Source organism: Lentzea sp. NEAU-D7, from assembly GCF_026242055.1.
GTDB lineage: Bacteria > Actinomycetota > Actinomycetes > Mycobacteriales > Pseudonocardiaceae > Lentzea.
On record NZ_JAPJDL010000011.1, the window covers coordinates 113572 to 170779 of the forward strand.

General features: G+C 70.7%; 52 protein-coding genes (2 of these 52 running past the window's edge). 29 read left to right on the forward strand and 23 right to left on the reverse strand.

Features of this window, described 5'->3' with window-relative positions:
• Window positions 1-1068: the 5' portion of an ABC-F family ATP-binding cassette domain-containing protein gene (locus tag ORI60_RS22950; RefSeq protein ID WP_266039923.1), read on the reverse strand. The gene continues 543 nt to the left of window position 1, outside the view; only the first 1068 of its 1611 coding nucleotides appear in the window; the start codon lies at window positions 1066-1068; the stop codon falls past the left edge of the window.
• Window positions 1069-1285: 217 nt separating this feature from the next.
• On the opposite strand from ORI60_RS22950, the gene ORI60_RS22955 reads away from it, so the two are divergent.
• Complete coding sequence (locus ORI60_RS22955) at window positions 1286-2212, forward strand: patatin-like phospholipase family protein (RefSeq protein ID WP_266039924.1); 927 nt, start codon at window positions 1286-1288, stop codon at window positions 2210-2212.
• 99 nt (window positions 2213-2311) lie between these two features.
• Window positions 2312-3784: an amidase gene (locus ORI60_RS22960; RefSeq protein ID WP_266039925.1), complete on the forward strand. Its 1473-nt coding sequence runs from the start codon at window positions 2312-2314 to the stop codon at window positions 3782-3784.
• Here the strand turns inward: ORI60_RS22960 and ORI60_RS22965 are convergent.
• Complete coding sequence (locus ORI60_RS22965; protein WP_266039926.1) at window positions 3774-4727, reverse strand: alpha/beta fold hydrolase; 954 nt, start codon at window positions 4725-4727, stop codon at window positions 3774-3776. The two genes, ORI60_RS22960 and ORI60_RS22965, sit on opposite strands and share 11 nt — an antisense overlap.
• Before the next feature lie 67 nt (window positions 4728-4794).
• Between ORI60_RS22965 and ORI60_RS22970 the strand changes: the two genes are divergently transcribed.
• On the forward strand, window positions 4795-5382 hold the full coding sequence (locus ORI60_RS22970; protein ID WP_030479816.1) for an XRE family transcriptional regulator: 588 nt from the start codon (window positions 4795-4797) through the stop codon (window positions 5380-5382).
• Here ORI60_RS22970 and ORI60_RS22975 read toward each other — a convergent pair.
• A complete protein-coding gene (locus tag ORI60_RS22975; RefSeq protein ID WP_266039927.1) occupies window positions 5369-6586 on the reverse strand; it encodes an MFS transporter in 1218 nt (405 codons plus the stop codon). The genes ORI60_RS22970 and ORI60_RS22975 overlap by 14 nt on opposite strands.
• Before the next feature lie 121 nt (window positions 6587-6707).
• Between ORI60_RS22975 and ORI60_RS22980 the strand changes: the two genes are divergently transcribed.
• Entirely contained in the window at window positions 6708-7361 is a 654-nt protein-coding gene (locus ORI60_RS22980; RefSeq protein ID WP_266039928.1) for a winged helix-turn-helix transcriptional regulator, read from the forward strand.
• 697 nt (window positions 7362-8058) lie between these two features.
• Here the strand turns inward: ORI60_RS22980 and ORI60_RS22985 are convergent.
• A complete protein-coding gene (locus ORI60_RS22985) occupies window positions 8059-8196 on the reverse strand; it encodes a hypothetical protein (RefSeq protein ID WP_266036606.1) in 138 nt (45 codons plus the stop codon).
• Window positions 8197-8303: 107 nt separating this feature from the next.
• Here ORI60_RS22985 and ORI60_RS22990 point away from each other — a divergent pair, with 107 nt between their 5' ends.
• From ORI60_RS22990 to ORI60_RS23015, 6 genes are read left to right on the forward strand one after another with little or no spacing between them, the layout of a single operon-like run.
• Window positions 8304-9287 (forward strand): histidine kinase, encoded by a 984-nt coding sequence (locus ORI60_RS22990; protein WP_266036607.1) that lies wholly within the window; start codon window positions 8304-8306, stop codon window positions 9285-9287.
• Window positions 9284-9931 (forward strand): response regulator, encoded by a 648-nt coding sequence (locus tag ORI60_RS22995; RefSeq protein WP_266036608.1) that lies wholly within the window; start codon window positions 9284-9286, stop codon window positions 9929-9931. Before ORI60_RS22990 ends, ORI60_RS22995 begins: the two co-directional genes overlap by 4 nt.
• A gap of 8 nt (window positions 9932-9939) precedes the next feature.
• Window positions 9940-10413: a cation:proton antiporter regulatory subunit gene (locus tag ORI60_RS23000; RefSeq protein ID WP_266036609.1), complete on the forward strand. Its 474-nt coding sequence runs from the start codon at window positions 9940-9942 to the stop codon at window positions 10411-10413.
• A 4-nt stretch (window positions 10414-10417) separates the two neighbouring features.
• Window positions 10418-11593, forward strand: coding sequence for a cation:proton antiporter (locus tag ORI60_RS23005; RefSeq protein WP_266036610.1), 1176 nt, complete (start codon window positions 10418-10420; stop codon window positions 11591-11593).
• Complete coding sequence (locus ORI60_RS23010; RefSeq protein WP_266036611.1) at window positions 11590-11892, forward strand: hypothetical protein; 303 nt, start codon at window positions 11590-11592, stop codon at window positions 11890-11892. Before ORI60_RS23005 ends, ORI60_RS23010 begins: the two co-directional genes overlap by 4 nt.
• Window positions 11893-11906: 14 nt before the next feature.
• On the forward strand, window positions 11907-12071 hold the full coding sequence (locus ORI60_RS23015) for a hypothetical protein (protein WP_266036612.1): 165 nt from the start codon (window positions 11907-11909) through the stop codon (window positions 12069-12071).
• Here ORI60_RS23015 and ORI60_RS23020 read toward each other — a convergent pair.
• The 3 genes from ORI60_RS23020 to ORI60_RS23030 are packed head-to-tail and all read right to left on the reverse strand — an operon-like array spanning window position 12053 to window position 16117.
• A complete protein-coding gene (locus ORI60_RS23020) occupies window positions 12053-13402 on the reverse strand; it encodes a carboxyl transferase domain-containing protein (protein ID WP_266036613.1) in 1350 nt (449 codons plus the stop codon). The two genes, ORI60_RS23015 and ORI60_RS23020, sit on opposite strands and share 19 nt — an antisense overlap.
• Complete coding sequence (locus ORI60_RS23025; RefSeq protein WP_266036614.1) at window positions 13386-14792, reverse strand: acyl-CoA synthetase; 1407 nt, start codon at window positions 14790-14792, stop codon at window positions 13386-13388. The genes ORI60_RS23020 and ORI60_RS23025 overlap by 17 nt, the downstream gene beginning before the upstream one ends.
• A 5-nt stretch (window positions 14793-14797) precedes the next feature.
• Window positions 14798-16117 (reverse strand): SLC13 family permease, encoded by a 1320-nt coding sequence (locus ORI60_RS23030; RefSeq protein ID WP_266036615.1) that lies wholly within the window; start codon window positions 16115-16117, stop codon window positions 14798-14800.
• A gap of 145 nt (window positions 16118-16262) precedes the next feature.
• On the opposite strand from ORI60_RS23030, the gene ORI60_RS23035 reads away from it, so the two are divergent.
• On the forward strand, window positions 16263-16964 hold the full coding sequence (locus ORI60_RS23035; RefSeq protein WP_266036616.1) for a FadR/GntR family transcriptional regulator: 702 nt from the start codon (window positions 16263-16265) through the stop codon (window positions 16962-16964).
• Here the strand turns inward: ORI60_RS23035 and ORI60_RS23040 are convergent.
• Window positions 16942-19926, reverse strand: a complete 2985-nt coding sequence (locus ORI60_RS23040; RefSeq protein ID WP_266036617.1) for a TIM-barrel domain-containing protein — start codon at window positions 19924-19926, stop codon at window positions 16942-16944. The genes ORI60_RS23035 and ORI60_RS23040 overlap by 23 nt on opposite strands.
• 96 nt (window positions 19927-20022) lie before the next feature.
• Window positions 20023-20628, reverse strand: a complete 606-nt coding sequence (locus tag ORI60_RS23045) for a dihydrofolate reductase family protein (protein ID WP_266036618.1) — start codon at window positions 20626-20628, stop codon at window positions 20023-20025.
• A 74-nt stretch (window positions 20629-20702) separates the two neighbouring features.
• Between ORI60_RS23045 and ORI60_RS23050 the strand changes: the two genes are divergently transcribed.
• On the forward strand, window positions 20703-21572 hold the full coding sequence (locus ORI60_RS23050; protein ID WP_266036619.1) for a LysR family transcriptional regulator: 870 nt from the start codon (window positions 20703-20705) through the stop codon (window positions 21570-21572).
• Here ORI60_RS23050 and ORI60_RS23055 read toward each other — a convergent pair.
• Complete coding sequence (locus tag ORI60_RS23055; protein WP_266036620.1) at window positions 21556-22104, reverse strand: DUF1062 domain-containing protein; 549 nt, start codon at window positions 22102-22104, stop codon at window positions 21556-21558. The two genes, ORI60_RS23050 and ORI60_RS23055, sit on opposite strands and share 17 nt — an antisense overlap.
• 125 nt (window positions 22105-22229) lie before the next feature.
• Window positions 22230-22439, reverse strand: coding sequence for a hypothetical protein (locus ORI60_RS23060; protein WP_266036621.1), 210 nt, complete (start codon window positions 22437-22439; stop codon window positions 22230-22232).
• Between the two features lie 223 nt (window positions 22440-22662).
• Here ORI60_RS23060 and ORI60_RS23065 point away from each other — a divergent pair, with 223 nt between their 5' ends.
• Window positions 22663-24276 (forward strand): GMC oxidoreductase, encoded by a 1614-nt coding sequence (locus tag ORI60_RS23065; protein WP_266037278.1) that lies wholly within the window; start codon window positions 22663-22665, stop codon window positions 24274-24276.
• A gap of 14 nt (window positions 24277-24290) precedes the next feature.
• On the opposite strand, the gene ORI60_RS23070 is transcribed toward ORI60_RS23065, so the two are convergent.
• From ORI60_RS23070 to ORI60_RS23085, 4 genes are all read right to left on the reverse strand, one after another.
• Window positions 24291-24770, reverse strand: a complete 480-nt coding sequence (locus ORI60_RS23070) for a carboxymuconolactone decarboxylase family protein (RefSeq protein ID WP_266036622.1) — start codon at window positions 24768-24770, stop codon at window positions 24291-24293.
• Window positions 24767-25846: a dihydrodipicolinate reductase gene (locus ORI60_RS23075; protein WP_266036623.1), complete on the reverse strand. Its 1080-nt coding sequence runs from the start codon at window positions 25844-25846 to the stop codon at window positions 24767-24769. Before ORI60_RS23075 ends, ORI60_RS23070 begins: the two co-directional genes overlap by 4 nt.
• A gap of 67 nt (window positions 25847-25913) precedes the next feature.
• Entirely contained in the window at window positions 25914-27572 is a 1659-nt protein-coding gene (locus ORI60_RS23080) for a discoidin domain-containing protein (protein ID WP_266036624.1), read from the reverse strand.
• Window positions 27573-27680: 108 nt separating this feature from the next.
• Complete coding sequence (locus tag ORI60_RS23085) at window positions 27681-27911, reverse strand: hypothetical protein (protein WP_266036625.1); 231 nt, start codon at window positions 27909-27911, stop codon at window positions 27681-27683.
• A gap of 148 nt (window positions 27912-28059) precedes the next feature.
• Between ORI60_RS23085 and ORI60_RS23090 the strand changes: the two genes are divergently transcribed.
• Window positions 28060-28308: a hypothetical protein gene (locus tag ORI60_RS23090; protein WP_266036626.1), complete on the forward strand. Its 249-nt coding sequence runs from the start codon at window positions 28060-28062 to the stop codon at window positions 28306-28308.
• Window positions 28305-28508 (forward strand): cold-shock protein, encoded by a 204-nt coding sequence (locus tag ORI60_RS23095; RefSeq protein WP_258949282.1) that lies wholly within the window; start codon window positions 28305-28307, stop codon window positions 28506-28508. Before ORI60_RS23090 ends, ORI60_RS23095 begins: the two co-directional genes overlap by 4 nt.
• A 72-nt stretch (window positions 28509-28580) precedes the next feature.
• Here ORI60_RS23095 and dinB read toward each other — a convergent pair whose 3' ends face one another.
• The gene (dinB, locus tag ORI60_RS23100) at window positions 28581-29771 is read right to left on the reverse strand and encodes a DNA polymerase IV (RefSeq protein ID WP_266036627.1); all 1191 of its coding nucleotides are present in this window, start codon (window positions 29769-29771) and stop codon (window positions 28581-28583) included.
• 35 nt (window positions 29772-29806) lie between these two features.
• A complete protein-coding gene (locus tag ORI60_RS23105; protein WP_266036628.1) occupies window positions 29807-30772 on the reverse strand; it encodes a serine hydrolase domain-containing protein in 966 nt (321 codons plus the stop codon).
• A 153-nt stretch (window positions 30773-30925) separates the two neighbouring features.
• Here ORI60_RS23105 and ORI60_RS23110 point away from each other — a divergent pair, with 153 nt between their 5' ends.
• Together ORI60_RS23110 and ORI60_RS23115 are read left to right on the forward strand one after the other, a co-directional pair.
• Complete coding sequence (locus ORI60_RS23110; RefSeq protein WP_266036629.1) at window positions 30926-32491, forward strand: phospholipid carrier-dependent glycosyltransferase; 1566 nt, start codon at window positions 30926-30928, stop codon at window positions 32489-32491.
• A gap of 136 nt (window positions 32492-32627) precedes the next feature.
• Entirely contained in the window at window positions 32628-34433 is a 1806-nt protein-coding gene (locus ORI60_RS23115; protein WP_266036630.1) for a trypsin-like serine protease, read from the forward strand.
• A 69-nt stretch (window positions 34434-34502) separates the two neighbouring features.
• On the opposite strand, the gene ORI60_RS23120 is transcribed toward ORI60_RS23115, so the two are convergent.
• Together ORI60_RS23120 and ORI60_RS23125 are read right to left on the reverse strand one after the other, a co-directional pair.
• Complete coding sequence (locus ORI60_RS23120; protein ID WP_266036631.1) at window positions 34503-36035, reverse strand: S8 family serine peptidase; 1533 nt, start codon at window positions 36033-36035, stop codon at window positions 34503-34505.
• A 21-nt stretch (window positions 36036-36056) separates the two neighbouring features.
• The gene (locus tag ORI60_RS23125; protein WP_266036632.1) at window positions 36057-37619 is read right to left on the reverse strand and encodes a S8 family peptidase; all 1563 of its coding nucleotides are present in this window, start codon (window positions 37617-37619) and stop codon (window positions 36057-36059) included.
• A gap of 133 nt (window positions 37620-37752) precedes the next feature.
• Here ORI60_RS23125 and ORI60_RS23130 point away from each other — a divergent pair, with 133 nt between their 5' ends.
• Window positions 37753-40656 (forward strand): ATP-binding protein, encoded by a 2904-nt coding sequence (locus tag ORI60_RS23130; RefSeq protein ID WP_266036633.1) that lies wholly within the window; start codon window positions 37753-37755, stop codon window positions 40654-40656.
• 97 nt (window positions 40657-40753) lie between these two features.
• Here the strand turns inward: ORI60_RS23130 and ORI60_RS23135 are convergent, their stop codons facing one another.
• Entirely contained in the window at window positions 40754-41365 is a 612-nt protein-coding gene (locus ORI60_RS23135; protein ID WP_266036634.1) for a TetR/AcrR family transcriptional regulator, read from the reverse strand.
• A 5-nt stretch (window positions 41366-41370) separates the two neighbouring features.
• The gene (locus ORI60_RS23140; RefSeq protein ID WP_266036635.1) at window positions 41371-42615 is read right to left on the reverse strand and encodes an MFS transporter; all 1245 of its coding nucleotides are present in this window, start codon (window positions 42613-42615) and stop codon (window positions 41371-41373) included.
• A gap of 62 nt (window positions 42616-42677) precedes the next feature.
• On the opposite strand from ORI60_RS23140, the gene ORI60_RS23145 reads away from it, so the two are divergent.
• The gene (locus ORI60_RS23145; protein WP_266036636.1) at window positions 42678-43448 is read left to right on the forward strand and encodes an SDR family oxidoreductase; all 771 of its coding nucleotides are present in this window, start codon (window positions 42678-42680) and stop codon (window positions 43446-43448) included.
• A gap of 13 nt (window positions 43449-43461) precedes the next feature.
• Here ORI60_RS23145 and ORI60_RS23150 read toward each other — a convergent pair whose 3' ends face one another.
• Entirely contained in the window at window positions 43462-43779 is a 318-nt protein-coding gene (locus ORI60_RS23150) for a bifunctional 3-phenylpropionate/cinnamic acid dioxygenase ferredoxin subunit (protein WP_266036637.1), read from the reverse strand.
• 165 nt (window positions 43780-43944) lie between these two features.
• Here ORI60_RS23150 and ORI60_RS23155 point away from each other — a divergent pair, with 165 nt between their 5' ends.
• The 7 genes from ORI60_RS23155 (at window position 43945) to ORI60_RS23185 (ending at window position 52796) form a co-directional block, all read left to right on the forward strand.
• Window positions 43945-44727, forward strand: coding sequence for an IclR family transcriptional regulator (locus ORI60_RS23155; protein WP_266036638.1), 783 nt, complete (start codon window positions 43945-43947; stop codon window positions 44725-44727).
• A 181-nt stretch (window positions 44728-44908) separates the two neighbouring features.
• A complete protein-coding gene (gene glyA / locus ORI60_RS23160) occupies window positions 44909-46189 on the forward strand; it encodes a serine hydroxymethyltransferase (RefSeq protein WP_323055895.1) in 1281 nt (426 codons plus the stop codon).
• 14 nt (window positions 46190-46203) lie between these two features.
• Window positions 46204-47289 (forward strand): S-(hydroxymethyl)mycothiol dehydrogenase, encoded by a 1086-nt coding sequence (locus tag ORI60_RS23165; RefSeq protein ID WP_266036639.1) that lies wholly within the window; start codon window positions 46204-46206, stop codon window positions 47287-47289.
• Window positions 47286-49733: a GcvT family protein gene (locus ORI60_RS23170; protein WP_266036640.1), complete on the forward strand. Its 2448-nt coding sequence runs from the start codon at window positions 47286-47288 to the stop codon at window positions 49731-49733. The genes ORI60_RS23165 and ORI60_RS23170 overlap by 4 nt, the downstream gene beginning before the upstream one ends.
• Window positions 49730-50023 carry a hypothetical protein gene (locus tag ORI60_RS44620; RefSeq protein WP_323055896.1) on the forward strand — a complete coding sequence of 98 codons (294 nt, stop codon included), beginning with the start codon at window positions 49730-49732 and terminating at the stop codon, window positions 50021-50023. The genes ORI60_RS23170 and ORI60_RS44620 overlap by 4 nt, the downstream gene beginning before the upstream one ends.
• 20 nt (window positions 50024-50043) lie before the next feature.
• The gene (locus ORI60_RS23180) at window positions 50044-51174 is read left to right on the forward strand and encodes an aromatic ring-hydroxylating oxygenase subunit alpha (RefSeq protein WP_266036641.1); all 1131 of its coding nucleotides are present in this window, start codon (window positions 50044-50046) and stop codon (window positions 51172-51174) included.
• Window positions 51175-51179: 5 nt separating this feature from the next.
• The gene (locus ORI60_RS23185; RefSeq protein WP_266036642.1) at window positions 51180-52796 is read left to right on the forward strand and encodes a BCCT family transporter; all 1617 of its coding nucleotides are present in this window, start codon (window positions 51180-51182) and stop codon (window positions 52794-52796) included.
• Here ORI60_RS23185 and ORI60_RS23190 read toward each other — a convergent pair.
• A complete protein-coding gene (locus ORI60_RS23190; RefSeq protein ID WP_266036643.1) occupies window positions 52759-53418 on the reverse strand; it encodes a GntR family transcriptional regulator in 660 nt (219 codons plus the stop codon). The two genes, ORI60_RS23185 and ORI60_RS23190, sit on opposite strands and share 38 nt — an antisense overlap.
• Window positions 53419-53487: 69 nt before the next feature.
• On the opposite strand from ORI60_RS23190, the gene ORI60_RS23195 reads away from it, so the two are divergent.
• The 3 genes in view from ORI60_RS23195 to ORI60_RS23205 are tightly spaced (at most 8 nt apart) and all read left to right on the forward strand, a layout consistent with a single transcriptional unit that may run on beyond the window.
• Window positions 53488-54726, forward strand: a complete 1239-nt coding sequence (locus ORI60_RS23195; RefSeq protein WP_266036644.1) for a sarcosine oxidase subunit beta family protein — start codon at window positions 53488-53490, stop codon at window positions 54724-54726.
• 8 nt (window positions 54727-54734) lie between these two features.
• Window positions 54735-55016 carry a sarcosine oxidase subunit delta gene (locus ORI60_RS23200; RefSeq protein ID WP_266036645.1) on the forward strand — a complete coding sequence of 94 codons (282 nt, stop codon included), beginning with the start codon at window positions 54735-54737 and terminating at the stop codon, window positions 55014-55016.
• Window positions 55013-57208: the 5' portion of a 2Fe-2S iron-sulfur cluster-binding protein gene (locus tag ORI60_RS23205; protein ID WP_266036646.1), read on the forward strand. The gene runs 642 nt beyond the window's last position; only the first 2196 of its 2838 coding nucleotides appear in the window; it begins with the start codon at window positions 55013-55015; its stop codon lies beyond the right edge, outside the window. Before ORI60_RS23200 ends, ORI60_RS23205 begins: the two co-directional genes overlap by 4 nt.

A 57208-nucleotide genomic window follows, 5' to 3' on the forward strand; every position in this document is an offset into this window, starting at 1 on the left:
GTCCAGGCCGGAGAACAGGTCCCGCACCCGGATGTCCGCGCCGAGGAACAGCGTGCGGCCCGCCGGCACCGCCGTCTGCGGCAGCTCCAGACTGATCCTCTGCTCGTCCTTCAACGCGCGTTCGGCCTGGTCGAGCTTCGAACGGGCCGCGCCGAGCCGGGCCGCGTGCGTGCCGTCCGCCTTGGCCGCCGACACCTCCGCGTTGCGCTTCATGTTGCCCGCGAAGATCTTCGGCAGTCCCGCGTTCGAGAGGTTGCGCTGTGCGGTGGACGCCCGGCGGGCGGCACGTTCGCGGGCCTGCTGCATCTCCCGCTTCTCGCGCTTGACCTCCTGCTCGGCGCTGCGGACGTTCTTCTCGGCCGCCTCGCGCTCGGCCGCCACCGCGTCCTCGTAGGACGAGAAGTTCCCGCCGTGGAAGCGGATCTCGCCGCCGTCGAGCTCGGCGATCCGGTCCATCCGGTCGAGCAGCGCCCGGTCGTGGCTCACCACGAGCAGGCACCCGCGCCAGTCGTCCAGCACCTCGTAGAGGCGGTGCCGGGCGTCCAGGTCGAGGTTGTTGGTCGGCTCGTCGAGCAGCAGCACGTCCGGCTGCTTCAGCAACTGGGCCGCGAGCCCGAGCGAGATGACCTGCCCGCCGCTCAGCGTGCCGAGCACCCGGTCGAGCGCGAGGTCGCCGAGGCCGAGCCGGTCGAGCTGGGCGCGCGTGCGTTCCTCCAGGTCCCAGTCGGTGCCGATGGTGGTGAAGTGCTCCTCGGCGACGTCACCGGACTCGACGGCCGCGATGGCGCGCAGCACGTCCGCGACCCCGAGCACCTCGGCCACGGTCAGCCCGGCGGTGAGCGGCAGGTCCTGCGGGAGGTAGCCGAGGACGCCTTCGACGGTCACGCTGCCCTCGGACGGCGTGAGCGCGCCCGCGACGAGCTTGAGCAGCGTCGACTTGCCGGCACCGTTCGGGGCGACGAGACCGGTGCGCCCGCCCGGCACCGAGACGGACAGGCCGTCGAACACGGGGGTGTCGTCCGGCCAGGAGAAGGACAGGGAGGACACGACGATGAATGCGTCGGACATGGGTGTGAGACCTCTGAGACGTACCGCGCGCGGAACGATCGCGCGTGTGGAAAAAGGGGACGACTGAACGGCCATCGGCGATCGATGGCCTGTCACATCCAGGGCTCACCCTGAGATGTCGTCTTCACCCACCAGCACGTCGAGCTCCTCATCGAGGGCGGTTGATCTCACTTCCACAGTAGCAGCGTGGTGCAGGGCCCGCAGATAGGGTTTCGGCATGACGGTTCTCGAGTTGCTGCGCGAGCGCAGGCGGCAGCAAAGCGTTCCAGGACAACGGAACGACGACGCGCGGCTCGTCCTGCTGGTCGAGGGCGGCAGCTCGCGCGGCGTCTACTCCAGCGGGATGACCGTCGCGATCGAACGGCTCGGGCTGCTGCCGCTGTTCGACGCCGTCTACGGCAGCTCGGCGGGATCGCTGAACGCGGCCTGGCTGCTGTGCGGCCGGGCGGACAGGAGCAAGCACGCCTGGTGGGACCCGGCCGTCATGCGCACCACCATCAACCCGAGGCGCGCGTTCACCCGGCGGCCTGTCGTGGACACCCACCACCTCGTCCACACCGTCTACACGGAGGTCCACCCGATGGGCTTCCAGGAGATCCTCGACAACCCCGTCGAGTTCCACCCGATGGCGACGGACGGTCTCACCGGCGAGGCGACCGACCTGCACGGCCACGTCCGCGACACCCCGAGCCTGCAGACCGCGCTGCGGGCGTCGACCGCGATGCCGTTCCTCGCGGGCGACCCCGTGATGATCGACGGCCGCCCGTACGTCGACGCCGGGCTGAGCGAGACGATTCCCGTGAGGACGGCTCTCGCGCAGGGCGCCACGCACGTCGTCGCGCTGCGCACGCGGCGCGAGGACGAGTTCCTGGGCGTGCCGCCGTCCCGCGGGGAACGCTTCGTGCTGTCGCGGTGGTTCGCCCGCCACGCGCCGGGCGTCGTGACGGCCTGGTTGCGGCGCGAGGACATCAGGGCGCTGGACGAGCAGCTCCTCGCGTCCCACCCCGCCTGCCTGCAGATCCGGCCGCCGCTCGGCAGCGCGACGATCGGCCGCACCGAACGGCGCCCGCGCGTGATGCAGGCCGCCCTCGACGTCGGCGTGGAGGCGGCGATGAAGGACCTGGCGGGCTGTCTCGTGTCCTGACCCTCGTGGACGGCGGCCCGGCTCGGTCCGCTGGGCACGAGGAAACCCCGCTGTGGTGCGGAAGACCGTCTTCGGCGGTCGAGCGGTTACCTTGAGCGCGTGGACTTCGACGAGTACCGGAAGTACGACGCCACCGGGCTGGCCCGGCTCGTCGCGGACAGGCAGGTGTCCGCGGCCGAACTCCTCGCGGTGGCGAGGGAACGCGCCGCGGAGGTCAACCCCCGGCTCAACGCGATCGTGCGGGAGGTCCCGGCCGAACCGTCCGGCGACCTCACCGGCCCGTTCGCCGGCGTGCCGTTCCTGATCAAGGACCTCGGCCAGGACTACGCGGGCCTGCCGACCTCGAACGGGTCGCGCTCGCTGAAGGCGCTGAAGGCCGCCGCGCACTCGACCGTCGTCCAGCGCTGGATCGACGCGGGCCTGGTGATCTTCGGCAAGACCAACCTGCCGGAGTTCGGTGCCAAGGCGATCAGCGAGCCGGCCGTCTGGGGCCCGGCGCGCAATCCGTGGGACCTGGAACGGACCCCCGGCGGTTCTTCCGGCGGTTCGGCGGCCGCGGTCGCCGCCGGGATCGTGCCCTGCGCGGGCGCGAACGACGGGGGTGGCTCGACCCGGATCCCGGCGGCCTGCTGCGGGCTCGTCGGGCTGAAGCCGGGACGCGGCCTCACGCCGTTCGGGCCCGACACCGCCGAGATGATGCACGGAGCGGCGGTGCAGGGCGTCGTCTCGCGCACGGTCCGCGACACGGCCGCGATGCTCGACGTCATCTGCGGTGGTGAGCCGGCCGGGCCTTACTCGCCCGCGATGCCGCCGGAGTCGTTCCTCTCCTACGTCGGCCAGGCTCCCGGCTCGCTCCGGATCGGCGTGCGGGTGCCGTCGGCGATCAACCCGGACCCGCATCCCGAGGCGGTCGCGGCCGTCGCGGCGGCCGTCCGCGTGCTCACCGGCCTCGGCCACCACGTCGAGGAGCTGCCGCGGGCGCCGTTCGACGACGCGGTGCTGGCCAAGGACTTCCTGCTGACGTGGTTCGTGAACCTCGCGTGGAAGGTCGCCGACGCGAAGCGCCTGACCGGGGCGCCGGACAGCGCGTTCGAACGCGACACGCTGCTCATGGCCGCCCTGGGACGGGCCACGAGCAGCGTCGACTACGTGGACGCCGTGCAGCGGCGGCACGAGCACACCCGCCGGCTCAGCACCTACTTCGAGTCCTACGACCTGCTGCTGACGCCGACGCTCGCGACCCCGCCGCCGAAGGTCGGCCAATTCGACCTGCCGGTGTCGCTGCAGAGGGCGACCGACGTGCTGCTCAGGACCGGTACGGCCCGGTTCCTCAAGCACACGAAGATCGTCGACGACATGATCTCCGAGAACCTCGGCTGGGTGCCGTACACGCAGCTCGCGAACATCACCGGCCGCCCCGCGCTCTCGTTGCCGCTGCACTGGACGGCGGACGGGCTGCCGCTCGGCGTCCAGTTCGTCGCGCCGCTCCAGGGGGAGGCGTTGCTGATCAAGCTCGCGGCACAGCTGGAGGAGGCGCTGCCGTGGTCCGATCGCATGCCGGTCATGAACTGAGGAAGCGCAGCAGCTCGGTCGTGACGAACCGCGGGTTCTCCTCGACCAGCCAATGTCCCGCCTTGGGGACGTCGAGCGCGCGCACGATGTTCGTCATCCGCGGTGCGGCCGTGCCCTTGATCGCCTCGGCTTGGCCCTCCGCGGCCATGACCAGGGCCGGGGCCTGGACCGGCCGGGCGGCCTCGGTGTCGCGGACGTCCTGGTCGAGCGCGCGGTACAGCTCGAAGCCGTTGGAGAGGGCCGCGCCGTAGGTGCGCGCGTACTCGTCGATCTCGTCGTCCGCGAACGGGGACGTCGTCGACGTGCCGCCGAACGCGCTGCCCTGGTAGGAGACCTGCGGGTAGAAGAGCTCGAGGTAGTCGCGCACGTCGTTCTGGACGATCGCCTCGGGAACCCGGGGCTGGGAGTGGAACGCGATGTGCCAGCTGAGCGTGCGGTAGGTGCGCGCGTCGATCGCCGGGCCCGGTAGCGGCAGGTCGAGGTAGCCCAGACGGGCGGTGTCCCCCGGGAACTGGCTGGCGTACTGGAACGCGACGGCCGCGCCGAGGTCGTGCCCGACGACGGAGGCGTCGCGAAGACCGAGCTTGCTGGTCAGCGCGTGGACGTACCGCGCGAGCGTGGCCTTGTCGTAGCCCTTGGGCTTGCCGGTGCTGTCGCCCAGTCCGGGCAGGTCCAGCGCGTAGACGGTGTGGCGTTCGGCGAGCGCGGGCATGATCGGCCACCAGCCGTACCAGGTCTGCGGCCAGCCGTGGATGAGCACGACCGGGCTGCCGCTGCCTCCGGTCACGTAGTGCATGCGCATGCCGTCGACGTCGGCGAACTCGTGCCGGAAGGTCTTCTGGAAAGCCGGGTCGTTCTGGGTGGCGGTGGCGTACGCCGGGGTCTGCTGGGGCGTGGCACAGGCCGTGATCAGGAGCAGCAAGGCGAGCACTAGGCGTTTCATGCGGCCAGCTTGGGCTGCGGTTGCTGGATCTGGCACGAAAACTTGCCAGTGTGGCAAGCTCGGACCCGTGAACCGCGAAACCGAAGACGTTCTCGACGGGGTGGGCGCGCGGCTGCGGACGTTGCGCCGGCACCGGGGCATCACGCTCGCCGACCTCGCGACGACCACGGGAATCTCGGAGAGCACCCTGTCCCGGCTGGAGAGCGGGCAGCGCCGGGCGACCCTGGAGCTGCTGCTGCCGCTGTCGCGCGTCTACGACGTGCCGCTGGACGACCTCGTCGGCGCCCCGCGGACCGGTGATCCGCGCATCCACCTCAAGCCGATCCACAAGTACGGCATGACGTTCGTGCCGTTGTCGCGGCGGCCGGGCGGGGTGCAGTCGTTCAAGATGCTCATCCCGGCCGTGCCGGAACCGCTGGAGCCGACGCTGCAGACGCACGACGGGTTCGAGTGGCTCTACGTCCTCAACGGACGGTTGCGGCTGGTGCTCGACGACCTCGACCTGACGTTGCCGCCCGGTGAGGCCGCCGAGTTCGACACCTCGAAGCCGCACTGGCTGGGCAGCGCGGACGGCGGCGCGGTCGAACTGCTGATCCTGTTTGACCCCCAGGGGGTGCGCACGCACGTCCACGCCGACCGGATCAGCTCCGGTTGACCCGCACCATCGCGACCACGCTGACCAACGTCACGACCGCGACGACGATCCAGTAGCCGATGGCCATGGACGTCGCTCCGACGACACCGGCGAACAGTCCCGCGATGATCGCCGAGCTGCCCATCGCGAGGTAGCCGACGAAGAAGATCGCGGTGAACAGCCCGGCGCGTTCGTGCGGTGCGACCTCGGGCACGAGCCCGCGCGTGGTGCCGGCGAACGACGCGCCGATCCCGGCGCCACCCACGACCGCCGCGGCCCAGAGCAGGGGAAGCGACGTGGCGCCGATGCTGCCGACGAACAGCACGGCTCCGGCGACCATCGCGATCGTGCCGCCGAGCCGCAGCCTCGGTGCCTTGACACCGCTGGAGAACGCGGAGGCCACTGTGGACGCTCCGAGCGCGACGAAGGCGAGCAGCGACCCGACGATCGGGCTCTGCACGGCGAACACCGCGACCAGCAGCGCGGGCACGAGTCCCATGAACGCCGTCATCGTCATGAACCCGCCGACGATGCCCGGAACCGACGTCCAGTAGAGCCTGCGCACCTGGGCGGGCAGGGAGATGCGGGGGTTCAGCGAGGCCAGGGCGCCCGGCTTGCGGGTCGCGGTCTCCGGCGTGAAGACCGCGAAGACGGTCCCGGCCGCCATGACCACGGCGAGCACCAGCCACACCTCGAACGTCGCGTCGGAGGCGAACTCCGCCAGCAGACCCGCGAAGAGCGCGCCGATCGCCAGTCCGCCGAGCGGCGCCATGCTGGTCATCTGGGCGCCGAGCTTCTTGTACCGCTCGGGCGCCAGCTCGACGACGGCGGCACTGAGCGCGCTGGAGGCCGCACCGGTCGCGACACCCTGCACGACCCGTGCCGCGATGACCCAGCCGATGCTCGGCGCGACCAGGAACATCACCATCGCGACGAGGTCGACGGCCAGCGCGGCGATCATCAGCGGCCGCCGTCCCACGTAGTCCGACAGCGACCCGATCACCAGGATCGAGACCAGCAGCGAGAAGGCGTAGATGCCGAACGCGAGGGTCAGCACCCACGGCGCGAACCCCCATTGCTGCTGGTAGATCGGCAGCAACGGCGTCGGCGCGCCGGCCGCCACGAGGATCGCGACCATCGCGGCCGAGATGCCCGCGAAACCGGCACCGCGGGACAGGAACGGGCGCCGCACGGCCGTGTCGGTGCGATCGAGCAGTGCGGTCATCGCACTTCCTTCGAGTTCGGGAGCAGGTTGCGACGACGGTAAGGCTTGATGCTTCGTTTTTGCAAGTGAACTTTGTGTTGCGTAGTTGGCTGCGCTTGCGCAAGCTTGCTATGGTTCGGCTGTGAAGCGACGTGATTTCGGCCAGTACTGCGGCCTCGCCCGCGCGCTGGAACTGGTCGGCGAGCGGTGGGCGTTGCTGATCGTGCGCAACCTCATGGTGCGGCCGCGCCGCTACACGGAACTGCAGACGGGCCTCGCGGGCATCCCGACGAACGTGCTGGCCACGCGCCTCAAGGAGCTGGAACAGGCGGGCATCGTCGAGCGCCAGGTAGCCCCGGCGCCCGCCCGCGGAGTCGTCTACGCGCTGACCCCCGTCGGCCAGTCGCTGGAGCCGGCTCTGCTGTCGCTGGCCCGCTGGGGCGCGACGCAACTGGGCGAGCCGCAGAAGAACGACGTCGTCACCCCCGAGGGCATGGTGCTGAACCTCCGCGCCGTCTTCCAGCCGGAACAGGCAACCGGGCTGACGGCGTCGTGGGAGATCCACGTCCGCGACGTGGTGGTGCACGCGGTGGTGACCGACGGCGCGTTGCTCACCGGCCTGGGCCCCGCACCGGCGGGCCCCGACCTGACCATCACCGTGGAACTCGCCGACGACGACCTGGCGTCCTACCGCGCGATCGTCAGCGCGATGCGGGACGGCACGGTCGGGCTGGCCGGGGATCCCGCACTGCTCGGGACGTTCCTGCGCGTGTTCACCGTCCCGCGCGCGGCCTGAGCGCCACCGAGCCCGCCAGGAGCAGTCCGGCGGCGATCAGCAGGGCGTGTGGGGTGAGCAGGCCTGCTGTGAGCAGCGCGAGAGCCGTTAGGTGAGCGGGCCAGGTTCGGGTGCGGCGGGGGGTCATCGGGCGCCTCCCGTGGGGTTGAGGGCGTCTGGCTCCACGATCCGTCACCTCGGGCTGGTGGGGCGATCCGTCGTGGCACTCAACCGGGGTGCTGTCCGGGGCAGCCGAGGTGTGGCGTCGTGGGTGTCACCGCCCACCGGTTCTGGGTTGCGCGGCTGGCCGGTGCCGCGCAGCTCGGTGTCTTGCAGCTCGGTGTCTTGTCGCATCGCCTGGGGTTGCGCGACCGATCCGCGCCGCCCAGCGACGCCTCGTCGCACCGGCTGTGGTCGCGCAGCTGGCTCGGTCACCTAGCGCGTTGCCTTGTCGCATTGCCTGTGGTCGCGTCGCTGACCCGCGCCGTTGCCTCGTCGCATCGGCGCTGGTCGCGCGGCCGAACCGTGCCACCCAACACCCTCACCTCGCCGCGCCACCCACACGGCCGCGCCACCTACTACTGCCGCCGTGCCACCCGCCGCCGCGCCGCCCACACGGCCGTGCCATCCACACGGCCGCGCCACCTACTACTGCCGCCGTGCCACCCGCCGCCGCGCCGCCCACACGGCCGTGCCATCCACACGGCCGCGCCACCCACTACTGCTGCCACGCCACGCCACCGCCGTACCGCCACGCCACGGCCGCCTCGCCACGGCCGCCTCGCCACGGCCGCCTCGCCACGGCCGCCTCGCCGGGCGCGACCCACGTCACTCCACCCGGCGTGACGGTCCCCACCAGAACCCCACCCGCAGCCCGCCGACCGGCGCACCCGCCCGGCCCCCGCGAACATGGGTGTTGCCACGGATGGACACGTGGTGCCCCCACCCGTCAGCCTCGCAGGCGTGGCGGGAAGTGATCACGGAGAGGCGGCGCGCGTGTCGTTGTTCGGGCGGATCTTCCTGCTCAACGCCCTGGTCCTGCTGATCGCGGCCGCGTTGCTGGTGTTCGGGCCCGCGACCGTGTCGACGCCGGCGCCGTTGCGCGAGGTGCTGGTGCTGGGGGCCGGGCTGGTGGTGATGCTGATCGCGAACGCCGTGCTGATCCGGGTGGGGCTGGCGCCGCTCGGGCGGCTCACGCGGGCGATGACCACGATCGACCTGCTCAAGCCCGGGCCTCGGTTGCGGGCGGCGGGGCACGGGGAGATCGCTGAGCTGATCACCACGTTCAACAGCATGATCGACCGGCTGGAGACCGAGCGCGGGTACAGCTCGGCCATCGCGCTGTCGGCGCAGGAGTCCGAGCGGCGGCGGGTGGCGCAGGAGCTGCACGACGAGGTGGGGCAGTCGCTGACGGCGGTGTTGCTGAGTCTCAAGCGGGTGGCGGACCAGTCGCCGCAGGAGACGCGCGAGGAACTGCTCCAGGTGCAGGAGACCACGCGCAGCACGCTCGACGAGATCCGCCGCATCGCGCGGCGGCTCCGGCCTGGTGTGCTGGAGGAGCTGGGACTGGTCAGCGCGCTCAAGGCGCTCACGCGGGAGATCGGTGACCCGGCCGGCCTCACGATCAAGCGGTCGTTCGACAAGAACCTGCCCGCGCTCGACGCCGAGACCGAACTGGTCGTCTACCGCGTCGCGCAGGAAGGGCTCACCAACACCGTCCGGCACGCGCGGGCCGACCAGATCGAGCTCGCCCTGACGGCCCGTCCGTCCGAAGTGGAGCTGCTGCTGCGCGACAACGGGCGGGGGATCGGCGACGGCCAGGAAGGGGCGGGCATCCGCGGCATGCGGGAACGGGCGCTGCTGGTCGGCGCCGACCTGACCGTCGGGCCGGCGCTGCCGGGCACCGAGGTCAGGCTGGTGGTCAAGGCCAAGGGGGAGGGCGGATGACCGTGCGCATCCTGCTCGCGGACGACCACGCGCTGGTCCGCCGCGGCGTCCGGATGATCCTGGACAACGAACCCGACCTGGAGGTCGTCGGTGAGGCGGGCGACGGTGCCGAGGCGATCAGCATGGCGCGCAGGGAGAAGCCGGACCTGGCGATCCTCGACATCGCCATGCCGCGGCTGACCGGGCTGCAGGCCGCGCGCGAGCTCTCGCGCCTCCTGCCGGACCTGCGGATCCTGATGCTGACGATGTACGACAACGAGCAGTACTTCTTCGAGGCGCTCAAGGCGGGCGCCTCCGGGTACGTGCTGAAGTCCGTCGCCGACCGCGACCTGGTGGAGGCCTGCCGCTCGGCCATGCGCGGCGAGCCGTTCCTCTACCCCGGCGCGGTGAACTCGCTGATCCGCAACTACCTCGACCGCGCGGGGGAGGGCGGTGGCCTCCCGGCCAAGGCGATCACCGATCGCGAGGAGGAGATCCTCAAGCTGGTCGCGGAGGGCCATTCCTCCAAGGAGATCGCGGACATGCTCGTGATCAGCGTCAAGACCGTCGAGCGGCACCGGGCCAACCTGCTGCAGAAACTCGGGCTCAGGGACCGCCTCGAACTCACCCGGTACGCGATCCGCGCCGGGCTCGTTGAACCCTAGGAACTCGAGTGAACGTCGAAGTGACGCCCCTGCCCGGCATAGGGGTCAGGCAGGACTTCTCCCTCCGCTCCGGCCGCCGGATCGGCGTGATCTCCTACCGCGACGGCAAGTTCGAGCTCATCATGTCCAAACAGGACGATCCCGACACGACCGTCGCGTCGATCCCGCTCGCGCCGGAGGAGGCGGGCACGCTCGCCGGGCTGCTCGGGGCGCCGCAGCTCGTCTCGAAGCTTGCCAGGCAGCACGCCGACATCACCGGGATCACGACCCGCCAGCTGCCGGTCACGGCGTTCTCCAGCCGCACGCTCGGCGACACGGCGCTGCGCACCCGCACCGGCGCCTCCGTCGTCGCGGTCGTGCGCGCGGGCAACGCGCATCCGTCGCCCGGCCCCGAGTTCCTGTTCGAGAACGGCGACCTCGCGGTCGTCGTCGGCACCTCGGACGGTCTCGACGCCGCCGCGGACATCCTGACGGGCGGCTGAGCCGGTGCACGACACCACGATCGCCCTGATCCAGCTGGGTGCGGTCTTCTTCGGACTGGGCCTGCTCGGCCGCCTCGCCTGGAGATTCGGCATCTCGCCGATCCCGCTCTACCTCGTCGGCGGTCTCGCGTTCGGCTCGGGTGGACTCGTCCCGTTGCACGGCATCGAGGAGTTCGCCCACCTCGCCAGCGAGATCGGCGTGGTGCTGCTGCTCCTGCTGCTGGGCCTCGAGTACTCGGCGTCCGAACTCACCACCGGCCTGAAGAAGTCGTGGATGGCCGGTGTCCTCGACATCGTGCTCAACGCGGCACCCGGCGCGATCGTCGCGCTGATGCTCGGCTGGGGCCCGGTCGGCGCGCTGGCGATGGCGGGCGTCACCTACATCTCGTCGTCCGGCATCATCGCGAAGGTCCTCGGCGACCTCGGCCGCCTGGGCAACCGCGAGACTCCGGTGATCCTCTCGGTGCTGGTGTTCGAGGACCTGGCGATGGCCGTCTACCTGCCGGTGCTCACGGCCGTGCTCGCGGGCGTCAGCTTCGTCGGCGGGCTCACGTCGGTCGGCATCTCGCTGCTCGCGATCACCGTCGTCCTGGTCGTGGCGCTGAAGTACGGCCGGTTCATCTCGGCCGTGGTGGACAGCCCCGACCACGAGGTGTTCCTGCTCAAACTGCTCGGGTCGGCGCTGCTGGTCGCCGGCATCGCCTCGGAGCTGCAGGTGTCCGCCGCCGTCGGAGCGTTCCTGCTCGGCATCGCGATCTCCGGCTCCACCGCCGAGAACGCCACGCGGCTGCTCGAACCGTTGCGGGACCTGTTCGCCGCGATGTTCTTCGTCGTGTTCGGACTGAACACCGATCCGCGCACGATCCCGCCCGTGCTCGGCATGGCGGTGCTGCTGGCCGTGATCACCACCGCGACGAAGGTGGCGACGGGCTGGTGGGCGGCACGGCGCCAGGGCATCGGGACGATGGGCCGCGCCCGCACCGGTGCCGCGCTGGTCGCGCGAGGGGAGTTCTCCATCGTCATCGCCGGTCTGGCCGTCGCCTCCGGCCACGTGAACGATCAGCTGGCCGCGCTCGCCACCGCGTACGTGCTGCTGATGGCGATCATCGGCCCCATCGCGGCGCGCTACGTGGAACCGGTCGGCGAGTTCTTCCTCCGCAGGCGGGCAGCGGCTCGGTGAGGTGGCCGGCACTCCTGCTGGCCCTGCTGCTGGCGTTCGTCGGCACGAGCACCCGCGACACGGCCTCGGACCGGCCGGGATCAGGGCTGAACGCTCCGGTCTCGGCCGTGCACGTGCAGACGACGGCGTCTCCGGACGCCTGCTGGGCGCTGCCCGGCCCCGCGTCCGGCCCACGCCCGCCGCAGGGCCCGGCGGCGGTCGTCGTGGCCGCCGCCCAGCACGTCGAGGGAACGACCTCAGGTCACCGGTCGAGCCGGGCACCGCCGCACGCGGCCGCTCCCGGCTCCACCCACCCCTGACCTGAGGACCTCCCATGTCGTACGTCGTTCTGCTGTTGTTCGTCGCGTCCGTGCTCGCCGGTGTCGGTGCGCTGGGCGCGATGGTGTTCAAGAAGGAGCCGTTCTACGGCGTCGTCGGACTCGTGACCATCTGCGTCCCGAGTTCGCTTCTGGCCTTCCTCTACCTGGCCGTGGCCTGATCGGCGGACTGGTCGGGCTGGGCGATCCCCCGCGCCACGCCCAGCTCGACCAGGTCCTGCGGCCGCAACCGCAACTCCTCCGCCGTCTGCCGCGCCCGCGCCGGGTCCCGCTTCAGGATCGCGTTCGCCAGCTCGGGCGAGATCACCGCGAAGTAGCAGTCCGGCGTCACCCACATCCGGTCCGGCGCGGCGAACGCCAGCGCGCCACCGGATCCGCCCTCTCCGATCACCAGCGTCGTCACCGGCACCCGCGCCGCCGCGACCGCGGTGAACATGTCCGCGATCGCGGCGCCCACCCCGGCCTTCTCGGCCACCTCGTCGTTGGCGGCACCCGGTGTGTCCACGAGCGTCAGCACCGGGATCCCCAGCCGGTCCGCCAGCCGGACGAGCCGGGCCGCCGTGCGGAACCCGGCGGGCCGGGTCGCCGTGCCGCACTGCGCCGCGTAGGCGATGGTCTGCCCGTCGCGGTGCCCGAACCCGCACAGCACACCGGGATCGACGCCACCGCCGCGATCACCGCTGACCGGCTCGTGCCAGTCGAAGTAGGAGGCGAGGTACTCCTTGGCGCGCGGGCGGCCCAGCGTGCGGGCGCGCACCACCGCGTCCCAGCCGCTCTTCGGCAGCGTCGCCTGTCCCAGCGCCGGCGGCACGGGAGCGGGGCCGCCGGTGGACGTGGTGGTGAGCAGCCGCAGCCAGCGCTCCAGCCGCTCGCGCAGCTCCTCCGGTGCCAGGAGCTGGTCGACGAGACCGGCCGCGAACTGCTGCGTCACCGAGTACCCCGGCGGGCGCACCCGTGACCCGGCGAACCCGACCTGCGCGCCGCGCAGTCCCAGCACGACGTCCGCACCCGCCCCGAGCGTGGCCCAGCCGCCCCCGGTCGTGGGATCGCGCAGGACGGCGATGTGCGGCAGCCCTGCTTCCCGGTTCAGCGTGAGCTGCCGGGCGATCCGGGGCAGCTGCATCAACGCGAGCGTGCCCTCCTGCATGCGGCTGCCACCGGTCGCGACCAGCGAGACCACCGGCAGGCCGAGCTCGCGGGCGTGCGTGAAGGCCTGCTCGATGCGGGCGCCGGTGCGGGTTCCCAGCGAGCCGCCGAGGAACCCGAACTCGAACGCCACCACCGCGGCCGTGACCCCGCCGATCTCGGCGACCCCGCAGACCGCGGACTCGCGTTCACCGGTCGAGGCCGCCGCTCGCGCGAGCTGGTCGCCGTAGCCCGGCCAGCCGAGCGGCCCGTCCCCGGCGGAGGGCCCCAGGCCGTCCGGCAGCTCGGCGAAGGACGACGCCACCCGCCCGATCACCTCACGGGCCGGCTCACGCCCGTAGGGCACGCTTCATCACCTTGCCCATGTCGTTGCGCGGCAACGACTCCACGAACCGCACCACCCGAGGCCGCTTGTGCGGGGTGAGCAGCCGCGCCACGTGGTCGGCCAGCTCGTCCGGGGACGGCTCCGCCCCGGCGGGCACGACCCAGGCGACGATCCGTTCGCCGAGGTCGTCGTCGGGCTCGGCGGTCACCGCCACCTCCTTGACCCCGGGGTGGTCCAGCAGGGCGTTCTCGATCTCGCTGGCGCCGATCTTGTAGCCACCGCTCTTGATGATGTCCGTCGCCTTGCGCCCGACGATGCGGTAGTAGCCGTCCTCGTCGCGGGTGCCCACGTCGCCGGTGCGGAACCAGCCGTCCGCGAACGCCTCGGCGGTGGCGTCGGGCCGGTTGAGGTACTCGGTGAACAGGTTCGGCCCGCGCACCTGGATCTCCCCGATCGCGCCGGCGTCGTCCAGCGTCCGCCCGGCGTCGTCGACCAGCCGCACCTCGACGCCGGGCAGCGGCACGCCGACCGCGCCCGGCCTGCGGTCGCCGTCCGCGCGGACGCTGGTGTTCATCAGCGTCTCGGTCATCCCGTACCGCTCGACCACGCGCTGCCCGGTCGCGGCGGCGATCCGCTCGTGGTCGCGCACGGGCAGGGCCGCCGAGCCCGACACCAGCAGCCGCGCCCCGCTCAACGCGGTGGCGAGCTCCGGGTCGTCGCCCACTTCTTCCGCGATGCGGTGGTACATCGTCGGAACGCCGAACATCATCGTGCCGTCACCGGCCAGCGCCCGCGTGACCGCTGCGGTGGAGAACTTGCCGAGGTGGTGCACCGTGCCGCCCCGTCGCAACGGGCCCAGCACGCCGAGGATCAGCCCGTGCACGTGGAACAACGGCAACGCGTGCACCAGCACGTCGTCCCCGGCCCACCCCCACGCCTCCGCGACCGCGTCCAAAGTGGACACGATCGCCCGGCGTGGCAGCACGACGCCCTTGGGGGCGCCGGTCGTGCCCGAGGTGTAGACGATCAGCGCCGGCGCCTCGGCACCGGGATCGGCGAACGACGCGGCGCCCCCGCCGTCGAGCACGACGTCCAGTCGGGGCACCGGTCCCAGGCCCTCGGGGAGCTCGACGCCGGGAGCGGCGAGCACCGCGGCGGGCGCGCTGTCCGTCACGATGTGCGCGAGCTCGCGTTCGCCGACCTTCGGGTTGAGCGGCACCGCGGGCACCCCGGCGAGCAGGGCCGCGACGACCGCGACGCACGTCTCGATGGCCGGGGTCGCCCAGATCGCCACCCGAGGCAGGCCGGACAGCCGCTGTGCCAGAGCCCCGGCGCAGGCGCCGAGCTCGGCGTGGGTGAGGGTCCGGTCGCCGAAGCGGAGGGCGACGCGGTCGGACTGCAGAGCGAACATCAAGGTCACCAGATTCCCGGGACGACGAGGGCGAGCCAGACCAGCGGCGGCGCCGCCGCGACCATGATCCCGCCGTAGACCATCAGTTGCTTGAAGAACTTGTCGCGGTCGACGTCCTGCGCACCGGCCAGCACCAGGGCGCCGTTGGTGGAGAACGGACTCACGTCGACCACGGTCGCCGACACCGCCAGCGCCGCGATCAGGCCGATCGCGCTGACCTCGCCCAGCAGCAGGAACGGCACGGCCAGCGGGATCAGCGCGCCCATGATGCCGACGGACGAGGCGAACGCCGACACGATCGCGCCGATGTAGCAGATCAGCAGGGCGGCGAGCAGCGGAGCGCCGACACCGGCGACCGAGTCACCCGCCCACTTGATCGTGCCCATCGTCTGCAGCACCGCGACATAGGTGAGGATGCCGCAGATCAGCAGCACCGTCGGCCAGGTGATCTGGGTGATCGCCTGCTTGGACGTCTCCGGCCACACCACGCTGAGCAGCACGGCCACCGTGATCGCGGCGAGGCCCACGTCGAGGTCGAACACCAGCGCGGCGATCACGAGGGCGGCGAGGCCGAGGAGCGTCGCGATGCGGGGCGCGGTCAGGGCGACCCGCTCTTCCGCCACGTCGGTCACGTCGCGGGTGTCGTCGTCGCCGGCTCCGCCGCCGAGCGCGTCGTCACCACCACCGGTGCGGGCCAGCGCGGGCGCCTCCAGCGGTTGCCTGGCGAGCTTCATGCCGCCCAGCACCACGAACACCACGGCGGCGATCAGCAGGTTCACCACGAGACTGGCCAGGAACAGCACGATCTCGTTGCCCGGCAGGCCTTCCTTCGCCACGATCCCGTTGACGATCGTGCCGTAGATGCTGATGGGGGAGAACCCGCCGGCCTGCGCGCCGTGCACGACCATGACGCCCATCAGCAACGGGTTGATCCGGTACTTGGCCGCGAACCCCATCGCGATCGGCGCCACGATCGCGACCGCCGCCGGACTCACCGCGCCGATCGCCGTCAGCACACCCGTGATCGCGAACATCACCCACGGCATCAACGCGATCCGCCCGCCGACCAGGCGGATCGCCATGTGCACCAGCCAGTCGGTGGTGCCGTTGGCGCGGGCGATGGCGAACAGGAACGTCACCCCGACCAGCACGACGAACAACGAGCCGGGGAAGCCTTTGAAGATGTCGTCGGTCTTCATGTCCGCCACCAGCGTGCCGACCCCGAAGGCCGCGGCGAAGGCGAGCGCACCCATGTTGATCGACCTGGTCGTGGCGATGACGAACACCACGACCAGCACGAGTATCGAGATCAGTTCGGCGGACATGCAGGGCTCCCGTCGTTGGGGCTGTCCGGGTGGATGGCCTGGGCTGGCTCAGTGGCCAAGTGGTTCAGCCACTTTCCGCTCACGGTCCAGCCGCTGTCAAGAGGTGGCCTAGTGGCTGAGCCACTTGACCGGTTATCCTGGGACGATGTCCGAGGCACTGCGGCCCATGGTCAAGTCCCGCCTGTACGAGCAGGTGCTGGAGCGCCTGCGCGCGCACGTGGTGGAGGCGGGCCTGAGCGCGGGGGACAGGCTGCCCGCCGAACGCGATCTCGCCGCGAGCCTCGGCGTGAGCCGCGCGTCCATCAAGCAGGCGATCGTCGTCCTGGAGGTCCAGGGCCTGGTCGAGGCACGGCACGGCGGCGGCACGTACCTGGTCCGCGACACCCTCGACGTCGAACCGGTCGAGCAGCTCGTCGAACGCCGCAAGCGCCTCCCCGAGGTGCTGGAGGCGCGCGAGGCGCTGGAGACCAAGCTCGCCGAGCTGGCCGCCGAACGCCGCACCGACGCCGAGCTGGAGACCATCCGCGCGGCGCTGGACTTCATGCGCGACGAGATCGACGCGGGGGACAACGGCGTGGAAGGGGATCGCCGCTTCCACGCCGCCGTCACCGCCGCCGCGCACAGCTCGCTGCTGGCCGACTTCATGAAGACCATCGCCGGCCAGATCACCGAGAGCCGCACCGAGTCGCTGCGCCAGCCGGGGCGCCCGTCCCGGTCATTGGCGCAGCACACGGCGATCTACGAGGCCATCGCCGCGGGGGACGCGAAGAAGGCCGCCGCGGCGATGCGCAAGCACGTGCGCACCGTCGCGAAGGTCAGGCTGCTCACCTGGGTGCCCGAAGACTGACCACCGCGGGCGAGTTGCGCGCCTGCACGACGTGGCTGGTCCCGTCGGCCTTGTGCACGACGAACTTCCAGTCCCGCTTGGACACCTTGCCGGACAGCAGGACGATCGTGTCGCCGTGCTGGATGATCCGCGTGCGCCCGCCGTCCTCGTACAGGGTGAACTCGCCCTTGGCGCCTGCCGTCACGTGCACGGTCAGCGGGCCGGCCGGGTTCTGCACGTCGTTGGCCACGTCAGAGCTGCGTTCGACCAGCATCCCGCCCGCTCGCACGAACACCGGCATGGTGTCCCAGCCCGCGCTGACGGTCGCCCAGGTGTTGCCCTGGTAGACCTGCCCGGTGAAGTAGTCGGTCCACTGGCCGGGCGGGAACCAGACGCGCGTCGAACCGGTCTCGCCGGGCGTCGTGATCGGCGCGACCAGCACGTCCGGCCCGAGCAGGAACTGGCTGTCCACAGTGGAGTAGGCCTCCGGACTGCCCGGGTACTCGAGCCACGCCGGCCGCTGGATCGGCACGCCGGTGCGGTTCGCCTGCTCCGCCAGCGAGTAGATGTACGGCACCAGCCGTTCGCGCAGGTTCAGGAACTTCGTCGCCGACGCCTGCGCCGCCGCCCCGTACTGCCACGGCAGGCGGTCGCCGTGGTTGCTGTGCAGGCGCGTGATCGGCTGGAACGCACCCAGTTGCACCCACCGCGCGTACATGTCGTCCGGCATCTTGGTGGTGTAGCGGACCTGGCCGTTGTCGAGGTAGGTCTCCGACCCCCGCAGCCCGGTGGTGTCGTTGTGGCCGCCGATGTCGTGGCTGATGTTCGACATCCCGGTCGACACGCCCTCGGCCGAGGTGTAGCCGATGGTCGCCTTCAGCGTGCCCCACGTCGACGAGGTGTCGCCGGTGAAGTGCAGGGTCGAGCGCTTCTCCGCCCACGGACCGGTCGGCAGCGGCCCGGAGCCGCTGTACCCGCCCGCCTGCAGCGACCCGAACCCGCGGGAGAACGCGAACGCGCCGATCTTCGCGTACTGCTCGTTGATCCACGAGTCGGGCGTGACCCCGCGCAGCGACGAACCCGAGCCGTCGCAACACCAGTCGAGCCACCAGAAGTCGGTCGGCATCTTCTGGTGCAGCTCCAGGTAGGCGCGCAGCTGGTCCGGGTCGCCCCAGTCGAACACGTAGCAGTTCGTGCAGGAACCCCTGGCCAGCTTGCCCTTCGCGGTGGCCTGCGCGCGGGCGAAGTCGGGGTCGTCGCCCTGGATGCTCGGGTGGATGTTGAGCGTGCTGTGCAGGCCCTCACCGTGCGCCCAGTCGAGGAAGCCCTGCGGGTCCGGGAACTTCGTCTGGTCCATGCGCCAGCCGTTCCACAGGTTGTGGCCCTTGAAGTCCGTGTCGACCACCAGGACGTCGAGCGGCACACCGTGCTGCCGGAACGCGGGCAGGATCCGGTCGCGGAAGTCGGCGGCGGTCCGGTCGATGTACTCGGAGTACCAGACGCCGTAGGCCCAGCGCGGCAACAACTTCGGCCCGCCGGTCAGTGCCGTGAGGTCACCGAGCGCCGTTTTGTAGTTCTGGCCGTAGCCGAACACGTAGCCGTCCTGGTACGGCTGCGCGCCCCGATCCACGCGCGGAGTTCCGTTGCGCAGAGCGGAAGTCGTGTCGTCCAGCAGGTACCAGCCGTCGCGGTACATCAGGCCGGGCGTCAGCTGGGGATCGCCGCTGTTGCCCGTGTAGCCGTCGAGCGAGCGCCGGTAGCCGCCGAGCGCCAGGTGCTGGACGGAGTTGTCGACCCCGACGGTGTCCAGGTTGACGTGGCAGCCCGTGTCCGGGCACGTGATGGTGAGGTCGGACGTGCCCGCGGGCAGGGAGACCTGGGCCGTAGCGGTGGCCCACGTGGCCCAGTTCGCCGTGACGGGCAGGCTGATCGGCTGACCGTTGACCAGCACGGTCCGGGCCTCGTGCTTGCCGTCGCCGCCGACGCCGTTGGCGTAGCGCAGCACCACGGGATACGTGCCCGCGGCCGGAACGCTGGTCACGCGCTGGCTCAGCCGCGTGCCCCCGACGAGCTCGGCGACGAACCCGGTGCCCGCGAACCCCGCGTGCTCGGCGGCGATCTTCGCCGCGCCGGAGACCAGGCCGTTCTCGGCCTCGCAGCTGGTGCCGAACCGGCAGTCGTCCACCGCCCGCACGCCGGGATACGGTTGGTCACCGCTCAGCAGAGCGAGGCTGTCAACGTTGACGTTGCCCGAATCGGCGGCACCGCGCGTCAGGGAGACGCGGTGTTCGCCCGCGGACAGGTCGACCTCCGTGGAGACCTGCTGCCAGGCGCCCCAGTCGGCGGTCGCGGGCAGGGTGACCTGACGAGGAGCCTGCCCGTCGACCGCGAGCCCGAGCGTCCGGCTCTCGTGCTTGCCGTCGCCACCCCGCCCGTTCGCGTACTTCACGACCAGCCGGTGCCTGCCCGCGCTGGAGGCGCGCACCGTCGCGGTGATCCCGTTGTTGGCGTAGGAGAACCCGGCGACGAACCCCGCGCCGGAGTGGCCGGGGTGGTCGGCCGCGACCAGCACGCCTTCCCGTTGCTGGTCCTCCGCCTCGCAGAGCTGCCCGGTCGCACAGACCACCCGCCGCCACGGGGACGCGGTCGTGCCGGCCGTCTTGATCTCGAGGTTGTCCGCGCGGAACGGCCCGGACCCCACGCGGTACCGCAGGGTCATGGCCGACGTCGTGATGGTCAGCCAGCCGTCCTGGACGCGCGAGGAGTAGGCCGTGCGCGGGAAGGTGCGGTTTACAACGTTGTAAGTGGCCTGGTCTTCAAAGCGGCGGTCCCCGGCGAATTCGGAGCGGACCAGGGTGGGGGAGAGGATCTGGAACCTGGCCTGCCCGGAGACCACCGTGCCGCCCGGCTGGGCGGTCGCGGGTACAGGGAGGACCAGGCTCAGAAGGGCTAGCAGAGGGACGATCGTCGTGCGTTTCCGCATTCGTGCTCCTCGTCTGACGCCGTCGGCTTCCGAGGTGTTCAGGGACCTGAACGTTCCTCACCTTGGCCTGACGATGTGGAGCGATCAAGAGGCCATTCAGCGCACAATGCGATACGTCACATGCGTGAAGGAAGCTCCCGCACGGGAGTCGACCTGTTCGAGGTTCAGCCCGGGAACTCCGTCGAACAGCCGCGACCCGGCGCCGAGCGTGATCGGCACGATCCGCAGCCGGAGCTCGTCGACCAGGCCCGCGGTCAGGTACTGGTTGATCGTGGCGGCGCCGCCGTGGATGGAGATGTTGCCGTTCCCGGCCGCCTCGCGGGCGAGCCTGAACGCCGCCGCGATGCCCTCGGTCACGAAGTGGAACGTCGTGCCGCCCTCCATCGGCTGAGGTTCGCGCGGGTGGTGGGTGAGCACGAAGACCGGCCCGCGGTACGGCGGGTTGTCGCCCCACCAGCCGTTCCACGGGCGGTCCCAGGAACCGCGGACCGGGCCGAACATGTTGCGGCCCATGATGAACGCCTTGGTCTCGGCCATGCGGTCCATCTGCCACCTCTGCTCGGCCGGGTCCTCCATCCACCTGTGCAACTCGCTGCCCCAGCCGTCGCCGCCGTCGTCACCGAACGGACGGTCCTCGGTCTGGCCGGGCCCTGCCGCGTAGCCGTCGAGGGAGATCGAGAGGTCGCACGTCACCTTGGTCATGGACCCAGCCTGGTTCGCCCGACTCATGACGTCCAATGCCGATGGCGCGCACAATTCATCGATAGCCTTGATGAATGCTCAGCCTCGTGCACCTGAAGGTGCTGGCGGCGGTGGCCCGGCACGGTTCCGTGACGGAGGCCGCGAAGCAGCTGCACTACTCGCAACCGTCGGTGAGCCACCACCTGGCGAGGCTGGAGGCGGCCACGGGCGTGAAGCTCGTGCAGCGGGTCGGCCGCGGCATCCGCCTCACGCCTGAAGGAGAGCTGCTCGCCAGGAGAGCCGCCGAGATCGTCGGACGGGTCGACGCCGCCGCCACCGAGCTCGCGGCCCAGGTCGGCCTGCGCTCCGGCCGGGTCAGGGTGGCCGCCAACGCCTCCACGGCCGCCACGATCGTTCCCAGGGCGGCCGCCGCGCTGGCGGGAGAGCATCCCGGCCTCGAACTGAGCCTCTTCGAACGGCATCCGGTCGAGGCGCTCGCGATGCTGCGGCACGGTGAGGCCGAGGTCGCGGTCGTGTTCCGGCACGCCGGCACGCCGGTGGAGGAGGGCTTCCGGTTCGTGCACCTCGGTGACGACCCGATCCACCTGATCAGCACACGGCCGGACGACAGCCTCGCGCACCACCGGCACTCGGCGTGGATCGGCGGGTGCGACGCGTGCCGGGCCGAACTGGAGACCGTCTGCCGGAGCGAGGGCTTCGCACCGCGCATCGCCTCGCACAGCGACGACATGGTGGTGGTGCAGGCGCTCGTGGCCGCCGGCGCGGGTGTGGCGATCCTGGCCGGGCTGGGGTTGCAGGCGCACCGCCGGCCGGACGTGCACGCCACCGAGCTCGTGGGTCTGCACCGCGAGATCCACGCCGCGACGTACGGCGACCCGCCCGATCCACCGGGCGTGGCCGCCGTACTGGCCGCGTTGACGCGCTCGTTCAGCGCTTCAGCGTGAAGGTGAAGTCGCCGGAGACCTTGCCGGTCAGCCGGATCGCCGACACGACCTTCCCTTCGACGATCAGCCGTTCGACCTCACCGCGCGACAGCCCGCACGCGTCCGCGATCAGCCGCACGGGCCGGACCGGGATCCGTGCCGTGAACCGGACCGTCACGTCGACCACCTCCTGGTCCAGGTGATCGGACCCGCCGGTGTCGAGCCGCCACGCGCCCTCCCAGTCGAGGGAGACGTGGTTGCGGCGCTGCAGAACGCTGTCCTGCAGCAGTTCCGCGACCAGTGACAGGTCGTTGGCGTGCAGCCGGTCCAGCAACGCGGGACGGACCGTGCGGACGTGGGAGCGTTCGAAGATCGTGAGCTTGGCCGTGTCCCCGCAGCCCGTGCAGAGCACGAGGAGCCAGGCGTCGAGGACCTTGTGGTTGGCGTTGACGCGGAACTTGCCGCTCGCCCGGAAGCGGTCGGCGGAGCACACGTGGCAACGACGGCGGACGAGGGGAAGACAGGTGGGCACGACGGCCCAGGTGGTGAGCACAGAGGTACACCGTTCGGTGAGAAATCCGCAGCAAGGGGAGCGCGCAGCTCAGAGAGCGGCGCGCAACGAAGACCAGCGCTTGGGAAGACTCAGACGGTGTACAACGGCACGTCCTTCTCCGGGGATCAGTCCGGCAGGAAGGTAGCGGCCGGGGCCGAGCCGTTCCACTCAATTTCGGCGGGCGGGCCGCAGGGCCGCGTGACGACTCCGCCGTCCGGATGCCGGGCCCTTCGGACAAGCGTCCACAACGGACCGACAGTCCTGGTGCTGTACGAGATCCCCAGTTCCTCCACCTGTCCGGTGAACTCCTCACCACCGTCGGATACCGCGGGCATCGCTCGATCGCCGGGCGGCCAGGCGTGTCCGGACGTCCCCGGATCGTGTGGTCGTACCGAGCCGCACGGCGTGTCGGAGTGACCTCCGGATCCAGCCGCCAAGACCCTCACCTGCACCGCGCACCTGGGCGAACCGGGACTACCAGGTAGTGACTTGATCTACAACCGCCGGTATAACTTGTTCTCATGCGCCCACAGTGAGGAAGATCACATGACCCACACAATGACGTGTGACAACGGTTTCGAGGGTCTTTCACGACGTTCGTTCATAGCTGGAACAGGTTCTATTCTTGGAACGGTCGCGCTCGGTGGTGTCGCGCCGGTGGCACAGGCGGCGGCGTCGATCGCGGACGCGGCGGTCGTTCCCGCGCTGGTGATCGGCACCGGGTACGGCGGGAGTGTGGCGGCGTTGCGGCTCGCCCAGGCCGGTGTCGACGTCCACATGGTCGAGATGGGCATGGCGTGGGACACCCCCGGCGCGGACGGCAAGATCTTCGCCAACACCACCATCCCGGACCAGCGGTCCTTCTGGCTGCGCACCAAGACGAAACAGCCGCTCAGCAACTTCCTGGGCTTCCCGATCGACAAGGCGATCCCGCGCTACACCGGCATCCTCGACGCCGAGGAGTTCGCCGGCATCACCGTCTACCAGGGACGCGGCGTCGGCGGCGGCTCGCTCGTCAACGGCGGCATGGCCGTCACGCCGAAGCGCGAGCACTTCGGCGACGTCCTGCCGACGGTGAACCCCGACGAGATGTACGGCACCTACTACCCCCGTGCCAACGCCGAACTCGGGGTCAACATGATCCGCCCGGCCTGGTTCGACACCACCGAGGCCTACCAGTACTCGCGAGTGGGCCGCAAGCACGCCCAGCGGTCGAACTTCCCGTACGTCTTCGTGCCCACCGTGTACGACTGGAACTACATGGAGCAGGAGGCGGCGGGGACCGTCCCGAAGTCGGCTCTGGCCGGAGAGATCCTCTACGGCAACAACTACGGCAAGAAGTCGTTGCAGAAGACCTATCTCAGCAAGGTCAGGGCGACCGGGCGCGTCACCATCTCGCCGCTGCACCGGGTCGTCTCGGTCGTCCCGGCGACGGGCGGCTACAAGGTCACCATCGAGCAGCTCAACACCAACGGCGACCCGATCGCGGTCAAGGAGGTGACCGCGGCGAGGGTGTTCTTCGCGGCGGGCAGCGTCGGCACGAGCAAGCTGCTGGTCAAGCTCAAGGCCACGGGCGCGCTGCCGAACCTGAACGGCGAGGTCGGCAAGGGCTGGGGCGACAACGGCAACGTCATGTGCGGCCGCGCGAACCACATGTGGGACCCGACCGGCAAGCTGCAGTCGTCCATCCCGACCCTGGGCATCGACAACTGGACCTCGGGTGGCGCCTTCGCCGAGGTGGCGCCGCTGCCGACCGGCATCGAGACCTACGCGTCGTTCTACCTGTCGATCACGAAGACCCCGAACCGCGCCCAGTTCACCTGGAACCCCGCCGCGGGCAAGGTCGACCTCAGCTGGCAGACGGCGTGGAAGGAGGTCTCGATCAACGCCGCGAAGACCATCTTCGACAGGATCAACTCAAAGGAGGGGACGATCTACCGGACCGACCTCTTCGGCGTCTACAAGATCTGGGGCGACCACCTGACGTACCACCCGCTCGGCGGCGCGGTCCTCAACAAGGCCACCGACAACTACGGCCGCCTGCACGGTTATCCGGGCCTGTACGTGATGGACGGATCGCTGATCCCCGGCACCACCGTGGTGAACCCGTTCGTCACGATCACGGCACTGGCCGAGCGGAACATCGAGAAGATCATCGCGACCGACCTCTGAGTCCCGTGCGGATGTCAGAACTTCGGTAGCACGCACAGGGCGTCGAGGCCGAACACCCGGTTCAGCCTGCCGAACACGAGCCAGGCTCCGATGCTCATCGTGAGCTCCACGATCTCCACCTGGCTGTAGTGCGCGGTCATGCGCGACCAGAACTCGTCGTCGAGACCGTGGTGATCCAGTGCGTACCGCTCGGCGTACTCCGCGGCCAGCCTCGCCCGGTCGTCGAAGGCGTCGGTGGTGCGCCACTGGGTCACCGCGTCGATGAAGTCGTCCTCGACCTTCTCGCCGTCGCGTTCGGTCCGCCAGTCGAGGCAGAACATGCAGCCGTTGATCTGCGCGATCCGCAGCCGCGCCGCCTCGAACTCGCGCAGCCCCAGCGTGGTGTGCTGGTACACGGCCAGCGAGAGGTTGGCCGCGGCCACGCCGATGCCCGGCACGAGCTCGCCCCACACGTATCCGATGGGATCTTTGCCCTCGGGGATGTCGATGTTCACGGCCTGCTCCTTCCGAGTTTGCCGGCCGCGGCGCGCAGCGGGACGTCGAGCGCGTCGTAGAGTCCCGGCTCGGCCTCGGCGAGCCAGTCGATGGCGTTCACGATGCGGCCGACGGCGGTCGCGTTGCCGCCCGCGGATCGGTTCTCGCCCTCGTCGGCGGACTCGACCGAGACCTCGATGCGCGGGCGGCCCTCGATGATCACCTTGTGCGTGCCGTCGCCGGACGGGGGCATCGGCCAGTCCGTCGCGCAGGAGCTGTGGATGCGCGTCACGTGCTCGATGACGATGAGCGGCTCGCCGTTCACGATGCCCTGCACCTCGAACCGGATCGCGCCCTGGGTGCCCTTCTCGAACTCGCCCATGGTCCGCGTCGTGACCGTCTCGTCGAGCGCGCGCCGGTCGACGGTCTCGCGGATCTCGTCGACCTCGACCCCGAACGCCCTGGCCATCAACCGGATCTGCCCGCCCCACACCATGGTCGGCACCGTCGGCATCAGCATCGGCGCCTGGTAGTCGAGCGGTTGCCCGAACCCGATCAGCCACCGCACCGCGTCGGGTTGGTCGTAGGTGGAGTAGTCGAAGATCTCCTGGCAGCGCACCGCGTCGACGGTGTGGCCGAGCCCGCTGATCAGCAACGGCAGCACGTCGTTGCCCCAGCCCGGGTCGACGCCGGAGACGAACAGCGAGCCGCCGCCCTCCTTGATCGCGGCTAGAACCGGTTCTCGAAGTTCAGGCGGTGCGCTCCGGGGGTCGTAGAGCGCGTACAGCGACGGCGTGACGACCACCGCGCCCGCGCGGATCGCCTTCGTGATGTCGGCCAGCGCGTCGTCCGGCCGGATGTCACCCGACGCGGCGTAGACCACGGCGCGCGGACTCGTGGCGAGCACCGCGTCGATGTCGTTCGTGGCCGCGACTCCGAGCTCCTGCTCGATCCCGGCGAGGTCACCCGCGTCGCGGCCGACCTTCTCCGGGTTGTGGACGACCACGGCCGTCAGCTTCAGCGCCGGATGGGCGTCGACGGCGCGAATGGCGGCACGGCCGACGTTGCCGGTGCCCCACACCACTGTGGCGATCATGTGGTGCAGATTACCTAGAACACGTTCTAGTTGTACAGCGCCCATCCGGCGAGACGCCGCGGCGTGATCAGGTGTGGAGCCGGAACCCCGACAGCTGACCCGCGGGCCAGCCCGTGTTCCCGGTGAAGGTGAGCCGGACGAACCGGGCCTGGGTGCCGGGCAACGTGGCCGTGGCCGAGTTGCCGGTCGCGGGGTCGAAGACGTACCCGGCAGGCCCGGCGAGCCGGCTGAACGACCGGCCGTCCGTGCTGCCCTCGATCGTCACGGTCTGGGTGCGCCGCCCCCACGCGGGGTTCGGCGGGAGTGCGAGCACGGCCCTGCGGACGGCGTGCGCCACCCCGAGGTCGACCTGGATCCACTGCGGGAAGGCGTTGTTCGCGCTCTCCCAGTAGGAGTGCGGATCGCCGTCGACGGCGAGGCCGCTGCCGTAGTGCTGGGTCTGCGAGCTCTGGGTCGTGGGGCGCCCGGCGGCGAGGTCGGTGTCCGGGGCGGGCGGGCCGCCGATCCACGGCAGGGTGGGCCTGGTCGCGGTCAGGGCGATCTCACCCTTGAGCATCCTGCCGCCGTCGCCGGTCAGCCTCATGTAGTAGTCGGCGGAGCAGCGGGTGCCGTCCTCGTCCAGTGCGAGGTAACCGGATCCGGCCGGCACGTCGGCCAGCGTCTCGGCGGTCTTGCAGATCTGGTTGCCCTCGTTGAACTCGTCGAACATCGAGATGTAGATGCCCTGCGCGCCAAGGCGGACCATGTTGTAGAACTGCCGCCACATGAAGTCGCCGTGCAACCGTTGCCGCGACCCGACATCGCCCGGCAGCACGCACGGCTGGTAGTCGATCCCGAGCGCGTCGCACTCCGCCTTGTCGGGTGTGTTCACGTTGGTGTGGAAGCGATCCGTGTCCGCCGGGGTGCCGATCCGGCCGACCATCCACGGAGAGATCATGTCGAACGACCGGTAGACGTCGCCGAAGCCCTGCCGGGAGTCCTCGATCCCCAGCCGCCAGTGGGTGGGGACACCGCCGATCACGTAGCAGCCGCGCGCCTTGAACCAGTCGACGACGTCCTGGCACGGTTGCGGGCCCCACGGCCGGCCGGGGTCGTTGAACCCGAAGCCCCAGACGCACACGACCGGTTTGCCGTTCTGCCGGGCGTAGGCGGGGGAGGACGTGTACGCGGACATCTTGTCCAGCCAGTCGGTCTTGATCTCCGACTGCATGTTCGTCCAGTTCGTGACGTCGTACATGATGTAGAACTTCCGGCCGGTGGCCTCCGCCGCGGGCCGGACGTGCGCGGTCACCGCGTCGCGGATCGGGCCCTCGCCGCCGGTCGGGTCGAACCGCTGCAGGGCCGCCGTGTCGATGTTGTTGTCGCGCATCCACTGGAAGTGCACGTCGACGGTCTGGCGGTCGTAGTTCGAGAAGAGGGTCGCGGGCCGGCCGTCGCCGAGGGCGGCGAACGCGGTCGGGTACGTGCGCGCGTAGTCGCGGACGTCCGGCCACGCGACGATCGAGCTGGTGGGCGGTGCGGGAGGCCTGCTCCAGTCGTTGTTCCAGTGCCACCAGCCGTCGATGGGGGAGTTGTCCCCGCGGCAGGCGAACCAACCCTGGTAGCCCGCGGTGATCTTGCCGACGACGTCGCCGGGAGGGCTGGCCGCGCGTGCGGGGGCGGGCAGGAGCCCCAGCGCGGGAGCGGCGAGCGCGGTGCTCAGCAGTGTTCGGCGTGACAGGGACATCGCGCACTCCTTTGTCGGCGACCCGACTCCAGAGTGCAAGATGTCAACAACATCACGCAAGAATTCGACGAACCGGAACTTCAGCCGTGACGGCAGGGGCGTGCGTGCTCAGCGGTTCGAGGTCGGGAACCGGCCGTCCGCGCTGCCGAGAGCCACCAGTTCGGTGTACTGCTCCTGCCACGACCTCTCCGTCGCGAGCAGGTCGGCGAGCCGCTGCACCCACTCCTCGTCCACCGTGCGCGCGGCGCCGGTGGCCAGGTGGCGGGCCGTTTCCTCCCGTGCTTTGAGCCATTCGGACAGCGTGGGGGCGAGCGCCGGGCCACCTTCGTCATTCGGCATGGATCGACGATACGCGGTGTTCGTGGTGCTTCGCGCTGGTCATTGGGCTACTGTGGGCCGCGTTGGGGTACCAGCCGACGGCAACCAGCCGCTGCGGTCCCCGATCCCGTCCGGTCCGGTGTCTCCGGCCGGAGAACGGAGCACCGGCTTGCAGCCGGAATTCCCGTCTTCACCCTCCTCGTCCTCCCGGTTCGGCAAGCCGCGTCACGCGGCGCAGGACTTCGCGCAAGCGAGGCTGTTCGCCGAGACCACCGGGCTCCAGCACCAGCGCCAGGCCGCCAAGCGAGTGGCGGAGCACGCTCGTGACGTGGGCGACTGCCGTGACCTGTTGTCCATGCTCGGCCTGGCGAACCTGCCGGTGTCCACCGCAGTCGGCGTCGAAGGAGCTCGCAGGTGACTCGAGGAACTGTCAAGTGGTTCAACGGCAGCAAGGGCTTCGGCTTCATCGCGCCCGAGGGCGGCGGGCCTGACCTGTTCGTGCACCAGTCCGAGGTGCAGGACTACGGGCATCACGGCATCGCCGACGACCAGGCCGTGGAGTTCGAGATCGGTGAGGGGCAGAAGGGGCCGCAGGCTCGCGCCGTGCGCCTCGTCTAGACCAGCTACGTCCACTGTGGAGTGATCGGCCGATGGCCGGTCGCTCCACGGTGTCGTGCGCGCACCAGGTGATCAGTCCGGTAGCAGCGGTACGGAGATGCCGGGATCGCGGCCCAGCAGCGTCGCCCGCGTCACGGACGCCGATCCGAAGCGGTCGCGCACGTGGTCCAGCGCGGCGTCCAGTGCGGCCGGTTTCCGCTCCTCGAACGGCAGCGCCAGCTGCATCGGCGCGTCGTCCTGGAGGTTGGTGAGCGAGACGCCCAGCAACGTGATGCCCCGGTTCTCGATCATCGGCGTCGCCGTGCCGAGCAGTTCCCGCGCCGCCGCCAGCAGCACCTCGGTCTCCGTCGTCGGGTGTCGAAGCGTGTGCGACCGCGTCGCTCGCGTGAAGTCCGCGAACCGCAGGCGCAGCACCACGGTCCGGCACGCGCGCTCGGCCGTGCGCAGCCGCCGTGCGATGCCGTCGAGCAGTGAGGCGAGGATGGCGTCGAGGTCGTCGCGGGTGCGTTCCCGGCGGCCCAGCGCGCGTTGCGAGCCGATCGAGCGGCGGCGCCGTCCTGTTTGGACCGGACGCGGGTCGTGGTTGTGCGCCAGCGCGTGCAGGTGCCTGCCCGCCGCCCTGCCGAGCATCGAGACCAGCGCCACCTCGCCGAGCCCGGCGACCTCGCCGACCGTGCGCAGGCCCAGGGCGTGCAGCTTGGCGGCCGTCACCTCGCCGACGCCCCACAGCCGTTCGACGGGCAGCGGGTGCAGGAACTCCAGCTCGCGGTCGGCGGGCACGACCAGCAGGCCGTCCGGCTTCGCCACCCCGCTCGCGACCTTGGCCAGGAACTTCGTCCGCGCCACCCCGACCGTGATCGGCAGGCCGACCTGGGCGAGCACGTCCGCCCGCAGGCGTGCGGCGATCACCTCCGGGGGACCGGAGATCCGGCCCAGGCCGCCGACGTCGAGGAACGCCTCGTCGATCGACAGGCCCTCGACCAGCGGCGTCGTGCCGCGGAACACCTCGAACACCGCCTTGCTCGCGGCGGAGTAGGCCGGCATCCGCGGCGGCACGACGATCGCGTGCGGGCACAGCCGCCGGGCCCTCGCGCCGCCCATCGCCGTGCGCACGCCGAACGCCTTGGCCTCGTAGCTCGCGGCCAGCACCACGCCACCGCCCACGATCACCGGACGACCGCGCAGGCTCGGGTCGTCCCGTTGCTCGACCGCCGCGTAGAACGCGTCGAGGTCGGCGTGCAGGATCGGGGTGCTCACGAACACATGTTCGCATCCGTCACCCGTTCAGAACAGTGCTGTCAGGACATCAGTGCGCGCGCGATCGGCCAGACGCCGGACGAGGTGTTCGACAGGACGGTGACGGTGGTGCCAGTACGAGGGTCGTGAGTGGACTTGAACGACGCTCCGGCGTCGTACCCGGCGAGGATCACCTCGTCGCTGGTCTGGTGCAGCCAGAAGCCGAGGCCGTAGCGCAGCGACTCCTCGGGCACGTCGTGGCGCGGCCTCGTCACCAGCTCCGCGTCCCCGCTCGCGAACAACGCGCGCCAGAACTTCGACATGTCGCCCGCCGTCGTGTGGATGCCGCCGTCACCGTTCGCCAGCACGGGCAGGTGGAAGACGTTCGAGCGGTCGCTGCCCTCCAGGTAGCCGACGGCGGCGTCGCCGGGCAGTTCGTCGGAGCGCAGGAAGCCGGTCCTCGTCAGGTCCGCCGGGCGGAGCACCCTGGAGCGGACGAGGTCGTGGTAGCCCTGCCCGCTCGCACGCTCGGCCAGCAGTGCCAGCACCACGTAGCCGCCGTTGCAGTACCCGAACCGCTCGCCGGCCTTGAACTTGGTGGGAATCCCGTCCAGCAACGGCAGGAAGGCCTCCGTCGTGGTCAGCTCGTGCACGGCGCCGATCACGTGGTCGTCGACCTGCCAGTCGCCCTCCTCGTCGAGGTAGTCGCCGATGCCGGACGTGTGCGTGAGCAGGTGCTCGACCGTCACGTCGTCGGCGATCAAGGGCAGGTCCTCGCCGAGCAGCGAACGGGCGGTGGTGTCGAGCGCCAGTTTCCCCTCGTGGACCAGCGAGAGCACGGTCAGCGCGGTGAACCCCTTGCCGCCGCTGGCGATGCCGAACCTGGTGTCCACGGTGTTGGGCACGCCGTACGCGCGGTTGGCGAGCCCGTAGGCCTTCGCGAACTCGACCTCCCCGGCGCGGTCGACCTGGACCACGCCGGAGAAACCGGTGTCCTCGGCGATCTTGTCCAAGTCTCCCAACGGCATTCGCGCAGGCTAGCCCTGTGCCGCCGCCTCGCTGAAACGAATTTCGCGCAGCGGCTCCCTCCACGCCTCAGGCAGGTGGAGCAACCGATCCGGCGGGCATCCCGTTTCGGGAAGTGTCTGGTTGGTTCGTCCACGGGAGAGGACCGAGCGGTCTTGTCGCTCGCCACGATTCAGCGCCCCGCCGGGGTGCTGCCGCGCCCGGTGCCGGTGAGAGCACCACGGCGCTGGCTGTTCGTGCTGGCCGCGGCCGTGCTGCTGACCCAGATGGCGGTCGCGATGATCACCACCGCCGTCGCGCAGACGCCGACGGTCGACGAACCCGTCTACATCGGCGCGGCGGTCGTCCAGCTGCAGGAGCACGGCCTCCGGTACAACCCCGAGCACCCGCCGCTGGGCAAGCTGATCATGGCGACCGGGCTCGCGTTCACCGGCGTCCGCCTCGCCCCCGGCTTCGGGGGCGACCAGACCGAACTGGGCAGGCACCTGCTCTACGAGTCGGGCAACGACCCCGGCGCACTGCTGCTGGCGGCGCGCCTGCCGATGATCGTGCTGACACTGCTGTTCGGGCTGGTCGTCCTCCTGTTCGCCACCGACCTCACGAACAGGTCCGGCGGGCTCGTCGCGCTCGCGCTGTACACGTTCTCGCCCGACCTCATCGCCCACGGATCGCTGGCCGCGCTGGACGTTCCGGCGGCGGGGTTCCTGCTCACCTCGGCCTGGCTGCTGTGGCGGGCGCGCACCGGCCCCGCGCCGTACCTGCCGCTCGCCGGACTGGCCCTCGGCGCGGCGCTGGCGACGAAGATGAACACCCTGGCCGCGGTCCCGGTGCTGCTGTTCCTGGTCTTCTGGCAGGCCCGCGTCAAGGCCGCGCTCGTCGTGGTGCTGATCGCGGTCGCCGTGGTGTGGGCGTCGTACCTCGCCGTGGACCCGCTGCTGCGCTGGGAGACCCCGCCCGGCCTGCCGTCCGCACCGGTCGGCCTGCTGCCGTTCCCCGAGCCCTACCTCGACGGGATGCGCGTCCAGCTGGGGTTCGAGAGCCGCGTCTGGGGCGGCTACCTCTTCGGCACGCACTACGAGGGTTCGCACTGGTACTACCTGCCGGCCGCGCTGCTCGTGAAGACACCGCTGGGAGCCCTGCTCCTCTGGGCGGCCGGAGCCGTCGCGATGATCAAACGCCCGGCGGCAGCGTACGTCCTCGCTCCCGCCGCCGTGCTGCTGCTCATCGCGATGACCGGCAACCGCGACCTCGGCGTCCGGTACGCGATCTTCGTGCCGATGTTCCTCGCGGTCGCCGCCGCGGTGGTCGCGCACCGGCGTTACGCGGCACTCGCGGTCGCGCTGGCCGCGGTGAGTTCACTGTGGACGTTCCCCTACTACCTGCCGTACTCCAACGAGGTGTTCGGCGGCCCGTCCAAGACCCACCTGCACCTGCACGACTCGAACGTCGACTGGGGCCAGGACCTGGGCAGGCTGGCCGAGCGCCTGAAGCGGTACCCCGGTGAACGGATGTGGCTCGTCTACAAGGGCTCCGGAGTGCCCGAGCACTACGGCATCCGCGCCGCCGATCCGCGCGCGGTGCCGCCGGACCAGGTGCACGGGCTGCTCGTCGTGTCCAACACGGCCATCGCCAAGGCCGACGACGTGCTGCGGGCACTGATCGACACCAGCGCCCCGATCGACGTGGTCGGCCACTCCATCACGATCTTCCGCAAAGCGTAGGTACGTGAAAGTTCCGTACCCCTACGGATGCGAACCCTGATTGTTCCGCGCGTGCGGGGCTCCGACAGTGATCGCAGCGAACGGCCCCCGTCCCTGCCCTGAGGTGGGCCGTTCCGAGATCCGGAGAGGAACCAACGTGACGAGAACACCACGGTCCTGGGGCCTGCTGGCCCTGGTCGCGGCCACGGTGCTGACGCCGGTCGGCATCGCGAACGCCGCACCGCCGAACGCCCCTGCGGCCAACTACCTGGGGGACACCGTCCCCGCCAACCTCGGTGACGCCTCGCCCATGTTCGTCGGCGGGCAGAGCGCCACCGTGAGCGAGTTCCCGGGCATCATCGCGGGCATCCGCGCCGGGGGCACCCGGCCGGAGGGCCAGACCTGCACCGGCACGGTCGTGGCGCCGCGCAAGATCCTGATCGCGGCGCACTGCGCGGACGCCCAGGGGGAGAAGAAGTTCGTCTACGGGCTCGACGACCTCAAGGACTACCAGGGCGGCGCCGGCACCGGGTTCGCCGTGAACGTCGTCAGCTACAAGAAGCACCCGAAGTACGTCAACTTCGACCAGGGTTACGACGTCGCCGTCGTGACCGTGGACCGCGACATCGCCCTGAAGGGCGGTGCCGCGTACCCGAAGTTCGCCACCTCCGCGGACGCCGGCGGTGCCGCGCCGGGCAAGACCGGTCTCGGTTTCGGCTACGGCAAGAAGGACTTCAACGACAACTCGCAGGACGTCACCCTCGACAAGGCGAGCCTGCCGGTCGTCAACGGGGACAGCGTCTGCCAGGGCGTCGGCGCGGGCTTCAAGTCGGCGACCATGATCTGCGCCGGGTACTCCGACGGCCGGATCTCGATCCTGCCCGGTGACAGCGGCGGCCCGCTGATCTTCGACGGCAAGATCTACGGCGTCGCGTCGTGGAGCCGGTCCGACTTCAAGTGGTACTCGATCTACGGCCGCCTCGACAACGAGATGGGTGACTGGGTCAAGACCGAGGTCGGCGAGCAGCCCCCGGTCGGCGACTTCGGGCTGACCGTCGCGCCCGGCAGCGGTTCGGTGGCGGCGGGCAAGACGGTGTCCGCGGGCATCACCACCACGGCCGGTTCGGGTGGCGCGGAGAACGCCACGCTGTCGGCGAGTGGCCTGCCGAGCGGTGTGAAGGCGGTCTTCCAGCCGACGTCGGTGACCACCGGCAACTCGGCCAAGGTCACGTTCGAGGCGAGCACCTCGGCGCCGAACGGCACCTACGAGGTCACCGTCGGCGGCACCACGACGAGCGGCAAGACCGCGTCCGGCAAGTACTCGCTGACCGTCACCGGTGGCGGCGACCCGCAGCCGGGCGACTTCACGCTGGGAGCCTCGCCGAGCAGTGTGAAGGCGGCGAAGGGCAAGTACGTCTCCACCACGATCTCCTCGAGCGGCGACGGCCGGACGATCACCCTGTCCGCCTCGGGCGTGCCCAGCGGCGTGAAGGCCACGTTCCAGCCGTCGTCGGTGGGTGCCGGCGGCTCGTCCAAGCTGACGCTGGACGTCTCCAGCACCGCGACCGCCGGCACGACCGGCATCACGGTGACGGGCACGGACGCGGGAGGGAAGACCGCCACCACGACGGTGTCGCTCACGGTCGAGGGCAGCGAACCGCCGACCGGTGAGGTCGCGGTGACCGCGTCGCCGTCCTCGGCCAGCGTCCGGCAGGGCATGCTCGCCCAGACCCTGGTGAAGGCCGCAGGCGGCACGGGCAACCTGACGCTGACGGCGTCCGGTGTGCCCACCGGTGCCCAGATGTCGTTCAACCCGGCCACGATCGGCCAGAACGGCAGCAGCAACGTCTGGGTCTTCACGAACTTCTCCACCCCGCCCGGCACCTACCCGATCACCATCAAGGCCACCTCGGCCGACGGGAAGACCGGCACGACCACGTTCACGCTGACCGTCACCCGCTAGACCCCGCGGGGGAACAGGAAAGAGCCCCGGAGCCTCAACGGCTCCGGGGCTCGACCTGTCACGCGGGACTCAGACCGTCAGGGTCCAGGTGTCGATGTTGCCGGTGTCGTAGGTGTAGACGTCCTTCACCTGCAGCTTCCAGGTGCCGTTGCGCGCCTCGGAGGACAGGTCGACGGTGTAGGTCTCGTGGACCCCCGCCGAGGACGAGGCGCCGCCCGCCTTCTTGAGCACGTAGGACTTCCCGGACGGGCTGACCAGGTCGATGGCCAGGTCGCCGGTGTAGGTGTGGTTGATGTCGACCTTGACGGTCGCCGAGGCCGTGGAGTTGCCGGCGCAGCCGGCGATCGTGACCGACGACGAGACGGCGGTGCCGGTGTCCGGAATGGACACGTCGTCGCCGTTCGTGCCGGGGCCGCACACCGGGTCGGGACCGCCGCCGACGAAACCGCTGTACAGCAGCTTGTTCGGCGAACCGGTACCGGGATTGGTGACCTTGCCGTCAGTGGCGTTGTTCACCAGCGCGTCGCGCAGGGCCTGTGGGCTCGCGGACGGGTTGGCCGACAGGTGCAGGGCCGCGACACCCGCGACGTGCGGGGTGGCCATGGACGTGCCGGACATGTTCGTGGCGCCGCCGTTCAGCCCCAGCGAGGTGATGCCGTCACCGGGGGCGAAGATGTCCGTGCACGAGCCGTAGTTCGAGAACGAGGCGCGTGCGTCGTTGGACGAGGTCGCGTTCACGGTGATCAGTGACGCGATCTTGGCGGGACCGGTGGAGCAGGCGTTCGTCGAGCTGTTGCCCGACGCGACGGCCATCTGCACGCCGGAGGCGACCATCCCGGCGATGGCGTCGTTGCCGATGTCGGCGGTGTCGAAGGTCCAGGAAGCGTTGACCACGGCGGGTTTCTGGGCGTTCGCCGTGATCCACTCGATGGCCTTGACGCCCGCCGAGTCCGGGCCGCTGCTCGTGCAGTTCGTGCCGAGCATGCGGACCGAGACCAGCTTGGCCTTCTTCGCCACGCCGTAGGTCTTCGACCCGACCGTGCCCGCCACGTGCGTGCCGTGGCCCGAGCAGTCCTGGCCGTTCTGGCCGTCCGCGATGAAGTCGGCGCCCACGGACGCGCGCCCCTCGAAGTCGGCGATCGACGTCTTGACGCCCGTGTCGGTGATGTAGACCGTCACGTTCGAAGCGCCGCCACCGGGGTAGGTGAACTTCTTGTCCAGCGGCAGGGACGCCTGGTCCACGCGGTCCAGGCCCCACGTCGGGTTGTCCTGCACGTCCAGCGCCTTCGCGGTGCCGTCCTGGTAGACGGCCTTGACGGCGGGGTCGGCCGCCAGCCTCCGCGCCGCGGCCTCGGTCAGGTTCTTGACCTGGAAGCCGCGCATGGCGTGGGAGAACACGGCGTCGAGGGTGCCGCCGTACTTCTGGGTGAGAGCGCTCGACGACGCCTGGACGGCGGCGCCGGGCTTGAGGGACACGATGAAGCTGCCGCCGGCCGCGGGGGTGCGGGCCTTGACGAAGTCGGCCTCAGCCGCCTGTGCCGGGGTTGCCAGCAGGGCGGAGGCGACGATCAGAACGGCGAGCCCGCAGGTGGTGCGGTGCATGGGAGGTCCTTCCGGGCGTCGTCAGAACGTCAGGGTCCAGGTGTCGATGTTCCCGGCGTCGTAGGTCCAGACGTCGGTCACCTGCAACTTCCACGTGCCGTTGCGGTCCTCGGCCGAGGCGTCGACCGTGAAGGTCTCGTGCACACCGCCGGAGGAGGTCGCTCCCTTGGCCTTCTTGAGGCTGTACACGGCACCGGACGGACCGACCAGGTCGATGGCCAGGTCAGCGGTGTAGGGGTGGTTGATGTCGACCTTGACCTGCGTGGTGGCCGGGGCCTTGCCGGTGCAGCCGGTGACGGTCACCGACGACGTGACCGCGGTGTTGTTGTCCGGAATGGACACGTCGTCACCGTTGGTGGCGGCGGCACACGGCTCCGGGTCGGGGCCACCGCCGCCCATGAAGCTGATGTTGAGCAGCTTGTTCGGCGAGCCCTGCAGATCGGTGATCTTGCCGGTCGTCGCGTTGTTCACCAGCGCGTCGCGAACCTGGGCAGGGGTTGCGGACGGGTTCGCGGACACGTACAGCGCGGCGGCGCCGACGACGTGCGGGGTGGCCATCGACGTGCCGCCCATGGACGTGGTGCCGCCGCCGTTCCTGGTCGACGTGATGTTCGAGCCGGGCCCGAAGAGGTCGACGCAGGAACCCCAGTTGGACGCCTGCCCGCCGGTGTAGATCGAGCGCTTGTCGGCCGAGTCGCTGGCGGCCACCGTGATGCCCTCCGGCACGCGGGCGGGAGAGGTGTTGCAGGCGTTGCCGTTGTTGTTGCCCGCCGCCAGGCCGAACGTCACACCCGCCGCGATGGCGCGCTTCACCGCGCTGTCCACAGTGGAGTCCGCGCCGCCGCCGAGGCTCATGTTCGCCACGGCGGGCTTCTTCGCGTTCTGGGCGACCCAGTCGATGCCCTTGATGATCTGCGAGTACTGGCCGTTGCCCGAGCAGTCGAGCACGCGGACCGCGACCAGGCCGACCTTCTTCGCCACGCCGTACGTCTTCGACCCGACCGTGCCGGCGACGTGCGTGCCGTGGCCCTGGCAGTCCGAGGCGTCGGAGTCGTTGTCGATGAAGTCGTAGCCGTCCACGGCCCGGCCCTCGAACTCGGTGTGCGCCTTGTAGATCCCGGTGTCGAGGACGTACGCGGTCACGTTCGAGGCGGTGTTCGGGTAGGTGAAGCGCTGGTCCAGCGGCAGGTTCGCCTGGTCGATCCGGTCCAGCCCCCAGGTCGGGCTGGTCTGGGTGTCGGAGATGCTCGCCCAGCCGTCCTGCTGCACGTAGGCCACCGACGGGTCGGCCGCGAGCCGCCGCGCCGCCGCCTCGTCCAGCTTCACGGCGAAGCCGCGCACGGAGGCGACGTAGGTGTTGCTGACCTTGCCGCCGTGCTTGCGGGCGAGGTCGAGCGCCTTGGCGTTGGTGGTCGGGACGTCGCTGGCACCGTCCTTGAAGACGACGATGTAGCTGCCCGCGACGGGCCTGTCGGTCTTCTGGATCGAGCCCGTCTGGGCGGAGACGGGGCTGCTCACCGCCGCCGCGACGGCGAGGCCGAGGCCGGCGGCCGCGAGCACTCGTGTTGTGCGATCGAGTCGCATCTCGGGTTCTCCGTTCTGGCCGCCACTGCAGGGATGGGCGGCACGTGCCGATCACCATCGATCGAGGCCGAACGGCGAACAATCCGGATATCGCTACGTAGGGATACCCGTCTTTCGCCTAACATCGGTGCGGATGAGCCGGACACCGAAGTCCAGGGCGCGGCGCTGCGACCCCGGCGGACTGATGCGCACCAGCTCGCCGGTGCTGGTGGGCCGAGGTGACCAGCTCGGCGCGCTGCGGGCAGCCGTGCCGAGCCAGCCCGCGGTGATCATGATCGAGGGCGAGGCGGGCGTCGGGAAGTCACGCCTGGTGCGGGAGCTGCTGGACGCCGACCTGGGCCCGATCTCCGTCCTCATGGGCCACTGCCAGCCGGTGGGGGAGCCGTTCCCGTACGGCGCGGTGCTGGAGGCGCTGCGCGACTGCACGGATCGCCTGGCGCGCAACCACTCGCGGCTGAGCCCGGTGGCGGGCGTGCTGGGTTCACCGTTGCCGGAACTCGCCGAGTACCTGCCACCGCCGCTGCCTCCGACCGGTGATCCGCGGGCCGACCGGCACCGGCTGTTCCGCGCGATGCGCGAGCTGATCGGCGTGCTCGGACCGGTGCTGCTCGTCGTCGAGGACCTGCACTGGGCCGACGACGGGTCGCGGCAGCTGCTGCGGTTCCTGATGGGCGATCCGCCGGCCAACCTGTCCATCGTGGTCACCTACCGCCGCGAGGACGTGCCGGGTGGTGTGCCGCTCGGGTCGGCGTACCGGCCGCCCACCGGCATCACCAGCGCGTTGCTGGAGCTCGAACCGCTCGACGTGGCCGAGGTGCGGGCGCTGACGTCGGCGATCCTCGACGGCGAGGCGGTGTCGGCGGAGTTCGCGGCCAAACTGCACGAACGCACGGCGGGCATCCCCTTCGTCGTCGAGGAGACGTTGCGGGCGTTGCGGAATCCGGCCGGTGCCGTGCACGCGGACGGTGCCACGGCGCGCAGGCTGCTCGACAACGTCGAGGTGCCGGTCCTGCTGCGCGACGCCATCGCCGAACGGCTGGCCGCGCTGCCCGCCGCCGCGACCCGGCTGGTCGAGGCCGCGGCGGTGCTGGGCGCGCCCGCGTCCGCCGAGCTGCTCGGCGAGGTGGCGGAGATCGGGGAGAGCCGCGCCGCCTTGACGCACGCGCTGACCGGCCACGTCCTGCACGAGGTCGGCGCACGCCGGTACGGCTTCCGGCACGCGCTGGCCCAGCAGGCCGTCTACGACACGTTGAGCGGACCGGACCGCCAGGAGCTGCACCGCCGCGCGGCCGAGGTGCTCGACCGGGTCGAACCACGCCCGCTCGTCCAGCTCGCCGAGCACAGCGAACGCGCCGGGCGCACGTCCGAGTGGCTGCGCTACGGCGAGGCCGCCGCGGACAGGGCGGTCGAGAACGGCGACGCGGGCACGGCCACGGCCCTCCTGCAACGGCTGCTGCTCGACCCGGCGGTGCCCGCGGCCGACGTCGACCGGCTCGCGATCAAGCTCGGTCAGATCGCCCACCAGGGCCTCGACCAGCTGGATCCGACCGAGGCGCTGGAACGCCTGCTGTCGGACCGGCGCCTGTCGACCGCGGCGCGCGGACAGGTCCGGCACTACCGGGGTGTGCTGCTGATCCGCCAGGCGGGCGGGGTCGAGGAGGCCCGCTCCGAGCTCGAACGGGCCGTCGCCGACCTGACCGAGTGCCCGGACCTGGCCGCGCGGGGAGAAGCCGTGCTGGGACTGTCCTACCTGGGCATGACCCCGATGAGCGAGGTCCAGCCCTGGCTCGACCGCGTCAGCAGGACACGGGCGGCCGAGACCGATCTCGAGCAGAAGATGGCCCTGTACGCCAACGAGGTCGGCTCCAAGATGCACACGGGCGACCCGTCGGTGCTGGCCGAGTGGGAGCTCCGGCCGGCGTCCGCGCCCACCTCCGGCGCACTGCGCCAGCTCGCCCGCGCCCATTGCAACCTCGCCGACGCCATGACCACGACCGGTCACTTCGGCCGGTGCGCAGACCTGCTGCGCGACGGCCTGCGGCTGGCCGCGGAGTGCGGCGCTCCGTTCACGGCGAGCACCGCCCACGCGACCAGGGCCCGCCTCGACTGGCTGACCGGCGACTGGGACGGCCTCGCCGGCCGGGCGTCGAGCCTGCTCGACGAGTACCGAGACCTGTTCCCGCTGGCCAGCGAGCTGTGCCTGGTCCTCGGCTCGCTGGCGATGGCGCGCGGCGAGTGGGCGGAGGCGACCAGCTACCTCACCGAGACCGGCGCGTTCGCCCCCGAGGAGTCGATCGCGCCCGTCGCCATCGCCGGGTGCGCGGCGCTGGCGAGGACCATGCTCGCGCAGGACGAGATCACCCGCGCCTGCGTCGACGTCGACCGAGGCCTCGCGATCGTGCGCACGAAGGGCGTGTGGGTGTGGGCGACCGAGCTAGGCCCCGTCGCCGTGGCCACGTTCCTCGCGGCCGGCCGGGAGACCGACGCGGAGACGCTGATCGACGAGATCGCGGCGGGGATCGAGGGCAGGGACGCCCCGATGGCGTTCGCCGCCCTCGCGTGGTGCCGCGGCCTGCTCGCCGAGGCACGCGGCCAGGCCGACACGGCCATGTCGCTCTTCCGCGAGGCCGCCGACCGGTACTCGGCGCTGCCCGCGCCCTACCTCACCGCGCTGGTCGCGGAACGCGAAGCCGCCTGCCTGCTGCCCACCGACCAGGAGAAGGCGGCCGAGATCCTGTCGGCCCTGGTGGACACGTTCGACGGCCTGGGCGCCACCCGTGACGCGGCCCGGTGCCGGCACCAGCTGCGCAGCATCGGCGGCGGCAAGCCGTCGCGGCGCGGACGGCGCGGTTACGGCGACGAGCTGTCGCCGCGCGAGCAGGAGGTGGCCCGGCTGCTGGTCGCCGGCCACACCAACCGCAAGATCGCGGACGTGCTGTTCCTGTCACCGCGCACCGTCGAGCAGCACGCGGCACGGGTGCTGCGCAAGCTCGGGGTGTCGTCGCGGGCCGAGCTGCAGGCCGAGGATCTCGCCTAGGCCTGTCGGGTCGCGGCCGGACGCGGTCGACGAGGCATCACGTTCGGTGGTGTCGGCGATCTCCTTCGCCTCCACCTCGCAGCCCTGGCGCGGTGCTTCAGTCGCGCCAGACGTCCGCGAGGTTCCGGTCGAACATCGTGGCGACCGAGACCAGCGCGGCGTCGAGATCCACGTTCTCCGGATCGACGAGGGCCTGCAGGTGGATGCCCAGCAGCGCGCCGTTCAGCGCCACGGCCGCGGTGCGCTCCCGCTCCGCCGCCTGGACGGGATCGACGCCGGCGGGGCGCTTGAACCGCAGCAGTTCCTCGATGCCCTCACGCCTGCGGGCGAAGAACTGCCGGTACTGGTCGTGCACGACGCCGCGGTCGCCGAGCGCCTCGACCAGGATCATGAACACCAGCGCCGAGTTGCCGCTCCTGAGCAGCTCGGCGGTCTCGGCGAACACCTCGGTGAGCGACGGCACCGTCTCGTAGCGCTCGGCGGGCCAGATCCGCGCGACCGCGCGCTCCACGACGGCCATCACGAGGCCGTCCTTGTTCTTGAAGTGCCAGGGGATCGAGCCGCGGCTGATGCCCGACCGCCTCGCGATGTCCACAAAGGACGTCCGGTCGAAACCTCGCTCGGCGAACAGTTCCTCGGCGGCGTCCAGGATGCGGCGTCGGCTCTCGTCGCCGATCTCGTCGATCCGGCGCTGCCCTGGGGAGTTCACGGCGATCATCGTACGACCCGGGCGACGTCCCCCGGCACGTGCCGGGCGGTGCCGATCAGCACGAGGCCCGCGACGACCGAGGCCAGCGGCGCGACCGCGGCGACCGCCGCCTGCGCGCCCCACAGCTTCTCGGCCACGCCGGTGAGCACCGCGCCACCGAGTCCGCCGACCACCGCCGTGAAGACCCCGACCAGTGCGAACGCCGTCGCCCTGAACTCCTTCGGCGTCACCGAGGCCACGACGAGGCTCAGCGGCACGATGCCCGCGAACGTCATGGCCTGGGTGACCACCCCGACGGCCACGTAGGTCGTGACGCCGGGCGCGTGCGCCTGCGCCGCGAACCCGATGCCGAGCACCGCGAGCGAGCCCGCCGCGAGGTGCAGGCACGCCCGAGGGCTGCGCCGGAACAGCCTGTCGCTGAAGAACCCTCCGAGCGTCGCGCCCAGCAGTCCGCCGGCCGCGCAGACCGCGGTGATCACGCCGCGGGACGCCGCGCCCTGCCCGAGGTCTTCCTCGAGGATGACGTTCAGGTAGATCGGGATCGTCGTCACGGAGACCCCGAACGCGCCCAGCGAGACCACCACGCCCGAGAACGTCCGGATCTTCGCGAGTTCCTTCAGCACGCCGCGCGGTGTCGCCGTGGTGTGGTCGCGGACGGGTTCGGGCAGGCGCAACGCGGCCAGGCCGAGCAGGAGCGCCGGCACGGCGAGGAAGGCGAACGCCCAGCGCCACGGCTCGTGCTCCTCGGGGATCAACGCCGCGAAGGCCGCTGCCAGCAGGGGGCCGGTGACGATGCCGAGCGGTTGCCCGCCGCGGTGCAGCCCGAGCACCCGCCCGCGCCCCGCCGGCGGGTAGGCGTCGACGAGCAGCGACGACTGGATCGGTCCTTCGTTGGCCTTGCCGATGCCCGCGGCCACGCGGAGCACGACGGCCTGCCAGAGGTGCTGGACCAGGCCCAGAAGCCCCGCCGCCACGGCCCAGACGAGGGTGGCCACGCCCGCGATGGTGGTGCGGCGGTGGCGATCGCCCAGCAGGCCGAGCGGGAGAGCGGCGAGGGCGACCATCACCCCGGCGAGGGCTCCCACGACGCCGATGGTCGCTGTGCTGACGCCGAGCGACTCGCGGATTTCCGGGGCGAAGACCACGAACATCACGCCGTCGACGCTGTCCAGCACCTGGAGGCCCGCCAGCACCCCGACGGTGGCGGGCCCGCCGGTGGCGAGAACTTCCCTGAGCGATGTCGTGGTCATTCTGAGCAGGCTACTGTGTCAGTCAACATAGTGTCGGCAGATCAACATAGTGGGGTGTTCCCATGCGGGAATGGACGCGTTCGGCCGCCTTCGTCACCGGCGGTGCCAGGGGGATCGGCCTGGGGATCGCACGGGCGCTGGGGAAGCGCGGCGTGCGCCTGGCGCTGGCCGACGTCGACGCGCCCGCGCTGGAATGCGCGGCCGGTGAACTGGGTGCCGAGGCCCACCTGCTGGACGTGCGCGACCGGGCGGCGTTCCAGAAGGCGGCGGACGAGGCCGAACGGGCTCTGGGGCCGGTGGACCTGCTGTTCAACAACGCCGGCATCGTGCCGCACGCCCCGGTCACCGAGCTGACCTACGACAAGTGGGACCTGGCCCTCGCCGTCAACCTGACCGGCGTGATCAACGGCATCCAGACGTTCCTGCCGCGGATGATCGAGCGTGCCGGCGGCTACGTCGTGAACACCGCGTCGGCCGCCGGGCTCGTGTCCGACCCGAACGTGCTGTACGCGACGGCCAAGTTCGCCGTCGTGGGGCTGTCCGAGTCGCTGCGCCTGAACGTGGCCGCGCACGGCATCGAGGTCAGCGTGCTGTGCCCGGGCCCGGTCGACACGGACATCGTCGCGAACACCAGGGCACTGGCCGCGGACGTTGCGCTGCACGAGGAGCACGTGCCCGCCGTCGAGGAGTTCCTGAGCAGCGGGCCGGGCATCGACGAGGTGGGTGAGATGGTGCTGGCGGGGATGGAGAAGCGCTCACCGTGGATCTTCACGGGCTATGACGTCCGGCCGCACCTGGAGCAGCGGACGGCCGCTTTGCTGGCCGCGTTGTGAGACGCGACCCTTCTCAGGCCACGGCCTCCCGGCCACCCGTGTCCACGTGGATCACGCCGTCCCGCACCACGACGGGGTACGTGCGCACGGCCTTCTTGGCGGGCAGGCACGTCGGCACGCCGGTGCGGAGGTCGAATAGCGCGGCGTGCAACGGGCATTCCACGAAGCACCCCTCCAGCCAGCCCTCGGACAGGGAGGCGTCCTGGTGGCTGCAGGTGTCGTCGATCGCGTAGAACTCGCCGTCCGCGTTGAAGACCGCGATCGCGGGCTGGCCGTCGATCCGCACGGATTCGCCTGGTGGCAGGTCGTCGACGGCGCAAGCGGTGATCATCAGGAACCCTCCGTTGCGTATTACGGAACTGGGTGTGCGATACGCAACAGCAGAATGACGGAGGTCTTCGGGACGCGTCAAGGCTCAAGCGCCGAGCGTCTTCTCGGTGCAACACCGCGTACTCGTTCGCAACACAGCGTTGCGCCAATCGGATAGTGTTGCGTGATGAGCAACAACGGGGAGGCGCGCGACCCTGCGCTGGTGCAATCGGTCGATCGGGCGGTGTCGGTGCTGGAGCTGCTGGCCCGCAACGGGGAAGCGGGGATCACCGAGATCGCCGCCGAGCTCGGTGTGCACAAGTCCTCCGCGTCCAGACTCGTCTACACGCTCCAGGCCCGTGAGCTCGTGGAGCAGGACGGCGAACGCGGTCCGTTCCGGATCGGTCTCGGCATGCTGCGGTTCGCCGGAGCGGTGAGCGGTCAGCTCGACTACGTCCGGGTGGGAGGTCCCGTCTGCTCGGCGCTGGCGGACCGGCTCGGGGAGACCGTGAACATCGCGATCCTCGACAGCGACGTCGCGCTCAACGTGAGCCAGGCGCGGGGGAGCTCCGCCGTGGCGGCGCAGAACTGGATCGGCCAGCGCACGCCGTTGCACGCCACCTCGAGCGGCAAGGTCCTGCTCGCCGCCGCGTCGCCGGCCGAGCAGGAACGCCTGCTCTCGGGCGACCTGGAGTCCTGCGCCCCGCGCACGATCACCGATCCCGTGAAGCTGCGCAGCGTGCTGCGCCGCACCGCCGAGGACGGGTTCGCCACCTGCATGGAGGAGCTGGAGGCCGGCCTGCACGCGGTCGCCGTGCCGGTGTTCGGTTCGCGCGGCGACGTCGTGGCGGCCATCAGCGCCGCCGGTCCCGCCTACCGGCTCTCGCAGAAGCGCATGCCCGAGATCGTCGAGGAGCTGCGCGTCGCGTCGCGAGACCTCTCCGTCCGCATGGGGCATCCCGTGCCGTGAAAGAGATTCGGAAACGAGGAGCCCCCGGCCGCGGCCGGGGGCTCCTCTCCTTTTCGGGTGCCTCCGTCCGTGCGACAAGGGCTTGACAACGGCTCGCGCGGGTCGCACCGTGATGCGCGCTGCAGTTGCATAATGCGGACCTCGTTGCGTATTGCGGAACTTGCTCGGAAGGGTTGGCCCGTTGTCGCTCTCCGTTCCCACCACCACAGTTCTGGACCAGGACCTCGACGAACTCGACCCGGAGGTCGCCGCCGGGATCCGCGCCGAGTTGCACCGCCAGCGGTCGACGCTGGAGATGATCGCCTCCGAGAACTTCGCGCCGGTCGCCGTGCTGCAGGCGCAGGGATCGGTGCTGACCAACAAGTACGCGGAGGGCTACCCGGGCCGCCGCTACTACGGCGGGTGCGAGCACGTCGACGTCGTCGAGTCGCTGGCGATCGAGCGGGTGAAGGCGTTGTTCGGCGCCGAGCACGCGAACGTCCAGCCGCACTCCGGCGCGCAGGCCAACGCCGCGGCGATGGCGGCGGTGCTGCAGCCGGGTGACACGATCATGGGGCTAGACCTCGCGCACGGCGGCCACCTGACGCACGGCATGCGGATCAACTTCTCCGGCCGGCTGTACGACGTCGTGGCCTACCACGTCGACCGGGAGTCCGGCCGCGTGGACATGGCCGAGGTCGAGCGACTGGCGCTGGAGTCGCGGCCGAAGCTGATCATCGCGGGCTGGTCCGCCCACTCCCGGCAGCTCGACTTCGCCGAGTTCCGCCGCATTGCCGACCTCGCCGGGGCCAGGCTCATGGTCGACATGGCGCACTTCGCCGGTCTCGTCGCGGCGGGGCTGCACCCGAACCCCGTGCCGTTCGCCGACATCGTCACCACCACGACCCACAAGACGCTCGGCGGCCCGCGCGGTGGCGTGGTCCTGTGCCGGCGGGAGCTGGCCAAGAAGATCGACTCCGCGGTGTTCCCCGGCCAGCAGGGCGGGCCGCTGCAGCACGTCATCGCGGCCAAGGCGGTCGCGTTCAGGATCGCGGCGGGCGGTGAGTTCCGCGAACGCCAGCAGCGCGTCCTCGAAGGCGCGCGCATCCTGGCCGAACGCCTCACGCGGCCCGACTGCGCCGAAGCCGGTGTGCGGGTGCTCTCCGGCGGCACCGACGTGCACCTCGTGCTCGTCGATCTCGTCGAGTCCGAAATGGACGGCAAGCAGGCCGAGGACCGGTTGCACCGCATCGGCATCACCGTCAACCGCAACGCCGTCCCGTTCGACCCGCGCCCGCCGATGGTCACCTCCGGCCTGCGGATCGGCACTCCCGCCCTCGCCGCCCGCGGCTTCACCGCCGGCGACTTCGCCGAGGTCGCCGACATCATCGCCGTGGCGCTCCAGCCGTCCTCCGACGAGGACGACCTCTCCGCTCGCGTCGCCCGGCTGGCGGCGAAGAACCCCCTCTACCCCCACCTCTGACAGGAGCGACTCAAGTGGCACATGCGGTGAACGGTGTCGTGGCTGCGGGGCGCGGGGCCAAGGTCTCGGTCGAGACCGTCCTCGTGCCGGACCCCGGCCCCGGCGAGGCGCTGGTGGAGGTGCGGGCCTGCGGGGTCTGCCACACCGACCTGCACTACCGGGAGGGCGGGATCAACGACGAGTTCCCGTTCCTGCTCGGGCACGAGGCCGCGGGCGTCGTCGAGGCCGTCGGCGACGGCGTGACCGACCTCGTACCCGGCGACTTCGTGATCCTCAACTGGCGCGCGGTGTGCGGTTCGTGCCGCTCCTGCCTGCGCGGCCGTCCGCAGTACTGCTTCAACACCCACAACGCGGCGCAGCCCATGACGCTGCAGGACGGCACACCGCTGTCACCCGCGCTGGGCATCGGCGCGTTCGCCGAGAAGACGCTCGTCCACTCGGGACAGTGCACCAAGGTGAACCCGAAGGCACCGGCGGAGGTCGCGGGCCTGCTCGGCTGCGGCGTGATGGCGGGCATCGGCGCCGCGATCAACACCGGCGGCGTCACCCGCGGCGACAGCGTGGCGGTCCTGGGCTGCGGCGGTGTCGGTGACGCGGCCATCGCGGGCGCCCGGCTGGCGGGGGCGCGCACGATCATCGCCGTCGACCTCGACGACACCAAGCTCGAATGGGCACGTCGTTTCGGTGCCACGCACACGATCAACGGCCGCGAGCAGGACGTCGTGGAGGCGATCCGGGAGCTCACCGAGGGCAACGGCGCCGACGTCGTGATCGACGCGGTCGGCCGCCCGGAGACGTTCCAGCAGGCGTTCTACGCCCGTGACCACGCAGGTCTCGCCGTGCTCGTGGGTGTGCCGACCCCGGACATGAAGCTCGAACTGCCGTTGATCGACGTGTTCTCACGCGGCGGCGCGGTGAAGTCGTCCTGGTACGGCGACTGCCTGCCTTCACGGGACTTCCCGATGCTGATCGACCTGTACCTGCAGGGCCGGCTGGACCTGGGCGCGTTCGTCTCGGAGACCATCGGGCTCGGCGACGTCGAGAAGGCGTTCGAGGACATGCACCACGGCCGCGTGCTGCGTTCGGTGGTGGTCCTGTGACCCAGCCGAGAGTCGTGCTGATCGGCGCGGGCATCGTCGGATGCGCGCTGGCCGACGAACTGACCGCACGCGGGTGGACCAACATCACCGTGCTCGAACAGGGACCGCTCTTCGCGACCGGCGGGTCGAGCTCCCACGCGCCGGGCCTGGTGTTCCAGACCACCGGCTGCAAGACCATGACGTCGTTCGCCAAGTACACCGTGGAGAAGTACGCGGCGCTGACGCTGGACGACCAGTGGTGCTTCCAGCAGCTCGGCGGCCTGGAGGTCGCCACCACCCCGGAACGCTGGACGGACATCAAGCGCCGCCACGGCTGGGCGACGTCGTGGGGCGTCGAGAGCTTTCTGCGCGACCCCGAGGAGTGCGCGCGGCTGCACCCGCTGCTCGACCCGGCCAAGATCCTCGGCGGGTTCCACATCCCGGGCGACGGCCTCGCGAAGCCGCTGCGCGCGGCCGAGGCGCAGGCACGCAGGGCGGTGGAACGCGGCGCAAAGTTCCTGGCACACCACAAGGTCACCGGTATCGAACGCGCCGGTCGCCGGGTGAAGGCCGTCGTCACCGAGCACGACACGTTCCAGGCCGACGTCGTCGTGTCCTGCGTCGGCATGTGGGGCCCGCGCATCGGCAGGATGGTCGACCTCGACATCCCGCTCGTGCCGATGGCGCACCAGTACGTGAAGACGGCCCCGTTGCCGGCGTTGAAGGGCGTCAACACCGAGCTGTCCGAGATGTCGAAGCCGTTGCTGCGCCACCAGGACGCGGACCTGTACTTCCGCGAGCACGTCGACCGCATCGGCATCGGTGCGTACGGGCACCGGCCGATGCCGATCTCGGCGGACGACATCCTCGACTTCGACGTGGCGCCGACCATGCCGTCCGAGATCGCGTTCACCCCGGAGGACTTCGAGACCTCCTGGGACGCCGCCGTCGACCTGCTGCCGGTGCTGGCCGACTCGAAGGTCGAGGAGGGCGTCAACGGCCTGTTCTCCTTCACCCCGGACGGCAACCCGCTGCTGGGCGAACACCCCGGCCTGAACGGGTTCTGGGTGGCCGAGGCCGTGTGGATCACGCACTCGGCCGGCGTCGCGAAGGCGATGGCCGAGTGGCTGGTCGACGGGCAGCCGGGCGTCGACCTGCACGGCTGCGACCTCAACCGGTTCGAGGACGTCCAGCGCTCGCCCGGTTACGTGCACGAGCGCAGCTGCCGGGCGTTCGTCGAGGTCTACGACGTCCTGCACCCGCTGCAGCCGGCCGAGAACCCGCGGCCGTTGCGCACCAGCCCGTTCCACGAGCGGCAGGTGGAACTGGGCGCGGTGTTCCTCGAAGCGTCGGGCTGGGAGCGGCCGCACTGGTACGAGGCCAACGCCTCACTGCCCGAGGTCGCCCAGATCCCCGGACGCAACGAGTGGGCGTCCCGGTTCTGGTCGCCGATCGCCGGTGCCGAGGCCCTCGTCGCGCGCAAGCGGGTCGCGATGTTCGACATGACCGCGCTGAAGCGACTGGAGGTCAGCGGCCCGGAGGCGCTGACGTTCCTGCAGACCATGACCACCAACCAGCTCGACCGCAAGCCGGGCGCGGTGGTCTACACGTTGCTGCTCAACGAGGACGGGGGAGTGCGCAGCGACCTGACCGTCGCCCGGCTCGGCGAGAACCGGTTCCAGGTCGGCGCGAACGGCCCGCTCGACCTCGACTGGCTGCGCAGGCGCATGCCGCCCAACGGCGGCGTGCACATCACCGACATCACCCCCGGCACGTGCTGCATCGGCCTGTGGGGGCCGCTGGCCCGCGATCTCCTGCAGCCGTTGACCCGCACCGACTTCTCCCACGAGGCGATGGGGTACTTCAAGGCCCAGGAAGCCTTCATCGGCGAGGTGCCGGTCACCGCGATGCGCCTGTCGTACGTCGGTGAGCTCGGCTGGGAGCTCTACACGACCGCCGACATGGGACGCAGGCTGTGGGACACGCTCTGGGAGTCCGGGCAGCGGCACGGTGTCATCGCGGCCGGCCGCAGCGCGTTCACGAGCATGCGGCTGGAGAAGGGCTACCGCTCGTGGGGCGCCGACGTGACCACCGAGCACGACCCGTTCGAGGCGGGGCTGGGCTTCGCGGTCCGGATGAACAAGGGCTACTTCCACGGCCGCAAGGCGTTGGAGGGCAAGTCGGAGGCCACGGTGGCACGCAAGCTCACCTGCCTGGTCATCGACGACGACCACCAGGTCGTGATGGGGTCAGAGCCCGTGTTCGCCGGAGGAGTGCCGGTCGGGTACGTGACCAGCGCGGCGCGCGGTTACTCGATCGGCAAGAACATCGCCTACGCCTGGCTTCCCGCCGGGGTGGCGGTGGAGGGCACGCCGGTCGAGATCGGGTACTTCGGTGAGCGGGTCCAGGCCGTCGTGTCGTCCGAACCGCTCTTCGACCCGAAGATGGAACGGATCCGGTCATGACCCACGACGTCATCGTCATCGGGCTCGGCGACCTCGGCGGGGCGGCCGCGCACCGCCTCGCCGCGCGGGGACTGCGGGTGCTCGGGCTGGACAGCCGGTCGCAGGCCGAGCTGCCCAGTTCGGACGAGGCCTTCCGGGCGGGCGCGGACCTGCGCTTCGAGGAGACGGTGATCGACTTCCACGTCGAGCCGTCCGGAACGGGTGCCCGCGTGCTGACGCGGTCGAGCACCCACGCCGCACCGCTGCTGGTCATCTGCGCCGGCCGCGACGCGCGATCTCTCCTGTTCTGACTTCCCCTCACGGAGCCACCATGACCGCGACCGACCTCCCGTCCAGCCTGATCCCCACGTTGCCCGGCAACACCTACACCGACCCGGCGATCTTCGCGCTGGAGCAGCGGAACATCTTCGAGCGGATGTGGTTCTGCGCGGTCCGCGGCGCCGACCTGCCGGACACCGGCAACTTCCGGACCGTCCAGATCGGACGCGAGAGCGTCCTGGTGACCCGTTCGCGCGACGGGTCGCTGCGCGCGTTCCTCAACATCTGCCGGCACCGCGGCGCCAAGCTGTGCGTCGAGGAGACCGGCACGGTCAAGCGCAACTTCCAGTGCCCGTACCACGCCTGGACCTACGGCCTGGACGGCAAGCTGGTCGCCGCGCCGAACCTCACCTCCATGCCGGACGTCGACCGCGTCGAGTACGGGCTCAAGACCGTGCACCTGCGCGAATGGCTCGGCTACGCGTGGATCTCGCTGGCCGACGAGCCGGCGTCGTTCGAGGAGACCGTGCAGCAGGACGTGCGCGAACGCCTGGGCAACCTCGACGCGATCGGCAACTACCAGGTCAGCGAGCTGGAGCTGGGCCGCCGGATCACCTACGACGTCAAGGCCAACTGGAAGCTCATCATCGAGAACTTCATGGAGTGCTACCACTGCGCGACCATCCACCCCGAGCTCACGGAGGTCCTGCCGGAGTTCGCGGACGGGTACGCCGCGCAGTACTACGTCGGGCACGGGGCGGTGTTCGGCGAGGAGATCAAGGGCTTCACGATCGACGGGAGCGAGGGCTTCGAGAACCTGTCCGGCGTCGCCTCCGACCAGGAACGCCGGTACTACGCGATCACCGTGCGGCCGCAGGTGTTCATCAACCTCGTGCCGGACCACGTGATCATCCACCGGATGTTCCCGATGGCCGCCGACCGCACGATCGTCGAGTGCGACTGGCTCTACGCCAAGGACGTCGTCGCGACCGGCAAGGACGTGTCGCGGTCGGTCGAGCTGTTCCACCGCGTCAACGAGCAGGACTTCGAGGCGTGCGAACGGTGCCAGCCCGCGATGTCGTCGCGGGCCTACGCGCAAGGGGGAGTGCTGGTTCCCTCCGAGCACCACATCGGGGAGTTCCACCGCTGGGTCCAGGAAGTCACATCCGCGACGAGGTGGTAGACACCATGTCCGAACCGAAGTTCTTACCCGCGACGAAAATCCACACGGACCGCGTGGTCTTCACGGTGTCCGCGGTCGTCGCCGCCGCCTTCCTTGCCTGGGGAGTGCTCGGCACGGCGAGTCTTGGGAGTGTCTCGTCCGCGGTGCTCGCCTGGGTCATCCGCTACACCGGCTGGGCGTTCCTGACGGCGGCGACCGGGTTCGTGATCTTCGCACTGTGGCTGGCCTTCAGCCGCTACGGCCGGATCCCGCTCGGGCAGGACGACGAGCGGCCGGAGTTCCGGACGATCTCGTGGGTCGCGATGATGTTCAGCGCGGGCATGGGCATCGGCCTGATGTTCTACGGCGTCGCGGAACCGCTGTCGCACTTCGTGAAGCCGCCACCCGGCACGGTCGAGGGCGGCTCGGACGCGGCGGTCGAGACCGCGATGGCGACGTCGCTCTTCCACTGGGCGATCCACCCGTGGTCGATCTACGCCGTCGTCGGCCTCGCGATCGCGTACGGCACGTTCCGCCGCGGCCGCAGGCAGCTGATCAGTGCCGCGTTCGCACCGCTGTTCGGCGACCGGGTGTCCGAGAAGCCGCTGGGCCGGGTGATCGACGTCCTGGCGATCTTCGCGACGCTGTTCGGGTCGGCGGCCTCGCTGGGTCTCGGCGCTCTGCAGATCGGCAGCGGGTTGAGGGCGGGCGGGTTCGTGTCGGAGAACCCCGGCGTCGGCGTACTGATCGGTGTCATCGCGGTGCTGACGGTGGCGTTCGTGGCGTCGGCGGTCTCGGGGGTGGCCAAGGGCATCCAGTGGCTGTCGAACATCAACATGGTGCTGGCGACGGTGCTGGCGGTGTTCGTGTTCGTCGTCGGGCCGACCGTGCTGATCCTGAACCTGGTGCCGGCGGCGATCGGCGACTACTTCCGCGAGATGGGCGAGATGGTCTCCCGCTCCGCCGCGTCCGGCGGGAGCGCGATGGAGGGCTGGCTGGCGTCCTGGACGATCTTCTACTGGGCGTGGTGGATCTCGTGGACGCCGTTCGTCGGCATGTTCATCGCGCGGATCAGCCGCGGCCGGACGATCAGGCAGTTCGTCAGCGGCGTGATCCTGGTGCCGTCCGCGGTGAGCCTGGTCTGGTTCACGATCATGGGCGGCACGGCGATCACGTTGCAGCGCGGCGGAACCGACCTCGCTGGGGCGGCGAACCCCGAGTCCCAGCTGTTCGGTGTGCTGGAGCAGTTCCCGCTGGCGGGCGTCGCCGGGGTGGTCGTGATGGTGCTCGTGGCGATCTTCTTCGTGTCCGGCGCCGACGCGGCCTCGCTGGTGATGGGCTCGTTGTCGCAGCGCGGAGCCATCGAACCGCACCGGCGGCTGGTGGTGTTCTGGGGCGTCGCGACCGGTGGCGTCGCCGCGGTGATGCTGCTGGTCGGTGGTGGAGGGGCGACCGCGCTGACGGGGCTGCAGAACCTCACGATCATCGCCGCGGCACCGTTCGCGCTGGTCATGGTCGTGCTGTGCGTGGCGCTGGCGAAGGACCTGCGCAGCGACCCGATGGTGCTGTGGGAGAAGCACTGCGCCCACACCGTCGACCAGATCGCTAGATCAACGCCCGAATCGCCTGTTCGAAACCGATGACGTGCTGGGAGGCGAGCTCGCTCGCCTTCTTCGCGTCGCCCTCGACGATCGCGGTGAGGAGGGGCACGTGTTCGTCGACGTGACCAGCCATTCCGGGCAGTCGTGGCAGGAACACGCACCAGATCCGGGTGGCCAGGTTGTCGTAGGAGATCAGGGTGTCCTCGAGGAACGGGTTGTGCACGCACCCGTAGATCGCGCGGTGCACGCCGACGTCGGTGCGCAGGAGTTCCGTGTTGTCGCCCGTCGGTGCCGCCGTGTCCAGCCGTGAGCGCAGCTCGGTGAGAGCGGCCCTGTCCTGCGCCGTGGCGCGTTCGGCCGCGGCCGCCGCGGCGAGGGGTTCCAGGGTCCTGCGCACCTCGGAGATGTGGGAGAGGTCGGAGATGTTCACGTCGGTGGCGAACGTGCCGCGGCGCGGGAAGGCGACGACGAGCCGTTCCTGCTCCAGCCGTTTGAGAGCCTCGCGGATCGGGGTGCGGCCGACGCCGAGCTCGGTGCGCAGCCTGTCCTCGTTGATGGGCTCACCCGGCTTGATCTCCAGCATGACCAGGCGATCTCGCAGGACCGCGTACGCCCGCTCGGTGAGTGAGACGGAGGCGGGCTCGTCGTTGACCCGTGCGTTCATGTGACCTACGGTAACGCACAGACTGATATACCAGTAGTCGACCAGATGATTCAGCTGGAGGCGTCGCGCATGACCAGCTCGGCTCAGCCGCCCGGAGCGCACCTGCCGGAGCACCCCGACTTCCTCTGGGACGACCCGGAACCGAAGTCCTCCTACGACGTCGTGGTCGTCGGCGGCGGAGGGCACGGCCTCGCGACCGCGTACTACCTCGCGAAGGTTCACGGCATCACGAACGTCGCCGTGCTGGAGAAGGGCTGGCTCGCGGGCGGAAACATGGCCCGCAACACCACGATCATCCGGTCGAACTACCTGTGGGACGAGAGTTCCGGCATCTACGAGCACTCGCTGAAGCTGTGGGAGGGCCTGGAGGACGACCTCGGCTACCCGATCCTGTTCGACCAGCGCGGGGTCCTGAACCTGGCGCACAGCCTGCAGGACGTGCGCGACAGCGTCCGGCGCGTCAACGCCAACCGGCTCAACGGCATCGACGCGGAGTGGGTGGATCCCGCCGGCGTCAAGGAGATCTGCCCGATCGTCAACACCTCGCCGGACGTCCGCTACCCGGTGCTGGGCGCGACCTACCAGCCGCGCGCGGGCATCGCGAAGCACGACTACGTGGCGTGGGGCTACGCGCGGGCGGCGCACGCGATGGGCGTCGACCTGATCCAGAACTGCGAGGTCACCGGGCTGGAGACGTCCGGCGGCCGGATCACCGCCGTCGAGACGTCACGCGGTCGCATCGCGGCCGGCAAGGTCGCGTTGTGCGCGGCGGGCCACAGCTCGGTGCTCGCGAAGATGGTCGGGCTGCGATTGCCGCTCGCCTCGCACCCGTTGCAGGCCCTGGTCTCCGAACTGCTCGAACCCGTCCACCCGACCGTCGTGATGTCGAACGCCGTGCACGTCTACGTCTCCCAGGCGCACAAGGGCGAACTGGTGATGGGCGCGGGCATCGACAGCTACAACGGTTACGGGCAAAGGGGTTCGTTCCACATCATCGAGCAGCAGATGTCGGCGGCGCTGGAACTGTTCCCGGTCTTCGCGCGGGCACACCTGCTGCGGACGTGGGCGGGCATCGTCGACGTCAGCCCGGACGCCTCGCCGATCGTCGGCCTCACGCCCGTCGGCGGCCTGTACCTCAACTGCGGCTGGGGGACCGGCGGTTTCAAGGCCACACCCGGTGTCGGCGACTGCTTCGCGCACACCATCGCCCACGACAAGCCGCACCCGTTCAACGAGCCGTTCACCCTCGAGCGCTTCACCACGGGCGCTCTCGTCGACGAGCACGGCGCCGCCGCCGTCGCGCACTAGGAGCAGGCATGCAACTCATCCCGTGTCCGTGGTGCGGCCCGCGCGAGGAAGCGGAGTTCCACTACGGCGGCCAGGCCCACGTCGCCTACCCCGAGGACCCGGCCGCGCTGACCGACGAGCAGTGGGCGCAGTACGTGTTCTTCCGGGAGAACCCGAGCGGCCCGTTCGCCGAGCGCTGGAGCCACCACGCCGGGTGCCGGCGGTGGTTCAACGCCGTCCGCGACACCCGCACCCACGACCTGCTGGCCGTCTACCGCGTGGGCGAGCCCATGCCCGAGGTGACCGCATGACCTTCCGCACCCCGACCGGTGGCTCGATCGACCGGAACACCCTGCTGCACTTCACCTTCAACGGCCGCCCGTACACCGGGCACCCCGGCGACACGCTCGCGTCGGCGTTGCTCGCCCACGGGGTGCACCAGATCGGCAGCAGCGTGAAGCTCGGCCGTCCGCGCGGGATCGTCGCGGCGGGGTCCGAGGACCCGACGTCGCTGGTGCAGGTCGAGGCACCGTTCTCCGAGCCGATGCTGCTCGCCACGACCGTCGAGCTGTACGACGGCCTGGTGGCGCGCGGGCTGGCGGGTCAGGGACGGCTGTCACCCGAACCGGACCCGGCGCGCTACGACGCCAAGCACGAGCACTGCGACGTGCTGGTCGTCGGTGCCGGCCCCGCCGGCCTGGTCGCGGCGCTGACCGCCGCTCGCAGCGGCGCCCGGGTGGTGCTGGTCGACGAGCAGAACCAGGCCGGTGGCGCGCTGCTGGGTGTGGACGAGTACCTGGACGACCGGCCGTCCGCCGAGTGGGTCGCGGACGTCGTGGCGGAGCTGAAGAGCACACCGGGTGTGCTGGTGCTGGAGCGGACCACGGCGTTCGGCATGTACCAGGACGGGTTCGTGCTGGCGCTGCAGAAGCGCACCGACCACCTCGGGTTCGCGGCGCCGGCCTCGGTCGCCCGGCAGCGGGTGTGGCGGATCAGGACGCGGCAGACCGTGCTCGCCACCGGTGCCCACGAACGCCCCGTGGCTTTCGCCGACAACGACCGGCCGGGGATCATGCTCGCCTCGTCGGCCCGCACGTTCCTGCACCGCTACGGCGTGCTGCCCGGCTCGCGGGCGGTCGTGTTCACCACCGACGACAGCGCCTACTGCGCGGCGATCGACCTGGCCGAGTCCGGTGTGGACATCGCGCTGGTCACGGACGCCCGCCCGGAGCCGCCTGCCCGGCTGGCGGCGGAGTGCGCGGCGCGGGGCATCGAGGTCCGCGCCGGGCACGTGGTCGCCGGGACCGACGGAGACCGCAGGGTGACCGGGGCGCGGATCGCTCCGCTGGCCGCCACCTCGCCGGACCTCACCGTCGACTGCGACACCGTCCTGGTGTCGGGCGGCTGGAACCCGGTGGTGAGCCTGTTCAGCCAGGCGCGCGGCAAGCTGCGCTACGACGCCGAACTCGGCGCTTTCGTGCCGGGCGAGGAACTTCCCACCGTGCGGGTCGCCGGGTCCGCGACCGGCGAACTGGACCTCGGCGCGTGCGCGCGGCAGGGCCGGGACGCCGGTGCGCAGGCCGCGGCCGCCGCAGGGTTCACGCCCGGCGGCCAGGTTCCGCTGCCCGTGTCGGACTCGCGCTGCACCGCCCGTTCCGGCCTGGTGCTGTGGCGGGTGCCGGGCGACGACGACGCGAGCTTCGTCGACCTGCAACGGGACTCGACCGTGGCGGACGTGCTGCGGGCGACCGGCGCGGGTCTGCGGTCGCTGGAGCACGTCAAGCGCTACACGACCATCGGCACCGCGCACGACCAGGGCAAGACGTCCGGCATGATCGCCGCGGGCATCGTCGCGGAGGAGCTGGGCGTCGAGCTGGCCGAGCAGCGGCCCACGACGTTCCGCCCGCCGTTCACGTCGGTGTCGTTCGCCGCGCTGGCCGGGCGGGACCGCGGCGAGCTGCACGACCCGGTGCGCGTCACGTCGATCCACCCGTGGCACGTGGCGCACGGGGCGTTGTTCGAGGACGTCGGCCAGTGGAAGCGGCCCTGGTACTACCCGCGCGACGGCGAAGACCTGCACACGGCCGTGCTGCGCGAGTGCAAGGCCACGCGCGAGAGCGTCGGCATGATGGACGGCTCGACGCTCGGCAAGATCGACGTGCAGGGCCGCGACGCCGGCAAGTTCCTGGACATGCTCTACACGAACATGATGAGCACGCTGAAGGTCGGCAGGATCCGCTACGGCGTGATGTGCGGCGTCGACGGGATGGTGATCGACGACGGCACCGTGATCCGGGTCGGTGAGGAGCGGTACCTCGTCACCACGACCACCGGCAACGCGGCCAAGATCCTCGACTGGATGGAGGAGTGGCTGCAGACGGAGTGGCCGCACCTCGACGTGCACTGCACCTCGGTCACCGAGCACTGGGCGACGATCCCGCTGGTGGGCCCGCGGTCACGGGACGTGCTGGCCGCAGTGGCCCCGTCGCTGGACGTCTCCAAC

Bases quoted from the DNA above. Each gene is read 5' to 3' on its own strand.
- ORI60_RS22955 (WP_266039924.1), top strand. From the start codon at position 1,286: ATGACGGTTCTCGAGTTGCTGCGCGAGCGCAGGCGGCAGCAAAGCGTT.
- ORI60_RS22965 (WP_266039926.1), bottom strand. From the start codon at position 4,727: ATGAAACGCCTAGTGCTCGCCTTGCTGCTCCTGATCACGGCCTGTGCC.
- ORI60_RS22975 (WP_266039927.1), bottom strand. From the start codon at position 6,586: ATGACCGCACTGCTCGATCGCACCGACACGGCCGTGCGGCGCCCGTTC.
- ORI60_RS22995 (WP_266036608.1), top strand. From the start codon at position 9,284: ATGACCGTGCGCATCCTGCTCGCGGACGACCACGCGCTGGTCCGCCGC.
- ORI60_RS23015 (WP_266036612.1), top strand. From the start codon at position 11,907: ATGTCGTACGTCGTTCTGCTGTTGTTCGTCGCGTCCGTGCTCGCCGGT.
- ORI60_RS23025 (WP_266036614.1), bottom strand. From the start codon at position 14,792: ATGTTCGCTCTGCAGTCCGACCGCGTCGCCCTCCGCTTCGGCGACCGG.
- ORI60_RS23030 (WP_266036615.1), bottom strand. From the start codon at position 16,117: ATGTCCGCCGAACTGATCTCGATACTCGTGCTGGTCGTGGTGTTCGTC.
- ORI60_RS23035 (WP_266036616.1), top strand. From the start codon at position 16,263: ATGTCCGAGGCACTGCGGCCCATGGTCAAGTCCCGCCTGTACGAGCAG.
- ORI60_RS23040 (WP_266036617.1), bottom strand. From the start codon at position 19,926: ATGCGGAAACGCACGACGATCGTCCCTCTGCTAGCCCTTCTGAGCCTG.
- ORI60_RS23045 (WP_266036618.1), bottom strand. From the start codon at position 20,628: ATGACCAAGGTGACGTGCGACCTCTCGATCTCCCTCGACGGCTACGCG.
- ORI60_RS23050 (WP_266036619.1), top strand. From the start codon at position 20,703: ATGCTCAGCCTCGTGCACCTGAAGGTGCTGGCGGCGGTGGCCCGGCAC.
- ORI60_RS23060 (WP_266036621.1), bottom strand. From the start codon at position 22,439: ATGCCCGCGGTATCCGACGGTGGTGAGGAGTTCACCGGACAGGTGGAG.
- ORI60_RS23065 (WP_266037278.1), top strand. From the start codon at position 22,663: ATGACGTGTGACAACGGTTTCGAGGGTCTTTCACGACGTTCGTTCATA.
- ORI60_RS23075 (WP_266036623.1), bottom strand. From the start codon at position 25,846: ATGATCGCCACAGTGGTGTGGGGCACCGGCAACGTCGGCCGTGCCGCC.
- ORI60_RS23080 (WP_266036624.1), bottom strand. From the start codon at position 27,572: ATGTCCCTGTCACGCCGAACACTGCTGAGCACCGCGCTCGCCGCTCCC.
- ORI60_RS23085 (WP_266036625.1), bottom strand. From the start codon at position 27,911: ATGCCGAATGACGAAGGTGGCCCGGCGCTCGCCCCCACGCTGTCCGAA.
- ORI60_RS23105 (WP_266036628.1), bottom strand. From the start codon at position 30,772: ATGCCGTTGGGAGACTTGGACAAGATCGCCGAGGACACCGGTTTCTCC.
- ORI60_RS23120 (WP_266036631.1), bottom strand. From the start codon at position 36,035: ATGCACCGCACCACCTGCGGGCTCGCCGTTCTGATCGTCGCCTCCGCC.
- ORI60_RS23125 (WP_266036632.1), bottom strand. From the start codon at position 37,619: ATGCGACTCGATCGCACAACACGAGTGCTCGCGGCCGCCGGCCTCGGC.
- ORI60_RS23130 (WP_266036633.1), top strand. From the start codon at position 37,753: ATGAGCCGGACACCGAAGTCCAGGGCGCGGCGCTGCGACCCCGGCGGA.
- ORI60_RS23140 (WP_266036635.1), bottom strand. From the start codon at position 42,615: ATGACCACGACATCGCTCAGGGAAGTTCTCGCCACCGGCGGGCCCGCC.
- ORI60_RS23145 (WP_266036636.1), top strand. From the start codon at position 42,678: ATGCGGGAATGGACGCGTTCGGCCGCCTTCGTCACCGGCGGTGCCAGG.
- ORI60_RS23150 (WP_266036637.1), bottom strand. From the start codon at position 43,779: ATGATCACCGCTTGCGCCGTCGACGACCTGCCACCAGGCGAATCCGTG.
- ORI60_RS23155 (WP_266036638.1), top strand. From the start codon at position 43,945: ATGAGCAACAACGGGGAGGCGCGCGACCCTGCGCTGGTGCAATCGGTC.
- ORI60_RS44620 (WP_323055896.1), top strand. From the start codon at position 49,730: ATGACCCACGACGTCATCGTCATCGGGCTCGGCGACCTCGGCGGGGCG.
- ORI60_RS23180 (WP_266036641.1), top strand. From the start codon at position 50,044: ATGACCGCGACCGACCTCCCGTCCAGCCTGATCCCCACGTTGCCCGGC.
- ORI60_RS23185 (WP_266036642.1), top strand. From the start codon at position 51,180: ATGTCCGAACCGAAGTTCTTACCCGCGACGAAAATCCACACGGACCGC.
- ORI60_RS23190 (WP_266036643.1), bottom strand. From the start codon at position 53,418: ATGAACGCACGGGTCAACGACGAGCCCGCCTCCGTCTCACTCACCGAG.
- ORI60_RS23195 (WP_266036644.1), top strand. From the start codon at position 53,488: ATGACCAGCTCGGCTCAGCCGCCCGGAGCGCACCTGCCGGAGCACCCC.
- ORI60_RS23200 (WP_266036645.1), top strand. From the start codon at position 54,735: ATGCAACTCATCCCGTGTCCGTGGTGCGGCCCGCGCGAGGAAGCGGAG.